This is a genomic window from Steroidobacter sp. (assembly GCF_036406195.1).
Classification (GTDB): domain Bacteria; phylum Pseudomonadota; class Gammaproteobacteria; order Steroidobacterales; family Steroidobacteraceae; genus Steroidobacter.
The window spans coordinates 286,953-344,623 of sequence record NZ_DASWVW010000016.1; the positions used below are offsets into that span (position 1 = coordinate 286,953).

General features: G+C 63.6%; 49 protein-coding genes (2 of these 49 cut by a window edge). 38 read left to right on the top strand and 11 right to left on the bottom strand.

Annotation, left to right across the window (positions count from 1 at the left end):
• On the bottom strand, nt 1–592 hold the beginning of the coding sequence (locus VGE08_RS06680) for a CocE/NonD family hydrolase (protein WP_331067075.1). Its footprint begins 1,319 nt before the window's first position; 592 of the gene's 1,911 nt are visible here — the first part of the coding sequence; the start codon lies at nt 590–592; its stop codon lies off the left edge, out of view.
• 222 nt (nt 593–814) lie between these two features.
• Between VGE08_RS06680 and VGE08_RS06685 the strand changes: the two genes are divergently transcribed.
• The 9 genes from VGE08_RS06685 to VGE08_RS06725 all read left to right on the top strand — a co-directional run bounded on the left by VGE08_RS06685 (nt 815) and on the right by VGE08_RS06725 (nt 11,349).
• The gene (locus VGE08_RS06685) at nt 815–1,978 is read left to right on the top strand and encodes a sensor histidine kinase (RefSeq protein WP_331067076.1); all 1,164 of its coding nucleotides are present in this window, start codon (nt 815–817) and stop codon (nt 1,976–1,978) included.
• Complete coding sequence (locus VGE08_RS06690; RefSeq protein WP_331067077.1) at nt 1,956–2,666, top strand: LytTR family DNA-binding domain-containing protein; 711 nt, start codon at nt 1,956–1,958, stop codon at nt 2,664–2,666. The genes VGE08_RS06685 and VGE08_RS06690 overlap by 23 nt, the downstream gene beginning before the upstream one ends.
• A 270-nt stretch (nt 2,667–2,936) precedes the next feature.
• Complete coding sequence (locus tag VGE08_RS06695; RefSeq protein WP_331067078.1) at nt 2,937–3,230, top strand: hypothetical protein; 294 nt, start codon at nt 2,937–2,939, stop codon at nt 3,228–3,230.
• A gap of 147 nt (nt 3,231–3,377) precedes the next feature.
• Nucleotides 3,378–5,384 (top strand): serine hydrolase domain-containing protein, encoded by a 2,007-nt coding sequence (locus VGE08_RS06700; protein WP_331067079.1) that lies wholly within the window; start codon nt 3,378–3,380, stop codon nt 5,382–5,384.
• Nucleotides 5,385–5,421: 37 nt separating this feature from the next.
• The gene (locus tag VGE08_RS06705) at nt 5,422–6,402 is read left to right on the top strand and encodes a YihY/virulence factor BrkB family protein (protein WP_331067080.1); all 981 of its coding nucleotides are present in this window, start codon (nt 5,422–5,424) and stop codon (nt 6,400–6,402) included.
• A 146-nt stretch (nt 6,403–6,548) separates the two neighbouring features.
• Nucleotides 6,549–8,045 carry an aldehyde dehydrogenase family protein gene (locus VGE08_RS06710; RefSeq protein ID WP_331067081.1) on the top strand — a complete coding sequence of 499 codons (1,497 nt, stop codon included), beginning with the start codon at nt 6,549–6,551 and terminating at the stop codon, nt 8,043–8,045.
• Nucleotides 8,038–8,553, top strand: coding sequence for a hypothetical protein (locus tag VGE08_RS06715; protein WP_331067082.1), 516 nt, complete (start codon nt 8,038–8,040; stop codon nt 8,551–8,553). The genes VGE08_RS06710 and VGE08_RS06715 overlap by 8 nt, the downstream gene beginning before the upstream one ends.
• Entirely contained in the window at nt 8,550–9,728 is a 1,179-nt protein-coding gene (locus VGE08_RS06720; protein WP_331067083.1) for a CoA transferase, read from the top strand. The genes VGE08_RS06715 and VGE08_RS06720 overlap by 4 nt, the downstream gene beginning before the upstream one ends.
• A 1-nt stretch (nt 9,729) precedes the next feature.
• Nucleotides 9,730–11,349: a GMC family oxidoreductase gene (locus VGE08_RS06725; RefSeq protein ID WP_331067084.1), complete on the top strand. Its 1,620-nt coding sequence runs from the start codon at nt 9,730–9,732 to the stop codon at nt 11,347–11,349.
• Nucleotides 11,350–11,364: 15 nt separating this feature from the next.
• On the opposite strand, the gene VGE08_RS06730 is transcribed toward VGE08_RS06725, so the two are convergent.
• A complete protein-coding gene (locus tag VGE08_RS06730; RefSeq protein ID WP_331067085.1) occupies nt 11,365–12,408 on the bottom strand; it encodes an MBL fold metallo-hydrolase in 1,044 nt (347 codons plus the stop codon).
• Nucleotides 12,409–12,613: 205 nt separating this feature from the next.
• Between VGE08_RS06730 and VGE08_RS06735 the strand changes: the two genes are divergently transcribed.
• On the top strand, nt 12,614–14,113 hold the full coding sequence (locus tag VGE08_RS06735; RefSeq protein WP_331067086.1) for an AMP-binding protein: 1,500 nt from the start codon (nt 12,614–12,616) through the stop codon (nt 14,111–14,113).
• A gap of 86 nt (nt 14,114–14,199) precedes the next feature.
• Nucleotides 14,200–16,881, top strand: coding sequence for a serine/threonine-protein kinase (locus VGE08_RS06740; protein WP_331067087.1), 2,682 nt, complete (start codon nt 14,200–14,202; stop codon nt 16,879–16,881).
• A gap of 17 nt (nt 16,882–16,898) precedes the next feature.
• Here the strand turns inward: VGE08_RS06740 and VGE08_RS06745 are convergent, their stop codons facing one another.
• Nucleotides 16,899–17,489: an ECF-type sigma factor gene (locus VGE08_RS06745; protein WP_331067088.1), complete on the bottom strand. Its 591-nt coding sequence runs from the start codon at nt 17,487–17,489 to the stop codon at nt 16,899–16,901.
• A 166-nt stretch (nt 17,490–17,655) separates the two neighbouring features.
• On the opposite strand from VGE08_RS06745, the gene VGE08_RS06750 reads away from it, so the two are divergent.
• The 4 genes from VGE08_RS06750 to VGE08_RS06765 all read left to right on the top strand — a co-directional run bounded on the left by VGE08_RS06750 (nt 17,656) and on the right by VGE08_RS06765 (nt 22,159).
• The gene (locus VGE08_RS06750; protein WP_331067089.1) at nt 17,656–19,242 is read left to right on the top strand and encodes a hypothetical protein; all 1,587 of its coding nucleotides are present in this window, start codon (nt 17,656–17,658) and stop codon (nt 19,240–19,242) included.
• 143 nt (nt 19,243–19,385) lie between these two features.
• The gene (locus VGE08_RS06755; RefSeq protein ID WP_331067090.1) at nt 19,386–19,508 is read left to right on the top strand and encodes a hypothetical protein; all 123 of its coding nucleotides are present in this window, start codon (nt 19,386–19,388) and stop codon (nt 19,506–19,508) included.
• Nucleotides 19,509–20,041: 533 nt separating this feature from the next.
• Nucleotides 20,042–20,911, top strand: coding sequence for a helix-turn-helix transcriptional regulator (locus VGE08_RS06760; protein WP_331067091.1), 870 nt, complete (start codon nt 20,042–20,044; stop codon nt 20,909–20,911).
• Between the two features lie 78 nt (nt 20,912–20,989).
• On the top strand, nt 20,990–22,159 hold the full coding sequence (locus VGE08_RS06765) for a DUF3047 domain-containing protein (RefSeq protein WP_331067092.1): 1,170 nt from the start codon (nt 20,990–20,992) through the stop codon (nt 22,157–22,159).
• A 20-nt stretch (nt 22,160–22,179) separates the two neighbouring features.
• Here the strand turns inward: VGE08_RS06765 and VGE08_RS06770 are convergent, their stop codons facing one another.
• Both VGE08_RS06770 and VGE08_RS06775 read right to left on the bottom strand, forming a co-directional pair.
• The gene (locus tag VGE08_RS06770) at nt 22,180–23,352 is read right to left on the bottom strand and encodes a CaiB/BaiF CoA-transferase family protein (RefSeq protein ID WP_331067093.1); all 1,173 of its coding nucleotides are present in this window, start codon (nt 23,350–23,352) and stop codon (nt 22,180–22,182) included.
• A 9-nt stretch (nt 23,353–23,361) separates the two neighbouring features.
• A complete protein-coding gene (locus tag VGE08_RS06775; protein ID WP_331067094.1) occupies nt 23,362–24,555 on the bottom strand; it encodes an acyl-CoA dehydrogenase in 1,194 nt (397 codons plus the stop codon).
• 123 nt (nt 24,556–24,678) lie between these two features.
• Here VGE08_RS06775 and VGE08_RS06780 point away from each other — a divergent pair, with 123 nt between their 5' ends.
• The 7 genes from VGE08_RS06780 to VGE08_RS06810 all read left to right on the top strand — a co-directional run bounded on the left by VGE08_RS06780 (nt 24,679) and on the right by VGE08_RS06810 (nt 30,974).
• Nucleotides 24,679–25,626 (top strand): LysR substrate-binding domain-containing protein, encoded by a 948-nt coding sequence (locus tag VGE08_RS06780; RefSeq protein ID WP_331067095.1) that lies wholly within the window; start codon nt 24,679–24,681, stop codon nt 25,624–25,626.
• Nucleotides 25,627–25,710: 84 nt separating this feature from the next.
• Nucleotides 25,711–26,037, top strand: coding sequence for a zinc-binding dehydrogenase (locus tag VGE08_RS06785; protein ID WP_331067096.1), 327 nt, complete (start codon nt 25,711–25,713; stop codon nt 26,035–26,037).
• A gap of 202 nt (nt 26,038–26,239) precedes the next feature.
• Nucleotides 26,240–27,712, top strand: coding sequence for a DUF2868 domain-containing protein (locus VGE08_RS06790; protein WP_331067097.1), 1,473 nt, complete (start codon nt 26,240–26,242; stop codon nt 27,710–27,712).
• Nucleotides 27,709–29,121: a DUF3482 domain-containing protein gene (locus VGE08_RS06795; RefSeq protein WP_331067098.1), complete on the top strand. Its 1,413-nt coding sequence runs from the start codon at nt 27,709–27,711 to the stop codon at nt 29,119–29,121. Before VGE08_RS06790 ends, VGE08_RS06795 begins: the two co-directional genes overlap by 4 nt.
• Before the next feature lie 126 nt (nt 29,122–29,247).
• A complete protein-coding gene (locus VGE08_RS06800) occupies nt 29,248–29,652 on the top strand; it encodes a Rieske 2Fe-2S domain-containing protein (RefSeq protein ID WP_331067099.1) in 405 nt (134 codons plus the stop codon).
• Nucleotides 29,653–29,704: 52 nt separating this feature from the next.
• Nucleotides 29,705–30,115 (top strand): hypothetical protein, encoded by a 411-nt coding sequence (locus tag VGE08_RS06805; protein ID WP_331067100.1) that lies wholly within the window; start codon nt 29,705–29,707, stop codon nt 30,113–30,115.
• Between the two features lie 85 nt (nt 30,116–30,200).
• Nucleotides 30,201–30,974, top strand: coding sequence for an IclR family transcriptional regulator (locus VGE08_RS06810; protein WP_331067101.1), 774 nt, complete (start codon nt 30,201–30,203; stop codon nt 30,972–30,974).
• A 28-nt stretch (nt 30,975–31,002) separates the two neighbouring features.
• Here the strand turns inward: VGE08_RS06810 and VGE08_RS06815 are convergent, their stop codons facing one another.
• A complete protein-coding gene (locus VGE08_RS06815; RefSeq protein ID WP_331067102.1) occupies nt 31,003–31,794 on the bottom strand; it encodes an IclR family transcriptional regulator in 792 nt (263 codons plus the stop codon).
• A 101-nt stretch (nt 31,795–31,895) separates the two neighbouring features.
• Between VGE08_RS06815 and VGE08_RS06820 the strand changes: the two genes are divergently transcribed.
• The 5 genes from VGE08_RS06820 (at nt 31,896) to VGE08_RS06840 (ending at nt 36,417) form a co-directional block, all read left to right on the top strand.
• Nucleotides 31,896–33,557 carry an FAD-dependent oxidoreductase gene (locus VGE08_RS06820; protein WP_331067103.1) on the top strand — a complete coding sequence of 554 codons (1,662 nt, stop codon included), beginning with the start codon at nt 31,896–31,898 and terminating at the stop codon, nt 33,555–33,557.
• The gene (locus VGE08_RS06825) at nt 33,554–33,835 is read left to right on the top strand and encodes a DUF2783 domain-containing protein (RefSeq protein WP_331067104.1); all 282 of its coding nucleotides are present in this window, start codon (nt 33,554–33,556) and stop codon (nt 33,833–33,835) included. Before VGE08_RS06820 ends, VGE08_RS06825 begins: the two co-directional genes overlap by 4 nt.
• On the top strand, nt 33,832–34,788 hold the full coding sequence (locus tag VGE08_RS06830; RefSeq protein WP_331067105.1) for an MBL fold metallo-hydrolase: 957 nt from the start codon (nt 33,832–33,834) through the stop codon (nt 34,786–34,788). The genes VGE08_RS06825 and VGE08_RS06830 overlap by 4 nt, the downstream gene beginning before the upstream one ends.
• A gap of 100 nt (nt 34,789–34,888) precedes the next feature.
• On the top strand, nt 34,889–35,368 hold the full coding sequence (locus tag VGE08_RS06835; RefSeq protein ID WP_331067106.1) for an SDR family oxidoreductase: 480 nt from the start codon (nt 34,889–34,891) through the stop codon (nt 35,366–35,368).
• A 92-nt stretch (nt 35,369–35,460) separates the two neighbouring features.
• Entirely contained in the window at nt 35,461–36,417 is a 957-nt protein-coding gene (locus VGE08_RS06840) for an NAD(P)/FAD-dependent oxidoreductase (protein ID WP_331067107.1), read from the top strand.
• A gap of 195 nt (nt 36,418–36,612) precedes the next feature.
• Here VGE08_RS06840 and hutU read toward each other — a convergent pair whose 3' ends face one another.
• From hutU to hutI, 3 genes are read right to left on the bottom strand one after another with little or no spacing between them, the layout of a single operon-like run.
• A complete protein-coding gene (hutU, locus tag VGE08_RS06845; RefSeq protein WP_331067108.1) occupies nt 36,613–38,283 on the bottom strand; it encodes a urocanate hydratase in 1,671 nt (556 codons plus the stop codon).
• Nucleotides 38,284–38,331: 48 nt separating this feature from the next.
• A complete protein-coding gene (gene hutH / locus VGE08_RS06850) occupies nt 38,332–39,864 on the bottom strand; it encodes a histidine ammonia-lyase (RefSeq protein ID WP_331067109.1) in 1,533 nt (510 codons plus the stop codon).
• Entirely contained in the window at nt 39,861–41,030 is a 1,170-nt protein-coding gene (gene hutI / locus VGE08_RS06855; RefSeq protein WP_331067110.1) for an imidazolonepropionase, read from the bottom strand. Before hutI ends, hutH begins: the two co-directional genes overlap by 4 nt.
• Before the next feature lie 274 nt (nt 41,031–41,304).
• Between hutI and hutC the strand changes: the two genes are divergently transcribed.
• The 10 genes from hutC (at nt 41,305) to VGE08_RS06905 (ending at nt 54,261) form a co-directional block, all read left to right on the top strand.
• Nucleotides 41,305–42,108, top strand: a complete 804-nt coding sequence (hutC, locus tag VGE08_RS06860) for a histidine utilization repressor (protein WP_331067111.1) — start codon at nt 41,305–41,307, stop codon at nt 42,106–42,108.
• 87 nt (nt 42,109–42,195) lie between these two features.
• Nucleotides 42,196–43,476, top strand: a complete 1,281-nt coding sequence (locus VGE08_RS06865) for a phospholipase D-like domain-containing protein (protein WP_331067112.1) — start codon at nt 42,196–42,198, stop codon at nt 43,474–43,476.
• A 25-nt stretch (nt 43,477–43,501) separates the two neighbouring features.
• Complete coding sequence (locus VGE08_RS06870) at nt 43,502–43,642, top strand: hypothetical protein (protein ID WP_331067113.1); 141 nt, start codon at nt 43,502–43,504, stop codon at nt 43,640–43,642.
• A 222-nt stretch (nt 43,643–43,864) separates the two neighbouring features.
• Nucleotides 43,865–45,268: a NarK family nitrate/nitrite MFS transporter gene (locus tag VGE08_RS06875; protein ID WP_331067114.1), complete on the top strand. Its 1,404-nt coding sequence runs from the start codon at nt 43,865–43,867 to the stop codon at nt 45,266–45,268.
• 59 nt (nt 45,269–45,327) lie between these two features.
• Nucleotides 45,328–49,065: a nitrate reductase subunit alpha gene (locus VGE08_RS06880; RefSeq protein ID WP_331067115.1), complete on the top strand. Its 3,738-nt coding sequence runs from the start codon at nt 45,328–45,330 to the stop codon at nt 49,063–49,065.
• Nucleotides 49,062–50,597, top strand: coding sequence for a nitrate reductase subunit beta (narH, locus tag VGE08_RS06885; RefSeq protein WP_331067116.1), 1,536 nt, complete (start codon nt 49,062–49,064; stop codon nt 50,595–50,597). Before VGE08_RS06880 ends, narH begins: the two co-directional genes overlap by 4 nt.
• Complete coding sequence (gene narJ, locus VGE08_RS06890) at nt 50,594–51,286, top strand: nitrate reductase molybdenum cofactor assembly chaperone (RefSeq protein ID WP_331067117.1); 693 nt, start codon at nt 50,594–50,596, stop codon at nt 51,284–51,286. The genes narH and narJ overlap by 4 nt, the downstream gene beginning before the upstream one ends.
• Before the next feature lie 4 nt (nt 51,287–51,290).
• Nucleotides 51,291–52,007, top strand: a complete 717-nt coding sequence (gene narI / locus VGE08_RS06895; protein ID WP_331067118.1) for a respiratory nitrate reductase subunit gamma — start codon at nt 51,291–51,293, stop codon at nt 52,005–52,007.
• Between the two features lie 8 nt (nt 52,008–52,015).
• Complete coding sequence (locus VGE08_RS06900) at nt 52,016–52,819, top strand: peptidylprolyl isomerase (RefSeq protein ID WP_331067119.1); 804 nt, start codon at nt 52,016–52,018, stop codon at nt 52,817–52,819.
• A gap of 56 nt (nt 52,820–52,875) precedes the next feature.
• Complete coding sequence (locus tag VGE08_RS06905) at nt 52,876–54,261, top strand: MFS transporter (RefSeq protein ID WP_331067120.1); 1,386 nt, start codon at nt 52,876–52,878, stop codon at nt 54,259–54,261.
• Nucleotides 54,262–54,277: 16 nt separating this feature from the next.
• On the opposite strand, the gene VGE08_RS26310 is transcribed toward VGE08_RS06905, so the two are convergent.
• A complete protein-coding gene (locus tag VGE08_RS26310; protein WP_349258640.1) occupies nt 54,278–54,379 on the bottom strand; it encodes a hypothetical protein in 102 nt (33 codons plus the stop codon).
• Nucleotides 54,380–54,439: 60 nt separating this feature from the next.
• The gene (locus tag VGE08_RS06915; protein WP_331067121.1) at nt 54,440–55,474 is read right to left on the bottom strand and encodes an ABC transporter substrate-binding protein; all 1,035 of its coding nucleotides are present in this window, start codon (nt 55,472–55,474) and stop codon (nt 54,440–54,442) included.
• 300 nt (nt 55,475–55,774) lie between these two features.
• On the opposite strand from VGE08_RS06915, the gene VGE08_RS06920 reads away from it, so the two are divergent.
• Nucleotides 55,775–57,671 carry the 5' portion of a TonB-dependent receptor domain-containing protein gene (locus tag VGE08_RS06920; protein ID WP_331067122.1) on the top strand. It continues 815 nt past the right edge of the window, so only the first 1,897 of its 2,712 coding nucleotides appear in the window; the start codon lies at nt 55,775–55,777; its stop codon lies beyond the right edge, outside the window.

The following is a 57,671-nucleotide window of genomic DNA, read 5'->3' on the forward strand; positions in this document are numbered from 1 at the left end:
AGTTGCCATGTTCCTGAAAGCGGCCGACCTTGCCAATGCCCGCGCCCGCGGCCATGGGCACCATCGCGGCGTGCGCCGGATGATTCTGCGCGGCGAGCGCTAGTTGCCACTCGGCGGAGGAGGAGCAGCCGAGCGTGCCGACCTTGCCGTTCGACCACGGCTGCTTCGCAATCCAGCTCAATGCGTCGTAGCCGTCGGTCTGCGGGTGGCCCAGGATCTGATACTTGCCTTCGGAGAAGTAGCGGCCGCGCTCGTTCTGGATGACGAAGGCATAGCCGCGATCGACTGCCGCCAGCGCATAGCGCAGCGAGGGGCCGGTCATGCCCAGCTCGCTATAGGGCGTCTTCCAGAGAATGGTGGGCAGCGGGCCCTTCGCGTCCTTGGGGCGGAACACGTTGGTCGCCAGTCCCGTGCCATCGCGCATCGGCACGAGCACGACGCGCTCGTCGAGCGCGTTCTGCTTCAACTCCTGCTGCAGCGATTCTTCGCTGTATTTCGAGTAGTCCGGCGCACGCGAAGCGGGCGCGGCACTGGCGCCGACAGCGGCCGGAAGGGAGGCCAGCAGCAACGGGAGCAGGGCGCGCATCGACATGGGGGATTCTCCGCGGGAGAGCCTGAATGGAAAAAGATTATCCGATGGGAAAACTCTTCACAAATCCGGCGCGCCGCTCGGGGTAGACTGGCGCGCGCGGCCGGGATGCCCGGGATGCTTGCGCGCGCCGGCCGACACGATTTCGAGCCGTTCGCGCCGTTCTGCGACCGTTCGCGCCTGCCATCGCGTTGCGCGGCGCCGATTGGTTTAGCTTCTCGATCGATGAGAATCATCACAGCAATGAGCACCTCGCGCGCGTATTGGACCTGCCAGCTCCTGGGATGGGGCTTCAATGCGTCGGGCCAGATGTACAGCGCCATCGCGACGCTGCCCGTGCCTTGGGAGCGCGTCGTCCTGGAGATCACGCTGTTGAACGCGTGCGCCCTGGGTCTTACGCACGTGCTGCGTTTGTTCATGCTCCGTCGAGGCTGGACGAAACAGCGGATGCGTCAACTGCTGCCGCGCGCCGTCGTTGCCAGCTTGTTGCTGGGGCTGCTGGTGGCGACGGTCATGCATTTCATGGCCGTGGCGCCGCTGTGGGGATTGGGACTGATCCAGGACACGCCGGCCCTGGAAGCCATCCCGCCGCCGATTCGGTACATCGATCCGTTCACGCTGCGACTGGCGAACTGGAGCATCGCGTTCTTCATCTGGATCGCCCTGTACATGGGCATCACGTCGTGGCGCCAGCGGCAGGCGGCCGAATTGCGCCAATCGGAGCTGATCCGCGCGCTGCAGTCGGCCGAGCTGAAGCTGCTCAAGTCGCAACTCAATCCGCATTTCCTGTTCAATTCGCTGAACAGCGTGCGTGCGCTGATCGCCGAAGATCCGGCGCGCGCGCGGGATGCGGTCACTCAGCTCTCGGGGCTGTTGCGATATACATTGCGATCGGATCACGAAGAGCTGGTGACGCTGGATCGCGAGTTGGAGACGGTCGGGGATTACCTCGCGCTCGAGTCATTGCGTCTCGGCGAGCGGATGCGCGTCGAGATCGACATCGCCGAGGGTGCGAGGCAAGTACGCCTTCCGGTGATGCTGCTGCAAACGGTGGTCGAGAATGCAATCAAGCATGGCATTGCGGAGCTGCCGGCAGGCGGCGTCCTGCGGATCAGTGCGACTGTGCGTGGCGATGGCATGCATGTGGAGGTGGAGAACCCGCGCCCGGCAACCCAGCGGCCGCGCGAGGAAACGGGATCGGGCTTGAACAACGCGGCCGAACGATTGCGATTGCTGTTCGGGGCCCGCGCTTCGCTCGAATTGGATCTGTCGCAACCGCAGCGGGCCGTGGCGCGGCTGCGCGTGCCGCTGGCCGACTCGAGCGTTCCTTTGAAATCTTCGGCGCCATCGACCGTGGGATCGTTGCATGAAATCGCTCATCATCGATGATGAACCGCTGGCGCGGCGCGAGCTGCGGCGCTTGCTGGCGGAGTTTCCCTGGGTCGAGATCGTGGGCGAAGCCGGTGACGTCGTCGAAGCGGCCGCACGCATCGAATCGCTTGCGCCCGACCTGCTGTTCCTGGATATCCAGATGCCGGGCGGTTCGGGCTTCGACCTGCTCTCCCGGCTCGATCACGTGCCGCGCGTGATCTTCACGACGGCATACGACCAGCATGCGGTGCGCGCTTTCGAAGTCAACGCGCTGGACTATCTGCTCAAGCCGATCGAGCCGCAGCGCCTGGCGGCGGCGCTGGCCAAGGCACGATCGGCCCCGGAGGAGCGGCCCGCGGAAGTGCGTTCCAGCGACATCCTCGAACGGCTGTTCGTGCGCGATGGCGTGCGCTGCTGGTTCGTGCCGCTGCGCGAAGTCTGCATGCTGATGGCCGAAGGCAACTATGTCCGCCTGTTGTGGGGCAAGGAGCGGCCCTTGCTCAACCGGCCGTTGAACACGCTGGAGCAGCGGCTCGATCCGAAGCGCTTCTTTCGCGCCAACCGCCGCCAGATCATCAACGTCGATTTCATCGAGGGCGTCGAGCTCGGCACCGGCGGGCAGCTCCACGTTCAGCTGCGGGGCGGGCCGGAGGTCGAGATCTCCCGGCGCCAGGCGCGGCTGTTCCGGATGCAGATGAGCGTGTAGCCGCAAGGTTGCCGTTCAGCCGTCCATTGCGCCGTTTGCAGCCCCCCTCAAAGGCCGTTCGCCCCGCCCCTCGGACCGTTCGACACGAATTCCCGGCGTCTCGCCGGACCTGCCGTAGATTGCCGGCTGCACGAGCTCGCCGGAGAACGTATGCGCCTTGCCGGAATTCCCGCCATCGCACTTCGCAGCGTGGGTTCGTCGACGGCCGCGTTCGTCAACGAGGCCGTGCCACCGTCCACTGAGCAAACATTCAAGGAATGAGAGCCCGACATGACAGCTCGAACCCTCAAGACTCGATCGTTGCAGAAGGGCGCGAAGGTGCTCGCCGGTGCGATGGCCGCACTGCTGTGCGCCGCTTGCGCGTCCGGTCCGCAAAGTGTGCGCGAGCAGGCCAGCAGCGCGCTGTCCTGCGATGCTTCGCAATTGGCGGTCAACCGAATTGAGCGGCGCTACGGCGCAGACCACTACGAGGCCGTCGGCTGCGGGCAGAAACTGACCTACGAGTGCGAGCGCGCTTATGTCGTGTTCATTCCCGTGGGCACGGTCGGATGTCACAAGAAGTGACGGCTGGCTCGTAAGCGATTCGAGTTGCCGAGAGGCCGCGCAGGCTCGGGCCGCGCGGCAAACGGCTTGGTTGACGGTTCTCTATTTGGGACTAAGATGTCCTGATAAGGATCGTCCTCGGTTCAACCCACAATCAGGGTATCTGGCATGCGTGCATGTACGGCGATGTTGATGACGATGCTGCTGCTGTCGCCAGTGGCGTTTGCAGCGGACGCTGCCGATGTTTCGTCGGCACCGCCGGCCCCCGAGCCGAGCGTCGCATCGGTTGCCGGATCGACGCCGGAAGCACAAACGTCCGAGGCTCGGCCGCTGACGCGCGAAGACGTGGAAGCGTGGCTGGATGGCTTCCTGCCCTATGCGTTGGCGACCGGCGATGTCGCCGGTGCGGTGGTCGTCGTCGTCAAGGACGGTGCGACGCTTCTGCAGAAGGGCTATGGCTACGCCGACCTGGAGGCGCGCAAGCCGGTTGATCCGGCAACCACGCTGTTCCGCCCCGGGTCGGTGTCGAAGCTCACTACCTGGACCGCGGTGATGCAGCTGGTCGAGCAGGGCAAGCTCGATCTGGCTGCCGATATCAACACCTATCTCGACTTCGAGATCCCGGACCGCGACGGCGAGCCGATCACGCTCCGGAACGTGCTCACTCACACGCCGGGCTTCGAAGAGCGCGTCAAGGACCTGATCGTCGCCGAGGGCACGCCGTTCGATCCGCTGGACGTGTATCTGAAGGAGTGGGTGCCGACTCGAATCTTCGCTCCCGGCACCACGCCGGCCTATTCGAACTACGCGACTTCGCTTGCGGGTTACATCGTCTCGCGCGTTTCCGGCCTTTCCTATGACGACTACGTCGAGCAGAACATCCTGAAGCCGCTGGGCATGGAGCACACGACGTTTCGTCAGCCGCTGCCGGAGCACCTGCGCGAGTTCATGTCGAAGGGCTATGCGCGAGCGTCGGAGGGCAAGGCCAAGCCGTTCGAAGTGGTCGTGTCCGCGCCGGCGGGCAGCCAGTCCGCATCGGGTGCGGACATGGCGAGATTCATGATCGCGCATCTGCAAAACGGCAAGTTCGGCGACGCCCGCATTCTCCAGGAAAAGACCGCCGAGGAGATGCATTCGACCGCGCTCACGCTGCAGCCGCGGGTCTTTCGCATGATGCTCGGCTTCTACGAGCAGAATCGCAACGGCCGCCGCATCATTTCTCATGCCGGCGATACGGCCTGGTTCCACTCGGACCTGTACCTGTTCCCGGACGACGGCGTGGGCCTGTTCATTTCCATGAACAGCGCGGGCAAGGAGGGTGCGCCCGGCAAGATCCGCAAGGCTGTGTTCGAGCAGTTTGCCGATCGTTATCTGCCCGGCCCGACGTTCGACGGCGAAGTCGATGCGCAAACGGCCGCCGAGCACGCGCGCATGATGACCGGCGTGTACCAGGTGTCGCGCCGGCCGGAGTCGAACTTCCTGCGGCTGATGACGCTGGCCGGTCCCGTCAAGGTCTTTCCCAACGAGGACGGCACCATCAGCGTGTCCATGGCCACCAATGCCGTCGGGCAGCCGATCAAGTGGCGCGAGGTCGAGCCGTTCGTGTGGCGCGACGTCGACGGCAAGAGTTTCCTGTCGGCGGTGGTGGAGAACGGCCGCGTGGCGCGCTTCGCTTTCGAATGGGTGTCGCCGTTCATGGTGTTCGAGCCCATGCCGGCATCGGTGTCGGCGGGCTGGCTGATGCCGGCGCTGATCGCTGGGTTCATTGCGCTGGCTCTGACGACGCTTGCGTGGCCCATTTCAGCGCTGGTGCGCAGGCACTATCGTGTGTCCTACGCGCTGAGGGGACTGGACGCAGTGGCGCATCGACGGATACGCATTGCCTCCACGGCGGTGATTGCGGTGCTCATCGCCTGGGGCGTGATGGCTTCGCTCATCTTCGGCGACAAGATGCTTTCGTCGACGGCCGATGCTTTGTTGTGGGTCCTGCAGATCCTGTCCGCGATCGTGTTCTTCGGGGCGGCGGCGATCGGCCTGTGGAATGCCGGCGTGGTGGTGCGCAGCTCCCGCAAGTGGTACGCGAAGACCTGGGCCGTGCTGCTGGCGCTGGCGTTGCTGCTCGTGCTCTGGGTGGGCTGGGCATTTCATCTCATCGCGTTCGACGTGAACTACTGACGTTGATTCCTTCACGCCGCCCTGGGAGCAGGGCGGCGTGAAGCGAGTACGACGTACACGGCCGGTTATGGCCGACGGACCGGCGTTGAAGTGGCTGCCTGCCAGCGGCATCATCGCCGCCATGCCGCCGCAAACCTCTCTTCAGATCGTCAAGGACGCCGTCAAGCTCTGGCTGGATCGCAACGCGTTCCAGCATGCCGGCGCCTTGGGCTTCTGCACGCTGTTCTCGCTGGCGCCGCTGGTGATCATCCTGGTCGCCATCGTCGGTGCGGTGTATGGCGAAGACGCGGCCAGCGGCGAGATTTCCGCTGCGATCACCGACCTCGTGGGCGCCCAAGCGGCGTCCGCGGTGGAGGAGGCGGTCCGCCGATCGCAACTGAAAGAATCGGGAATCCTGCCGACGCTGCTCGGGATCGGCGCGCTCGCGTTCGGCGCGACCACCGTGTTCGCGCAGATGCAAAGCTCGCTCAATCAATTCTGGGGCGTGGTCGCCAGGCCGACGCGCAGCGGCATCCTGACGTTTCTCACCGTGCGGCTGCTGTCGCTGAGCATGGTGCTGATCATCGGGTTCCTGTTCGTGACTTCGTTCGTGGTCAGCGTCGCCATCACGGGCATCATCGAATACGCCAGCCAGTTGATTCCGGTGCCGACGCTGGTGATCAGGGCCGCCGACATCGCCGTTTCGCTGGCGGTGACCACGCTGCTGTTCGGCATGATCTTCAAAGTGCTGCCCGATGTAAGTTTGCAGTGGCGCGATGTGTGGCGCGGCGCGTTCATCACGGCGGTGCTGTTCGCGGTTGGCAAATATCTCATTTCGTTCTATCTCACGCGCGTCGCGCCGGCTTCGACGTATGGTGCGGCCGGCTCGCTCATCCTCGTCCTGCTGTGGGTCTACTACTCCTCGCTGATCCTGTTCTTCGGCACCTGCCTCACCGTGGTGACCATCGTGCGCCGTGATGGCGCGGTCACGCCGAAGAAGACGGCCGTGCGTTTGAACGTCGTGGTTCAAGAAGAGTAGCCCGCCAAACCCTCCGCTCCGCCGCCGCTGCCCCCACCAAAAAGAGGGGGCCGCCCTTGCACGGACCCAGTATGTTGATCGACCTGAACCATGGCATGAGTCACGGCAGGATCACGGCTGTGATCACGGTAAGGGGGGAAGGTCCTTTGGCGACGAGTCTTCGATCGGTGCGCGAGCAGCTGCGGGTGCAGCCAGGCAAGCTGTTCATTGGCGGCGAGTGGCTCGATGGCGGCCAGCGTTCCGAACAGGTGCACCCGGCGACCAACGAGGTGATGACCAGCTTCATCGAAGCCGGGCAAAGCGGCGTCGATCGCGCGGTCGCGGCGGCGCGCGAAGCTTTCGACAAGGGACCCTGGCCGCGCATGCCGGCGCAGGATCGCAAGCGCATTCTCCAGCCGATCATCGAGCGCATTCATGCGGCCGAAGAAGAGCTGGCGCAGCTGCAGACGCTGGACAACGGCATCCCGTACAAATTCAGCCGCGGCTCGCGCGTTTCGGCCAAGGCCGCGGCGGACATCTTCGATCACTATGCCGGCTGGTGCGACAAGATCACCGGAGAAACGTACCCGCGGTTCTCCTCCGACTCCAACATGCATTACCTGTCGTTTCGGGAACCGGTCGGTGTCGCGGCCGCCATCCTGGCCTTCAATGCGCCGCTGGCGATGTTTGCAATCAAGGTCGGTGCTGCGCTGGCCTGCGGCTGCACGGTCGTGGTCAAGCCTTCGGAGTACACCAATCTTGCGGTCGAGCGCCTGGCGAAGATTCTTGCCAGCAGCGATTTGCCGCCCGGCGTGTTCAATTTCATCACCGGCGGTGCGCAGACGGGAGCCGCGCTCGTAACGCATCCAGGTGTCGACAAGGTGTCCTTCACCGGCAGCGCGGCGGTGGGCGAGCAGATCATGAGCACCAGCGGCCGGAACATGAAGCGGCTGTCGCTGGAGCTCGGCGGCAAGAGCGCCGGCATCGTGTTTCCGGATGCCCGCAGCGTTCCGGCCGCGGCGCGCACCTTGATGGGGCTGTGCTCCACGTTCCTGTCGGGCCAGATCTGTTCGACACCGAGCCGCGCGATCGTGCACCGCTCGGTGCTCGATGAATTCGTCGAGCATGCCGGCCAGCAGGTGCAGACCGTTCGCTTCGGCGATCCGTTCGATCCGGATACCAACGCCGCACCCATCATCTCCAAGCGGCAAGTCGCGCGCGTGCTGGGCTATATCGACAGCGGCAAGCGCGAAGGCGCGACGCTGTGCTTCGGCGGCGATACGCCCGGCGGCGAGCTGGCCAATGGCAACTGGATCAACCCGGCGCTGTTCGTCGACGTTCGCAACGACATGACCATCGCCCGCGAAGAGATTTTCGGGCCGGTGCTCAGCGTCATTCCCTTCGACAGCGAAGAAGAAGCCGTCGCTATCGCCAACGACAGCGAGTATGGCCTCGCCGGGTGCGTGTTCACGACGGATATCACGCGAGCGTTCCGTGTGGCGCGCGCGATTCGCAGTGGCTCCGTCGGCATCAACGGCTATGCAAGCAGCCCGCATTCGCCGATGGGTGGAATCAAGCGCTCGGGCATCGGCCGCGAAGGCGGCTTTGCGGCCATCGAGTCCTTCACCGAGCTCAAGACCCTGGTGCTCAATCTCGATGTCTGACGTCAAGTGGCCGGCACCGGGCCCGGAAGCGCCGTCGCCGTCGCCGACGCTGATCGGGCAGGGATTGTTCTGGCAGGACCTGGACGTCGGCCGGAAGTTTCGCACCTGCCGCCGCACGGTGACCGAGACCGACCTGGTTCAATTCGTCACGTTGACCGGCATGATCGACAGCACGTTCCTCGACGCGACCGCCGCCGGTCCCATGGGCGGGCGGCCCGTGCCGGCGGCGCTGACCTATTCCCTCATCGAAGGCTTCATCGTTCAGTCGCTGATCAGGGGAACCGGCATCGCGATGCTGGCGTGCGCGCAGGAAGCGATTGCACCGGTGCGCGTCAACGACACGATCTACGCCGTGATCGAGATCACCGGCGTTCGCCCGACCTCGAGCAAGGGCCGCGCCGTCGTCGATTCGTTGATCTCCATCTACAACCAGGACGAAACGCTGGTCCTGCGCTACACCTCCAAGCGCATGCTCGCCGGCCGTCCCGCGACGGAACAGGCCGGATGACTGCGCCGCTCTCCGGCATTCGCGTGATCGATCTGACGACGGTCGCGATGGGACCGTTGGCCGGCCAGTGGCTCGGCGATCTCGGCGCCGATGTCATCAAGGTCGAAGCGCCGGGAGGCGACTCGACGCGACAGACCGGCCCGTCGATCGAGCCCGGCATGGCGGCGCTGTTCTTCGGCACCAATCGCAACAAGCGCAGCATCGTGCTCGACTTGAAATGCGAGGCGCAGCGCGATGCGTTGCTGAAGCTGGTCGATGGCGCGGACGTGTTCATGCACAACATCCGGCCGCAGAAGCTGGCGCGGCTCGGTCTTGGAGCGGATGCTTTGCAAGCAAGGAATCCGCGGCTCGTCTATGCCGGCTTGCATGGCTTCGGCGAAGCGGGACCGTATGGCGGCAAGCCGGCCTACGACGACATCATCCAGGGATTGTCGGGATGCGCCGATCTCATGCGCCGGCAGGGCGGCGAGCCGAGATATTTCCCCACGGTGACGGCGGACAAGACCACGGGATTGATTGCCGCGCTGGCCATCGTTGCGGCGCTGGCCGGGCGCGCGGCCAGCGGCCGCGGCAGCGTGGTCGAGGTTCCCATGTTCGAATGCATGGCCGCCTTCAACCTGGTCGAGCACCTGTACGGCCATCAGTTCGAGCCGCCCATCTCGTCGACCGGCTATGCACGAGCCCTGTCGCGCCACCGGCGTCCCTTCAAGACGCTGGACGGCTACATCTGCATGATGCCGTACACCGACGCGCACTGGCGCGACTTCTTCCAGGAAGCAGGCGCCGATGAGTTGCTCGCCGACCCGCGCTTTGCGTCGATCGCCCTGCGCACGGCTCACATCGACGAGCTGTATGAAATCGCTTCTTCGTTGCTCGTGAACAAGCGCTCCGCCGACTGGCTGGCGGCTTGCGAACGTCTGGGTATTCCGGCCGCGTCCATCCAGTCGCTGGAGCAACTGCTTTCGGACCCGCACCTGCGCGAGGTTGGATTCTTCAGCATGCTGCACGATCCTGCCATCGGCGCGGTTCGCATGCCCGGCGTGCCGGTGCTGTTCAACGGCGAGCGGCCGAAGGTGACTTTGCCGCCGCGGCTCGGCGAGCACGGCCGGCAGATACTTCTGGAAAGCGGCATCGATGCGGAAGCGGCCGAGCGCTTGCTCGAGACTGGATCGTAGAATGAATCAGAGCTTCGACTTCATCGTCGTGGGCGGCGGCTCCGCGGGCGCGGTGGTGGCGGCACGGCTCAGCGAAGGTGCGAAGTACTCGGTGCTGTTGCTGGAGGCGGGCGCACCGGACAAGAGCCTGCTGATCCGCATGCCGCTGGGTTTCCGGTTGATCCGGCAATTGGCGCTGTTCGACTGGGGCTATCGCTCCGAGCCGGAGCCGCACGCCAACGCGCGGTCCATTCACATCCCCAGAGGCAAGGTGTTGGGCGGATCGTCGTCCGTCAACGGAATGATCTATTCGCGGGGTCACGCGCGCGATTACGACGAATGGGTGCGATTGGGGGCCGCCGGCTGGTCGTATGACGACGTGCTTTCTTACTTCCGAAAGTCGGAACGAAGCGATCGCGGCGCGAGCACGTGGCACGGCGCGGACGGGGCCATGGGTGTTTCGCGCATTTCCAACGACGATCCGCTGGCGCATGCGATCAAACAAACCGCGGTCGAGCTGGGCTATCCCGTGGTCGACGACTTCGAAGCAGGATCGCATGAAGGCTTCGGTCTGCCCGATCTGACTGTCGGCAAGGGCCGGCGCTCCAGCACTGCGAGCGCATTCCTTGCTCCTGTGCGCGACCGTGCCAATTTGCACGTGGTCACTGGTGCGCACGCTACGCGCATCTTGTTCAAGGGCACGCGTGCGACCGGTGTGGAGTACCGCGTCGGTGAAAAGGCATTCACGGCGTCTTGCTCCCGCGAAACCATTCTTTGTGGCGGCGCCTATGGCTCGCCGCATTTATTGATGCTCTCCGGCGTCGGGCCGGCCGAGCATTTGCGGCGGCATGGGATTTCCGTCGTCGCCGATCTGCCCGGCGTGGGCACGGGTCTGCAGGATCATCCGCTGGTTCCGATGGTGTTTCGTAGCAAGCAGCCATTGTTGGTGCGATCCGCTACGCGCGCCGACCGAATCGCCTGGGCTGCCTTGCGTTGGATGCTTACCGGCAAGGGTTTCCTGGCCACGCAGCCGCTGTCGTCGGTGGCCTATTATCGTTCGCAGCCGTCGCTGGCACGGCCGGACCTGGAGTTCGTGCTGATCCCGACCAGCCTCGACGCCAAGGTCTGGTTTCCCGGTATTCGCCCGCCGGGCGCGGACTTGCTGAGCATCTACAACATCGTGCTGCAGCCGGAGAGTCGCGGCAGCGTGCGATTGCGGTCGGCGAATCCGCATGAGCCTCCCGCGATCCAATTCAATCTGCTTCAGTCCGATCACGATGCGGAGCTGCTGCGGCATGCGATCGGCTGGACACGGGATTTGATGTCGGCCGGCTCGATGCAACGGTTCGTGGGCGAGGAAGCACTGCCGGGACGCGGTGTCGAGGATGCCGCTGGCGTGAAGGAGTTCATTCGCTCCGCGGTCGTCACGGCGCAGCATCCGGCCTGCACTTGCCGAATGGGTGTCGACGCCGAAAGCGTGGTCGATCCGCAGCTGCGCGTGCACGGCCTGCAAGGCTTGCGAGTCGCGGACGCTTCTGTCATGCCCACGCTGATCGGCGGGCACACGAATGCTACTTCGATCATGATTGGCGAGCGCGCCGCCGATTTCGTGCGCGGTGAGATCCCGGCGTCGATGCCCTGAAGGTTGTCGCGAGACTTATCGACGATACCAATGCACGCCTTCGTCATCCGTGACGCGGGAGATTTGTTTCATCTCGACGAGGTAGTTCATGTGGGCCAGGGCCTCGCCCGTGGCCATGCCCTTGTGGGCGCCGCGGACCTCTCGCTTGAACAGCACTGGAAAGCAGTCCACGGCACGCTTGGGCGTGTCGAGAAACTCCCATAGCAACCGCAGGTCGCGCTCCTGCGAGTCGATGAGCTGCGTCAGCCTCAGCTCGAGGCCGTGGAAGGGAAATTCGTGCGCCGGCAGGACGAGCAGGTCCGCAGGCAGCGTTTGCCGGAGTCGGCGGCAGGAGTCCAGCCAATCTCGCAGCGGATTCGCCTGCGGCTCGAGCGGCAGCACGCTCACGTTGGACGTGATGTTGGGCAGCACTTGATCGCCCGAGATCAAGAGCTTCAGCTCGGGACAGTACAGGCAGGCGTGCTCGGGGGAATGACCGTTGCCGATGACGACCTGCCATCGGTGGGCGCCGATGCAAAGCTCGTCGCCTTCAGCCAGTCGCCAGTAGCGATCGGGAAGGGAATGGATGGCGGAACTGAAGCTGCCGAAGCGACGCTCCAGGTCCTCCAACTCGCGCGGGCCGTAGCCAGCCGCGCGATAGAAATCGATCGTTGACTTCGGTACCGCGTTGCCGAGGCCGCCGAGCATCACCTTGCACATCAGGAATTCCTGGCGCGTCATCAGCAGCTGGCTGCCGAAGCGTTCGCACAGCCAGCCGGCGAGGCCGACGTGATCGGGATGCATATGGGTGCAGATGACGCGCTTCAGCGGCTGGCCGCCCATGAAGCCGGCCAACAATCGCTCCCAGAGCTGGCGGCTGGCGGGCACGTCGAGGCAGGTGTCGACGATGGTCCAGCCCTCGCCGTCTTCCAGCAACCACAGGTTGATGTGATCCAGCGAGCCGGGCATGGGAAAGCGCGCCCAGTACACGCCCGGAGCCACTTGCAGCGGACTCTCACCCGGGGGCGCATGGGTTCTTCCCCACGGATACGTGAGATCTCGAAGCGGCTCGTCAGTCATGGTGGGGCATCTGTCGCGGGGTTTGGGCGGGGCGGGCGTCGTGCGGCGCAGTCGTGAATGTAGAGGCAGCGGCGCACCGTGGCACCCTGCCGTTTGGTGGGGATGCGCCGCATGGGTGAGCCCCTACCAATGGAAGGGGGAAACGCCGATGCCCATCCTGTAGCTTGCGGCGTCGGGGGAAGTGTTGCCGATCGCGGTGCCGACTATGGATGAACTCACCAAAGTAAAACCTTACGTACGCATTCTGCGCGAGCTGGCGGAATCGGCGCCCGACGCGCCGGTCATCACCTGCGAAGGCGTGACTGTCACACGAGGTCAGCTCGACAAGGCCAGCAACAGGCTGGCGCGCGCGTTCGAGGCTGCAGGCGTGACGCTGGGAGATTGCGTCACGCTGGCGCTGCCCAACTCCATCGCGTTCTTCGAGGCGCTGCTGGCTTGCTGGAAAGTGGGCGCGGTCCCGCAGATGGTGTCGCATCGCCTGCCGCAAGTGGAGCGCCAGGCCATCGTGGACCTGGCCAACTCCAAGCTGGTGGTCGGCGCCAGCCCGCAGGATCATCCGGGCCGGCAATGTTTGCCGGTGGGTTTCCAACCGGACGCTGCGCTGAGCGATGCGCCGCTGCAAGAGCGCGTGTCGCCCATCTCCAAGGCGGTCACTTCGGGCGGCAGCACCGGCCGTCCCAAGTTGATCCTGAGCGGCACGCCCGCCGAAGGTCCCGCGGGCATGGCCATGGCGTACTTCATGCGGCCGGACGATCGCCCGCTGATCTGCGGCCCGCTGTATCACAACTCGCCTTTCATCTTCTCCATGGGCGGGCTGCTGCTGGGACAGCACCTGGTGGTCATGCCCAAGTTCGACGCCGAAAAGGCGCTGCAGGTGATCCAGGAGCAGCGCGTCACCGTGCTCAACCTGGTGCCCACGATGATGTCGCGCATGCTGAAGGTCATCGAGGAGCAGCCGCGGCGTTTCGATCTGTCCTCGGTGCGCTTGCTGTGGCACATGGCCGCGCCGTGTCCGCCGTGGCTCAAGCAGGCGTGGATCGATCTGATCGGGGCGGAGAAAATCTGGGAGATCTACGGCGGCACCGAATCCATCGCGGTGACCTGCATCAACGGCAAGGAATGGCTCGAGCATCCCGGCTCGGTGGGCAAGCCGGCGTTCGGCGGCGACATGAGAGTGCTCAACGAAGCCGGTGAAGTCGCGGCGCCCGGCGAGGTCGGCGAGATATATATGCGTGGACCGCCGGGCGCTCCGCCCAGCTATCACTACGTCGGCGCGCAGAAAAGGCAGAAGGACGGTTGGGAAACGCTCGGCGACCTGGGCTGGATGGACGAGCAGGGCTATCTGTACATCAGCGACCGGCGCACTGACATGATCGTTTCAGGCGGTGCCAACGTGTATCCGGCCGAAGTGGAAGCGGTGATCGACTCGCATCCGCTGGTGCAATCGTGCGCCGTCGTCGGCATTCCCGACGCCGACCTGGGGCAGCGCGTGCACGCCGTGGTGCATGCCATGCCGGGCATCACGCCCGACGAGCTGCTGCTGTTCATCAACGAGCGGCTGGTTCGTTACAAGGTGCCGCGCTCCATCGAATTCGTCAACGAGCAACTGCGGGACGATGCCGGCAAAGTCCGGCGCAGCGCGGTTCGAGATGCGGTCATCGAGCGGCTCGGTCTGCCGGCGGGAACAGGTCAACGGAGGACCTGACAACAGCCCGGACCGGGCTCATCGCCTGCGGCGAAGCGTGACTCGCTATACTCGCGCGCATCGCTGCAAGGTATCCGATCCGTCTCATGAACCCCATCGACGGTCCGCGCTGGCGGGCGTTGAGCCCTTTGCTGGACGAGTTGCTCGACACTCCGTTGGTGGCGAGACAAGCGCGGCTGCGCCAGATCGCCGCGCAGGATCGTGCGCTCGCCGAAGAACTGGAGAGCCTGCTGGCCGAGCACGCCACGGTGGAGCGAGCCGGATTTCTGGAAGCGGGGCCGTCGTTGCCGTTGCCGGTGGGGCTGGCCGGCCAGGTCATCGATCGCTACACGTTGGACCACCAGATCGGCGAAGGCGGCATGGGTTCGGTGTGGCTGGCGCATCGAAGCGACGGCCGGTTCGAAGGCCAGGCCGCGATCAAGTTCCTGAGCCTGCCGGCGATGGGCCCGTCGGGGCGCATGCGCTTCGAGCGCGAAGGGCATGTGCTGGCGCGCCTGAAGCATCCCAACATCGCGCACCTGCTGGATGCGGGCCTGACCGAATCGGGCCAGCCGTACCTGGTCCTGGAATACGTGGAAGGCCAGCCGCTCGACGCGTGGTGTCGCGATCGCGGGCTCGATACCGATGCCCGCATCAAGTTGTTCCTGCAGGTGCTGGCGGCGGTCAGTCATGCGCACGGCAAGTTGATCCTGCATCGGGATCTGAAGCCCTCCAACATCCTGGTGACGAACGAAGGCCAGGTGAAGCTGCTCGACTTCGGGATCGCCAAGCTCCTCGACGAAGGCTCGGGCGCCGCCGGCGAGATGACACAACTCGCCGGTCGCGTGTTCACGCCGGACTACGCCGCGCCGGAGCAGATCCGCGGCGAAGAGGTCACGACCGCCACCGATGTCTATGCGCTCGGCGTGATGCTCTATTACTTGTTGACCGGCAAGCACCCGACCGCCGGCGGCGTTACGACGCCGGCCGAACGGATGCGGGCCGTGCTCGATACGGAGCCCAAGCGACCCAGCGCCGCTGTCGCAGACAGCGCCGGCGATAGCGAAGTGACGGCCGATGCCTCGCTCCGCGCTCGCATCCTGCGTGGCGACCTCGACAACATTCTGGGCAAGGCGCTCAAGAAAGCACCCGAGGAGCGTTATCCGACGGCGGACAGCCTCGCTCAGGACTTGCAGCGGTATCTCAACAATCAACCGGTCAGCGCACGCCCGGATTCCGTGGCGTATCGCTTGCGAAAATTCGTCGTGCGCAATGCGTTGCCGGTGGCCGCCGCTTCGCTCGTTGTCACAGCCATCGTGGTGGCGGCGGTGGTGTCGTTCCGGCAAGCGCAGGAGGCGACGAGGCAGCGCGATCGCGCGCTCGCGCTGTCGGTGCGGAATGCGGCGGTGCTGGACTTCGTCACCGGCATGCTGACCGAAGTCGCGGCCGACGATCAGCCGGTGCGCGTGTCCGAGCTGCTCGATCGCAGCCAGGAGATCTTGATGGCCAGCTACGGCAACCAGGATCACCAGGCGGCGATTCTCGATCTGCTGGCGGAATATTATTTGTCGGCGGGCAATCCGACCAAGGCGCAGCCGCTGCTGGACCGCGCCTTGGAACTTTCCGCGAACAGCACCGACCCCGCGCTCAAAGCGTCCGTCATCTGTAACAACGGGCATGCGCTGGCGCTGATGAACCAGAGAGACCAGGCGCTCGCAGCGATGGAGCAAGGCATCGCGTTGAGCCAGGTCGATCCGCTCGCCGCGACGCGTTGTCTGCAGAAGCGCGCCTATGTGGCGCACAACTTCAACGATGCCAGGAGCGCGCTCGATTATGTGTTGCAGGCGCAAGCGCAGTTGCAACGAGCTGCGGTCCGCAAGCCTGATATGGAAGCATCCCTGCTGGGCGACATCGCCTATGGCCACTACTTGAGCGGCAACACGGCGGAGGCCGATCGTTACTATGCCGAGGCGCTGGCACGCTATGCGGCGATCGGTCGCGCCGAAAGTCCGGCGACGTTTTCGTTGAGGAACAATTGGGGCATCGCGAGCTTTGCGGCAGGCGACAACCGGCGTGCGCTCGAGAACTACGATGAAGCATTGAGTATCGCCTCGAAACGCGCCTTGCACGGCGAGCTGCCAACCTACCTGCTGAGCAATCGTGCTTTGGCGTTGGCCTCGCTGGCGCGCTATGACGAAGCGATCGAGGCATTCGATGCGGCTTTCGCGGCTGCAACTCGAAACAACAACATGGCGTCGGTGACGCACTCGCTGGTCAATCGCGCCGGCACCTATCTTTTGCGCGGGGACATCGAGCGCGCCGAGCGTGAGCTGGCCGTGGTCGATCGTGACTACGGCGCAATGATTCCAGCCGATAGCGTGCCGGCCGTGTCCATCCTGCACATCAAAGGACGCCTGGCCGCCGCGCGAGGAGAACTGCCCACCGCGCTGGCGCATCAGTCGGCGGTCATCGACTTCTTCGATCAGCGTGGGATGGCGGTCGCTCCGGTCGCGCGCGCATTGAATGCACGCGCCGATCTTCATGTGAAACTTGGGGATATCGAGTCGGCGCGCGCGGATGTCGAGCGGGCGCTATCGATCTGCCGCAAGCTGCAGGGATCGAAGCGCTACTCCAGCTTGACTGGGTTGGCGCTGTTGCAGCTGGCCGATGTGGAAAAGGCGGCGGGCGTCGAAGCGGCCGCGGTCGCCAAGGCCGGGGAGGCTGCGCAACACCTCGTGGAAACATTGGGTGACTCGCATCCCGACACTGTGCGCGCCAAGGCATTCTGATTCAGACGCGCTGGCGATCAGATCAATGACGACGGCGCCTGTATCGCCCGGTGCAGGAAGATGCGAGCTTTCTCCCAATCGCGTTGCACGGTCCGTTCGGAAACACCGCGCATCGCGGCGATCTCGACGAACGAGTAGCCGCAGAAAAATTTCAGATCGACGACTTGCGCCAGCGCCGGATCGATGTCCGCCAGGGTTTCGACAGCCTCGCCGATGCGCTCCAGCTCGCCGTGCTCGGCGGCCGCTTCCGGAATCTCGGTCGGCAGGCTCGTGAGATCGAAGCCGCTGCCTCGCTTCAACGCCTGCCGCGCTCGCGCATAGTCGATGACCAGTCCACGCATGGCTCGCGACGCATAGCCGAGAAAACGCGAACGGTCGATCACCGGCACGCCCTCGCGATGAGCGATGTTGAGATAAGCCTCGTGCAGCAATGTCGTGGCACCCAGGGTCAGCGAGGCGCCCCGCTGTCGCAGCTCGCGCTGGGCGATGCGCCTGAGCTCTCCATACAACGTTCCGAACAGCTGCTGGCGAGCCGACGCATCGCCGGTCTCCGCCGAGCGGATCAGCGGCTCCAGCTGTGTCTGCGCATTGGCCAAAAGGTCAGGCATGGCTTGTCTCGCGAAAAATCGTGTCGGGTTCCGCGGCCCGATTCCGATTACTCCAGCAACGGCCCTCGATTGATGGCCGGCGCCGAAAAACTTTACAGGCGCGCTGGTTGTTCTTAAACGTGAGGATAGTGCCATGGTGTCGATGTGCAGAGCTATTGAAGGTTCAATGAAGAGCAGCGTCGCGGCGGCTTGCCGGAGCGCATTGTCGGTGGGTTTGCTCGCAGTGCTGCTGACGGGCTGCGGCGGCGGTGGATCGGGCGGCGCGTCCGGTTCGACTGGCTCTTCCAACTCCGGGGGCAGCAGCGGTAACACCGGGGGCAGCAGTGGTAACACTGGCGGCAGCGGTGATACAGGTACGGGCGGCAACAACGGCGGCAACAGCGGCGGGCCGGCGAGCATGCTGGAGCCAGTCCTGTATCTCGCCGATCAGGACACGAACGACATGGACGAGCTGTACCTGAGCATTCCCGGCTCGCCCGGCAGCGTGACCAAGATCAATGCGCCGCTGGTGGCCGGCGGCTGGGTGTCCGACTACGACATCCTGGCTTCCGGCAACGCGGTGGTGTATCGCGCCGATCAGAACGTGCTCGGCCGCAACGAGCTGTTCATGACCTCGTTCTCCAACCCCGGCTCGTCCACGCGGCTCAGCCAGACATTGACGCCGAATCGGGACGTGATCGATTTCGAGACCAGCCCGGACGGCACCAAGGTGGCGTATCGCGCCGACGTGGACGCGGATGATGTCTACGAGCTGTACCTCGTCAACGTCGCCAATCCCGGCAATGCCCAGAAGCTCAACGGCGCGCTGCCCCCGAGCGGCTGGGTGCGGGGCAACTATGCCTTCAGCCCCGACAGCTCGAAGGTCTTGTATCGCGCCGATGAGGACACTGCTGGCGTACTCGAGCTGTACCTGGTCGACGTAGGCTCCCCCGGCCAGGCGCAGAAGGTGAATGCACCGCTGACGGCGGGCGGCAACGTCTCCGCCGAATTCCGCTTCTCGGCCGATGGCACGAAGATCGGTTACGTCGCGGATCAGGATACGGACGAAACGCTGGAACTGTACGTGGTTGCGACCGATGCGTTGGGCTCGGCGACCAAGGTCAGCGGGCCGATGGGCAGCACCGGGGATGTGTGCCGCTTCAAGTTCAGCCCGGATTCGCAGCGCGTGGCCTACTGCGCCGACCAGGACACCGACGGATTGATCGAGCTGTACACGGTCGCTCTGAATGCGCCGGGCCAGTCGGTCAAGTTGAATTCAACCCTGGTGGCCGGCGGCAGGGTGCATACCGACTACCAGTTCAGCTCCGACAGCAGTTTCATCGTCTATCGCGCCGATCAGGAGCAGGTGGACATCGCCGAGCTGTACCAGGTGAAGCTTGCGACGCCGGGCGTCACCACCAAGCTCAACCAGCCGTTGATTGCCGGTGGCGACGTGGAGAATTTCCGGTTGACCGGAGACGATTCCCGAGTTGCCTATCTGGCGGAGCAGGACGCGGCCGATGTGTGGGAGATCTACGAGGTCGCCCTGGCTCAGCCGGACACTGCCACGAAGGTGAGTGCACCGATGAGCTCGGACGGCGTGTACTACTTCAAGTATGCCGAGGACTTCACTCGCATCGTGTACACGGCCGCTCAGCAGAGCGCGACGATCGAGCTGTACGACGTGGCACTGAGCCATCCGGGCCAGGCGACCAAGATCAGCGGCCCGATGACCACGGGCGGCGAGGTGTGGGACTTCGTCCTCATGCCCTGATCGGCTGACGCGATGGCGGATCGGGTGCGATCCGCCATCGCTCATTCTCTCCCCGCCGAAAAATTGCCGTACCCGAGACAAGCGCAAAGCACTCGTAACAGCTCGACGCAACGGCGAGCTGGAATCTGACGGAGGACATCGCGGTGTTCGTCTCGGCGGTCAATCTCACCAATGAAGTCATCTTTCAGCGCACCGACGATGGGATTCCCATTGGCTTCTACGAGAATGGCCCGCGCTATAGCGTCGGCGCCCGGGTGAAGTTTTGAGGCTTTCTAGGGTTTCTGCGCGTTGCGTAGCTCCAGCTCGGAGATGATCTGCGCATGTTTCTTTCGCGTCAGGTGGTATCCGAACAGGAACAGCGGTGCTATGGCCGCGAAGGCGGCGGGCAGCGGGCCCGCAATTCGTTCAAGAGCGCTGGGTGCGCGATGGCAAGTATTGGACCTCCGCCGGCGTGTCCGCCGGTATCGATTTGACACTGGCTTTGATCGCCGACTTGTACGATGCGCGATGATGGCGCAGCTGGCTATCGAGTATGACCCGCATCCGCCGTTCAACTCGGGCTCGCTCAAGACCGCGCCCCAGGAAGTAGTTGACGCGCTGCGCGCTCCGAAGAATAAATAACGGTCAAAACGGCGCTGAAATAAACGCGGGCCGAGCGATCTGGTGCTCGGCCCATCCTCACGCCGACGCCGCGCGAAACATCCAGTCAGGATGCACATAGGACTATACTGACCGCTCCCATCCCGTCCCGGGACTTGCCTCGACTGCCCGAGCCGCAGCGCGAAGCCAGGAGCATGTCATGACATTGAGAGTCTTTCGTCCGTGTCCATTGCTGGCGCCCTATGTGGATGTCTATTGGGACTACGAAAATCTCACCGGCGAGACCAGCGCGTATCTTTCCATCCTGCCGGATACCGCGACCTACCTGTGTTTTCTCTACCAGGACCCATTGCTGACGGCGCATAGGACCCGGACCTATCGAACGCGCAGCGGCGTGGCAGGATTTCAGAGCTTTCGCAGCGACCTGGGTGGTCCCGGCACCATTTCAGGAGTGACGGCGCGGCTGACACCTTGGGGCCTGAATGTTTTCCGTCGCGGCGTCGTGAAGGAGTGTGCTGACAAGCGCGTCGATTGCCGGGACATCTTTCCGAAATATTTCATCGAGCGCATCGAGGACCGTCTGGCGCGCCTGCCGGCAGCGGAAGACCGCGTCGCATTCATCGAGCAATATCTACTTTCCATTTTCGAGCCATACCACGAGGACTCGCTGGTGCGGCGAGCCTGCGAGCAACTGGTCGCCTCCGGAGGAAACTACAGGGTGGCGGATCTGGCGCGCAGCGTGAGTTTGAGCAAGCGGACGCTGGAGCGCCGCTTTGTCGAGCAGATTGGCGCGACTCCCAAGAAAGTCTCACGCGTCATTCGCTTGCGTCGCGCCATCCTGGAGAAAGCCCGGCTGCCAAATTGGGCCGAAGTGGCGCATGCCGTGGGGTACTACGATCAGAGCCACATGATTCATGATTTTCTGGAGCTGTATGGAATGACACCCGAGACGCTCTATCCACGGATTCGGGTCTCGCCGACCTTTCGGTTCTCCGGCCTGGTGGACCTGGCGGCAGCGCCAACGTCTGTCAGGAACGCGGCGGCCGGCGCCATCCAGCCAAGGGCTTGACTGCCGCTTTTTTCCAATACAACGCGACGTTGCCATCGTTAGCGTTTGGGACGGCACTGATGCCGGGGAGGATGTTGCATGTCCAGCGTAGCCGTCTCTCTGAGAAAACCGACGACCGACCCGACGCCGGAGGATTTCCGCTCCGGCCTGTCCACGCTGCTGGAGAAATTGCCTGCAAACACCGTGCAGGGACATGCGTTCTTCTCCGTCCCCGCGAACGAGCCGCCATGGTTTGATACGGGCCTGGACTTGCGTGCTGGCGAACACGTGACCGTACTCGCCGTGGGGCACGCGGTTCTTCCGAGCGAGCACGATCTGCGTTTCTATCCGGACATGCAGCTTTGGTATCGCGTCGGCGAATCAGGGCATATCTTCCGGGGCACTCGCCAATCGCATTCATTCATGGCGAGCCAGCCGGGACGACTCTACTTCGGCAGCTATTTTCCAGGGGAATGGACCACACGCACGGGCGCCATGGCCGTCGGCACGGAGGCGTATCGGATGATGCAAGGCGGCCTGGAGATTCTGGTGCTGCGCTGGGCAGATCATCCGCTGGATGGATTGAAGCGAATGGTGGCGCTCGGCGATGTGAGCTCGTTGCTCGCGTCCGAGATCGACCGACTGCAGCACGCGGTCAAGCCGCCAGAGGGCTGGGAATATCTGTGGTTTCTCGGGCAGTCCGAAATCTATGGCACAGGACCCGATTCTCCGGCCCAGCGCCCGTCGATTACGTGCTACACGCAGCGGGATGCCGCCATTCTGCACAAGAATGTTTCGGTACCGCTCTCGCCCGACACTCGCCTGTGCTGGTCCTGGAAGATGGAGACGTTCCCGTGCCAGCTACCGGAGAACACGCTGGAGAACCACGACTATCTCAGCATTGCGGTTGAATTCGACAACGGACAGGACCTGGCATTCTTCTGGAGCTCACAACTTCCGGTCGACACCGGCTTCCGCTGTCCCATTCCGACCTGGACGGCACGAGAAACGCACGTGGTCGCGCGGTCGGGCAGCGAATCGCTGGGCCGATGGATGGATGAGGAGCGCCCGCTCCACACCTACTACGAGCGTTTCGTCGGCACGATCGGCAAGCGGGACGAGACCCACGATCCGAGAGTTGTGGCGCCGCCAACGCGCATCGAACGCATCTGGCTGATCGCCAACAGCATGTTCCGGCGGCAACAGGGGCGATGCGACTATGGCGCGATCGAGCTGCAAACGGGCGGCAAGATCATTCGCGTCAACTGAGGCGGCGCGCCTCGACGGAGTCAGCGATCCGGCAGGCCCAGCTCCCGCCGGATCTCTTCGGTGTGTTCGCCGAGCCGCGGCGGCGGCTTCGATAGCGACAGCTGCGCATCGGAAAATTTCATCGGCGAGGGTACCGACGGAACAGTGCCACCGACCACGTCAGGCGCGGGAATGCTTACTGCCATCTGACGATGCTTGACTTGAGGATCCTTGAAGACATCCTCGACAGTGTTGATGGGTCCCGCCGGCACGCCAGCTTGTTCGAGCCGCGCCAGCAGCACCGCGCTCGGATACTTCAGCATCAACTCACCGAGAATCGGGATCAGCACCGACCGCTCGCGCACTCTATCTTCATTGGTCGCAAACCGCGGATCGACGCCGAGTTGCGGACGCTCGAGCACTTCGCACAATTTCCGGTACTGCGAGTCGTTGCCGACTGCGATCATCACGTAGCCATCGGCCACGGCAAAGGTTTGATAGGGAACGATGTTGGGATGGGCGTTGCCCATGCGCCGCGGCACCTTGCCGGACACCAGATAGTTGAGCGCCTGATTGGCGAGCACGCTGACACCCACATCCAGCAACGCCATGTCGACATGCTGGCCGCGACCCGTGCGCTCGCGCTGAGCCAACGCGGCTTGAATCGCGATCGTGCCGTAGAGTCCCGTTATGATGTCCATGAACGCGACCCCGGTCTTTTGCGGCTCGCCGTTCGGATCGCCGGTCAGATCCATGATGCCGCTGAGTCCCTGGATCATCGCGTCGTAGCCGGCGCGCCGAGCGTAGGGACCGTCCTGGCCGAAGCCGGTGACCGAGCAATACACCAGCCGCGGGTGACGCTGCGCGAGCGTAGGGTAGTCGAGGCCGAATTTTTTCAGCCCGCCGGTCTTGAAGTTCTCGATGACGACGTCCGCGCTATCGATCAACTGCAGCACCATCTCGCGATCTGCTGGCTTGCTGAAATCGGCGACCACGGATCGTTTGCCGCGATTGCAGGAAAGAAAGTAGACGGCATCGCGCGTGCCGTCTTCGCGATGTATGAACGGCGGACCCCAGCTGCGAGTGTCATCGCCTTCCGGGGCTTCCACCTTGATCACGTCCGCACCGAGATCCGCGAGCGTCTGGCCGATCCAAGGACCGGCCAGAATGCGCGCCAACTCGACGACTTTCAGTCCCGCCAGCGGAGCAGTCACTTGCTTACCTCAGAAAAAGGCTTGCAGACCCGTTTGGGCGCGGCCGAGGATCAGCGCGTGAACGTCGTGCGTACCCTCGTAGGTGTTGACCGTCTCGAGGTTCTGCGAATGGCGGATGACGTGATATTCGCTGCTGATGCCGTTGCCACCGTGCATGTCGCGAGCCGCGCGTGCGATATCCAACGCCTTGCCGCAGTTGTTGCGCTTGATGAGAGAGATCATTTCCGGCGCCATCTTGCCGCTGTCGAACAGTTGCCCGACGCGCAGCGCGGCTTGCAGGCCCAGCGCAATCTCGGTCTGCATGTCCGCGAGCTTTTTCTGGAACAGCTGTGTTTGCGCCAGCGGGCGGTTGAACTGAATCCGCTCCATGCCGTAGTTGCGAGCACGATGCCAGCAATCCTCGGCAGCGCCCATCACGCCCCAGGCGATGCCATAGCGGGCGCGATTCAAACATTCGAACGGACCGCGCAGGCCGGCGACGCCCGGTAGCAGATGTTCCTCGCCGACCTCGACGCCATCCATGACGATCTCGCCGGTGATCGATGCACGCAGCGACAGCTTGCCTTCGATCTTCGGGGCCGAAAGGCCCTTCATGCCTTTCTCCAGCACGAAGCCGCGAATGGCATTGTCGTGGGCGGCGGATTTCGCCCACACCACGAACACGTCGGCGATGGGGCTGTTGGTGATCCACATCTTGGAGCCCGTCAGGCGATAGCCGTTCGCGGTCTTCTCCGCACGGGTGCGCATGCTGGCAGGATCGGAGCCGGCGCCCGGCTCGGTCAGGCCGAAGCAGCCGATGAGCTCGCCCTTGGCCAGGCCCGGCAGGTACTTCTGCCGCTGCTGCTCGCTGCCGAAGGCGTAGATCGGATGCATGACGAGCGAGGACTGCACGCTCATCATCGAGCGGTAGCCCGAGTCGACTCGCTCGATCTCGCGGGCCACCAGTCCATAGGCCACATACGATGCGTCGGCCCCGCCGTATTGCGCCGGCAGAGTCACGCCGAGCAACCCCATCTCGCCGTACTGCCGGAAGATGTTCACGTCGGTGCGCTCTTTCAAATAGTCCTCGGTGACTCTCGGCAGCAAGGTCTCCTGCGCGAAGGCCCGCGCGGAGTCGCGGATCATCTTTTCCTCGTCGCTGAGCTGTTCATCGAGCTGGAACGGATCCTGCCAATCGAACGCCGGGGTGGGGGACTGAGACATGAACTTGTCCTCGAATTGTGGTGGCGGGCTGGCCCTCATCCCGGCAATTACGCCGCAATGTCTTGATCCGTTCAATAATTTAATGTACCGATATGAGCACATTTTTCGCTCAAAGGCAGGCCCGTGCTCGATAGCCGCCCCCTTCGTTGTTTCGTCGCCGTGGCGCGCGAGCTGCACTTCGGCCGCGCCGCCGACCAGCTGGAGATCGCGCAGTCGGCGCTCAGCCGGCAGTTGCTGGAGCTGGAGCGCAAGCTCGGCGTCCGCCTGCTCAATCGAGGCCGGCGCAGCTCGATTTCCTTGACGCACGCCGGGGCGGCGTTGTTGCCCGAGGCCGAGCTTGCGCTTCGGCAGCTGGACCGCGCCGAGTTCGTCACCAAGCGAACCGCACGCGGCGAAATGGGCAGTATCGACGTGGGCTATGTGCTTTCAGCGGCGCTGAGCGGACTGTTGCCGCAGGTGCTGACGGCTTTTCGATCCGCCCATCCCTCCGTCGAGGTTCGATTGACCTCAATGGAAACGCCGCGTCAGATCGAGGCGCTACGCAGTGGCGCGCTCGACGTGGGATTCATCCGTCCTCGCGCCAACTACCCCGACAGCGTCGAGGCCAGCATCGTGCATCGCGAGCCCCTGGTGGTTGCGGTTGGCAACGAGCATCCGCTGGCTACACAAGATGTCGATGTACGTGCCCTGGCGCGAGAGAGCTTCATCGCCCCGCAGTTCGATGAAGCCTCCGGCTTCGTTGAATATCTTGCGGCGCTTGGTGCTCGCGGCGGCTTCGAACCTCGGCTTGCTCATCGGGTCCGCGATTTCATCACCGCTGCGATGCTGGCTTCGGCAGGTTATGGCGTCGTACTGGCACCGAAGTCCATCGCAGCCATCCAGTCGGGCAATCTCGTGTGCAAGCCAATTCGAGGCTACGACACGATGGCTGAGTTGGCGGTGGCCTATCGAACTGCAGCCGCGTCACCTGCAGCTCGGCTGTTTGTGAATCTTGCGAAAGCAACCGCCACTGCAGTCGGCTCCGTGAAGCGACCTCGTCGCTCTACCGCTAGAACGCGCAAGCGGGCCTGACTGGCATCAGTTCGGCGCCGCGGGCCCTGGGACTTTGGGCTGAATTTAGCCTGGCGTGGCGGTGCATACGCCGAGTACGTCGCGGTGCCGGCGGAACTGGTGGTGCCGAAGCCGCCCCGGCTGTCATTCGCGCAGGCGGCCGCGGTTCCGTTGGTCGCGTTGACGGCATATCAGGCGTTGTTTGTGGATGGCAACCTGAAGGCCGGGCAGAGAATTCTGATCCACGGCGGGTCGGGTGGTGTGGGCCATATGGCAGTGCAGCTCGCGAAGCATGCGGGCGCGCGCGTGTTGGCGACCGCGTCGGCGGACAATCTCGACTACGTTCGAACCATCGGCGCCGACGTCGCCATCGACTATCAAGAGCAGCGATTCGAAAAAGTCACTGGCGAAGTGGACTTCGTGCTCGAGTGAGCATGACCTATCCACTCACCGAGGCGGCGGTGGCGCAGGACGATCTCGGCCGCTTGCACAAGCCGGGCAAGAGTGTGCTGATGGTCCAGCCGCTGTAATAGTTTCAGGAGCTGGCTGCCGGCCGGCGCATGACGACCGGCTGGGGCGCCCGGCAGACAGCCCTGGAACCGGGTCTGGAACCGGGCCCTGGTATCATTGCCGGATGCATAACGCCCGGCCTGGCTCACTATTCCACGAGGCCCTGGACATTCCCGCGTGGCTGGAAGCCGACCGGGACCGCCCCTTTGAAGCACGGTTGCACCGGGATCGTCGCATTGCCGCCGCTCTGCCTGGCTCCGATCCGCTGGATCGAGTGCGCCACTGGTGGCTGGCCGTTCGGCGCGAGACGCCACTTCCTGCCCAGGATACCGAGCTTGCGACGCGCCTGTCGCGAGCCCGGGCGATCATCACATTCTTGATGCTGCTGGTCGGTACACTCGTCGGTGCCGGCACGGCCATGACGGTATTTCGATACGACGGCACCTGGCCAGTCAACGTCGTGACGGTCTTCGCCGTCCTGGTGCTGCTGCAGATCGTGCTGATCGCATTCACGCTCATATTGATGTTGCCCAGAGTCCCGGGACTGCAGGCGCTGCAGAACCTGTTGGGTGGGTTCAATCCCGGGGCACTGGCGGCGGCGCTATACCGCCGAGTGACGCGACAAGACGAGCAACGGGCAAGCTTGCTGGTGTGGCATGAAGCTCGCGGACCGGCCGCGGCTCAGTTCGCTCGCTGGCAGATGCTGGCTTGGTCGCAGTGCGCGGCTGTCGCTTTCAACGTCGCGGCACTGCTGTCCGCGTTTGCGTTGATCGCCTTCACCGATCTTGCGTTCGGCTGGAGCACTACGCTGCGTCTCGACACTGACGACATGCGACGGCTCACTCAGCTGCTGGCTGCACCATGGCGCGAGCTATGGCCGGAGGCCGTTCCCTCTGCCGAGCTGATCGAACATTCCCGATTCTTCCGGTTGGCATCGGCTCCTCCGACGGCCGTTGCAGCGTCGGAGCTGACGGGGTGGTGGCCCTTTCTGCTGGCGGCCATAACGACGTATGCCTTGATCCCTCGCTGTGTTCTGCTGTTGCTCGCGGCCGTGCGGTTGCGAGCGGCCACTCGCAATCTTCTATTGGACGATCCTCGTGTTCGAGCGCTGCTCGATCGAATGAGCGCAGCCGACGTGCAGCTCGGCTCGGACCTCAAAGAAGATGCGGCGGTGTTCCCGGATGCAGAGGCGCAGAGCGCGCCGGCAATGAGTGGCGATGCCGTAGTCATCGTCTGGTCTGGCGCCATGCCGCTTCGTGACACGAACGAATGGACCGCGACACATCTACGATGGCGTGTGACGGAGACACTCGAAGCCGGCAACCGAACTATCGCAGCTGACACGGCCACCATCGAGCGCGTCGCCGCGCTACAGCCGAACACGGTAGTCGTCTACGTTCGTGCCTGGGAAGCCCCGATGCTGGATCTGCAGGACTTCATCCAGGCGTTGCGCGCGAAAGTCGGGCCGCGCTGTTCGCTGATTCTGGTGCCCGTCGGCGCCAATGCCGAAGTTGCCACCGAAGCGCAGCGAACAGTCTGGTCGCGTTGGACGGCGCGAGTCGGCGATCCGGCCTTGTATCTGGAGGTTGGCGCGTGAGCACGCATCCCACGTTCGCCATCGTCGGCCATCCCAACAAGGGCAAGAGCAGCATCGTGTCCATGCTCGCCGAAGACGAAACTGTCGCCGTTTCGCCCGATCCCGGCACCACACGACAAGCTCGTGGCTTCCAGATGCAGGCCGATGGCCGAGTGCTCTACGAGCTCGTCGACACGCCCGGCTTCCAGCGGCCACGAGCGCTGCTCGAATGGCTTCAAGCGCACGAGCGCAGTGCCAGCGAGCGGCCAGCCGTGGTGCGTGAGTTCGTTACGAGTCATGAAGGAGATCCGCGTTTCAAGGACGAGTGCGAGCTGTTGCGCCCGATCCTGGCCGGCGCCGGCATTCTCTACGTGGTCGATGGGGCTCATCCCTATGGCGCCGAGTACGAAGCGGAGATGGAAATCCTGCGCTGGACGGGACAACCGCGCATGGCGCTGATCAACTTGATCGGTCCCGGCGACTACGTGGAGGAATGGCGACGCGCGCTGAATCAATACTTTTCCATCGTGCGGGTATTCGACGCGTTGCGCGCGGACTTCGGCAAACGTCTGGAGTTGCTGCGAGCGTTCCGCGAGCTGAGCGAGCTCGATCAGTCCTGGGCCCGCTCGTTGGAGCAAGCCGTCGAGATTCTGCAGAGGGATCGCAAGGCCCGGCAGGAGCGCGCCGCCGCCGAGATCGCCGACCTGCTCATCGAAGTGCTGTCGGCCAGCGAGTCCGCTCCGTGTCCCGAGGGTGCCGACCAAGTGCAACTCGGCAAGGAGCTGACGGAACGATTGCGTGCGCGCATTCGCCGTAGGGAACACTCGGCTCGACGCGTGGTGCAGGAGTTGTATCGACATCGCTCGTTGCGGATGCAGTCCGCCGAGTTCGATCTGCTCGCGGAGGATTTGTTTTCCGAGCGCAGCTTCTCCATGTTCGGGTTGTCGAATGCACAGTTGTCGATGACCGGCGCCGCCACGGGGGCGCTGGCCGGCGGTGCTCTCGATGCGGCGGTTGGCGGCGCTTCTTTGTTACTCGGCGCTGGCGTTGGCGCCATCGTCGGCGGGCTCGGTGCAATGTTCGGTTCGAACCGGCTGGCGAAGGTTAGATTGCTGGGTGCGCCGCTCGGCGGCCATCGCCTCATCGTCGGTCCGATCTCGGCCACCAATCTGCCCTGGGTCATTCTCGGCCGATCGCTGTTGCATCACCGGCTGGTGGCGGAAACCAATCACGCACGACGCGAATCGCTGGTTCTCGACGCGAGCGCCAGCGAGCATCTCGCCGGCACCATCGACGCGGGCAGGCGCCGTCAGATGGAAAGCCTGTTCCGGCAGATCCGCGAGCAGAGCGGCCTGACGCCACAGCAGCGAGACGAGCTCGTCTCGCATATCGTGGCAGCCATGGACGATGCGAGACAGCGTCCGAGCTAGTACCGACCCGCCTTTTTCCCGATCTCGGTGGCTGGATCTACATCTCGCCACCATCGAGCCTCCCTCCCGCGGGCTGCTCTGCGGCCTGATTTGGCGCGCTTTTGGCTGGTGGGCCCGGGTACGCCCATGGGAGAGCTGTTGCGCCGGTATTGGCATCCCATCGCCGCCGTCGCGGAACTGGATGAGCACCCGATCAAGCCAGTGCGGCTGATGTGCGAAGACCTCGTCCTGTTCCGCACCGGGGAGGGAGCATTCGGCCTGGTCGCTCGCAATTGTCCCCACCGCGGCGCGGATCTGACGCACGGAATCATCGAAGCGAATGGCATTCGCTGCAGCTATCACCCCATCAAGCATCGCGAGCTGTTCACCCAATCGATGACGCTCGAAGAAAGCCGCGCGCTGGGCCGCTCGCTCGCCTACCGGGTCAACGAAACGGCTTATCAGCACCAGCTCGGTCAACCCGAGGCCGTCAAGCGCGAGTATCAGATCGCGATGGGCATGATTCCCGAGGACGCGACCGAGACCCTGTGAGGTCGCGGCAGCCGAACACGTACAGCAAATATCACTATAGAAGGTACTGCTCTTGAAGCTTGCAACGATCCGCCACGATGGCCGGCCCACTGTCATCGCGCGTGTTTCCGACGATGTGGGCGTCGCGCTCCCCTATGCCTGGATGGAGGATCTCATCGAAGCTGGCAATGCCGGGCTCGATGCCGCGGCCCAGGCTGTTGACGACGCGAAACGAGGCAAGGTGCCGACAATGGCGCTCGCGAATGCCGACTGGATCGCGCCCGATCCGCGCCCGTCGAAGATCCTCGGCTGCGCGGTGAACAACAACAATCTGAACAGCAAAGCTTACCAGCCCATGACGGCGCCGATGTTCTTCATCAAAGGCCGCTCCGCGCTGACCGGTCACAACAAGACCATCGACATCAACGGAGGGGGCACCGGGTCTTCGTGTGCGTTTACGCTGTGGCGCCCGTCGGGGAGTTGATCCAGGTCAAGTACATGCGCCGCCGCTTGTGCAAGCTTAGCCGGGGACAATTCACCATTCGGCTTTTGATTCCAACGCAGCACTCATGGCAATACAACTATCGCACTACGAGGACGAGGGGCGGCGCTCGAGCACGGTCAAGAGTGTGGAGGTCACGGTCCAGATTCTGGACGTGCTCACCGAAGCCACCGGCCCGGTCCGGGTCGGCGAGCTTGCCAAGCGGCTGGGCATGACGAAGGCGCGGGTGTCGCGGCACCTGCAGACCCTGACCAACCTCGCTCTCGTTGACCGGGCACGCGACAGCGAGGGCTACGTTTTCGGGCGCAAGCTGCTCAAGTTCGGCCGCGCCGCCGTCTATCGCAGCAATATCGTCGAAATCTGCCGGCCGTATCTGACCGGCCTGTGCAACGCGACCGGTCACACGGCACTGCTCGCGACGCCGACGCGAGGCGGTGCCATGGTCGTGCTTGCCGTGCCGAATCAGTTCGAGCCGGGCGTTACGGTGCATCCAGGAACGTTGCTGGGCCTGCCCGAGTCGCCATCGGCGCGGCTGGTCCACTACTTCGAGAATCAGAAGCCCACGCCGCCGAAGGTGCAGGAGAATCTGCGCACGTATGGCGTCGATTTCGAAGCCAATCCCCGCGGCAGCGGCTTGGGTGGCATCGCTGCACCGATCTTCGAGCCCAGCGGCGCAATCGCCTGCACGGTCGGCATCATCCTGTCCTCGTTGTTGTTGCTCCCTGAACCGCAGCGATCGCTGCTGGAGCCCATAAGAGAAACCGCCCGCGAGATCCAGGCCAGCTACGCGCAAGGTGCCACTTCTCCGTTGATGCCTGCGCCGTCGCACCGTCCCAGCTAGCGTCCGCCAACGCTTCTCTCACGCGGGTTCAGGCGGATATCCGGTCTTTGTCGTAGCCGAGACGCTGCGAAATGGTCGATGCCGTTCGCTTGAGCGCTGCGACGATCTGCTGGCTCTTGGCCTGGAAGGGTTTGTTGTAGCCGAGCGCCGTCAAGGCCAGCACGACATCGCCACTGTGATCGAACACCGGTGCGCTGGCACCCTCGACTCCGGGAATGAAATCCGCGACATATGCGTAACCGCGGCGGCGGATGCGCTCGATCCATTCATCGACTTCGGCTGCCGTGGTCGGTGTGAGCTGGTTGCGAACATTTTCAGCTAGCTCTTGCCGCACCAGCCGGGACGTTGCCGATCGTGACAGATACGCCAGAAACACCCCGCCAGTGGCGGAGCGGGTGAGCGGCATGACCGATCCCAGGCGCAGCGTCGCGGAGACCGGGGTATCGGCACTCACCCAGCGGACCATGGTGGCGCCATGGTTTGCCCAGACCGCCAGTGCCACGGTCTGCTGAATCTCACGACTCAGATCGGCCAGATAGGCGGTCGCGATGGTGACGGGCTCGATTCGTCCGAGCGCGCTCAGGCCCAGCTGCAAGGCGAACGCGCCCAGATCGTAAAGCCCGGTTTCGGCGTGCTGCTCCACCAGTCCCATGCGCATGAAGCTGACCAGGTAGCGATGCGCTTGCGGGGCGGGCATGTCGGCGGCCTGGGCAAGCTCCTTCAGCATCATCGGCCCCTTGGCTGCGGCCAGGCATTCGAGCAACCGCCCGCCCACTTCGATCGATTGCACACCTTGTTGTTCTCGTACTTTCCCGGTCATCTCGGCCTCCGCCATTGACCTTACCAGAAGCGGTGATTACGATTAGATTAATTAGTTACGATAATAGTAATCGAGAAAATCGAGGGGTCCAAAGCACGCTTATGCCTGCTTACGTTGCCAAGCCGTTTCCGTATCGAACGCCGCCCGAGCTGGCCGGTGTGGACCGCGGCATCCATCCAGTGGTCATTGTGGGCGCCGGGCCGATAGGGCTGGCCGCGGCGATCGACCTGGCGTTGCAAGGGGTGCGCGTGATCGTGATCGACGACAACGACGTGGTGTCGGTCGGTAGCCGCGCGATCTGCTGGTCCAAGCGCAGCCTGGAGATTCTCGACCGGCTCGGTGTCGGCGATCGCTACGTCGAAAAAGGGTTCACCTGGAAAGTGGGCCGGGTGCATCACCGCGACCGGTTCCTGTACAGCTTCGACCTGCTGCCCGAGGGCGGACACAAGATGCCCGCGTTCGTGAATCTGCAGCAGTACTATGCCGAGGAATACCTCGTTGACCGCTGTGCTGACTTTCCCGACCTGATCGATCTGCGATGGAAGAACGAGTTCGTGGCTCTGCAACGGCATGACGACCACGTCCGCATCGAAGTCCAGACACCGGACGGCCGCTATTCATTGTCCACGCAATGGCTGATCGCCGCGGACGGCGCGCGCAGTGCGGTTCGTTCAGCGCTGGGCTTGAAATTCGAAGGACGCACCTTCGAGGAAAAATTCCTGATCGCCGACGTCCGGTGGGCCGACGCACCCAACGAGCGCAACTTCTGGTTCCAGCCGTCGTTCGATCCGAGCGAGAGCGTGCTGATCCATCGCCAGGCGGACAACATTTCCCGCATCGATTTCCAGATTGGCTGGGATGCCGACACCACCACCGAGTTGCAGCCGGAGAAGATCGCCGAGCGCGTGCGGCGAGTCGTGGGTGACGACGTTCCGTTCGAGCTCGATTGGTGCTCGATCTACACGTTCCGTTGCGTGCGCATGGAGCGGTTCGTGCACGGTCGTGTGATCTTTGCCGGCGACAGCGCGCACGTCGTGAGCCCCTTTGGTGCACGCGGCGGTAACGGTGGACTGCAGGACGTGGACAACCTGTGTTGGAAGCTCGCTCGAGTGATCCACGGGCAGGCGCCACGCAGTCTGCTGGACTCCTACGACGAAGAGCGCGGTCACGGCTGCGATGAAAACATCATGCACTCCAGCCGAACGACTCGTTTCATGACGCCGAAGACGCCCGTGGAGCGCGATTTCCGCGACGGCGTGCTGGCGCTTGCACCAGAGTTTCCGTTCGCGCGTGCGCTGGTCAACTCCGGGCGCCTGTCCAAGCCGTGCTCGTTGCAAGGTCTTCCATACATCACTCCGGACTCGGCGCCGATGAGCGGTGACATGGTGCCAGGCTCGCCGTGTGACGACGCACCGATGTTGGACCGGGATGGGCGGCCCCGATGGTTGCTCAACTCGTTGGGCAACGAGTTTTGCGTGCTCGTCTTCGACCGGGACAATGCGGCAGCCGAGCGCTACCGCAAGATACTTCGTGAAGCTGGCTTGGCGGCGCGGCTCGTCCTCGTGCTTCCCGCGCAAGTCAGTGCAACGGACAGCGATGCGCTCACCGATCAGCAAGGGCTGGCGCAGGAGCGCTATGGTGGCGAAGCAGGCGTTACCTATTTGATCCGCCCTGACCAGCACGTCGCCGCGCGATTCCCTGGTTTCGATGTGAATGCGATCGGCAGGGCGTATGCGCGGGCCCTGCGCGGAGTGAGCTCATGAGCGATCCAACTGTGACGCTGAGACGGACCGACGGGTTCGCCGGACGCGGTGATGAATTCTATGCAGCGCTACTCGAAGCGCACGAAGGCCTGTCGGACGCCGACAGCGCCGCCTTGAACTCGAGACTGATTCTGTTACTCGCCAATCACATCGGCGATGTCGATGTGATCCGTGAGGCATTGCACGCAGCGCGTGCATCAGTCGACGCTAGCGCAGCGCGCGCAGCAGTCAACACCAGCGCCGCGCGCGCCTCGATTTCGCCCGGGAGAACCTCATGAGCAAGAAATTTGCCTCGCAAGCCGATCTGGAAGACAAAGTCGTGAGCTTCGACCGGCTGTCCGAACATGCCTATGCCTACACGGCGCAGGGCGATCCGAACACCGGCATCATCGTCGGCGACAATGCCGTGATGGTGATCGACACGCAGGCGACGCCGATCATGGCGCAGGATGTGATTCGCCGGATCAGGGAGGTCACCGACAAGCCGATCAAGTACGTTACCTTGTCGCACTACCACGCGGTGCGAGTGTTGGGCGCGAGCGCATACGGCGCGGAGCACATCATTGCCAGCCAGGACACCTACGACCTGATCGTGGAACGCGGCGCTCAGGACATGAAGAGCGAGATCGAACGCTTTCCTCGCCTGTTCCGTGCGGTCGAATCGGTGCCCGGTCTCACCTGGCCGACGCTCGTGTTCCATAAACAGATGACGCTGTTCATGGGCAAGCTCGAAGTGCGCATCATGCAGATCGGCCGCGGCCACACCAAGGGCGATACAGTGGTCTGGTTGCCGCAGGAGAGAGTGCTGTTCTCCGGCGACCTGGTCGAGTACGACGCCACGCCTTACACGGGCGATGCCTACCTGCAGGATTGGCCCGCCGCGCTCGATGCTATCGCCGCGCTCGAGCCGCAAGCGTTGGTGCCGGGCCGAGGGGCGGCTCTCAAGACGCCCGCCGAGGTCGCCAAGGGTCTGGAGGGTACGCGAGCGTTCGTTTCCGATCTGTATAACTCGGTGGCGGCAGCCGCCCGGCAGAACAAGCCGCTTCGCGAGATCTATTCCAGTGTGTACGCGCAGCTGAAGCCGAAGTACGGTCACTGGGCGATCTTCGATCATTGCCTGCCGTTCGACGTCTCTCGCGCCTTTGACGAAGCGACTCAGTATCCGGACCCGCGCATCTGGACGGCCGAGCGTGACAAGGAGATGTGGCAGTCGCTCGAAGGCGGGAAGTAATACCGACGCGACAACTCTCGTCGCTGAAAGCATATCAACGATGTGATAGCGGCCGTCCGGGGATACCGGACGGCCGCTTAGCGTTTCTTGGTGCTCGTGCGTGTTTCCGGAAGGGACTGCGAGCATTCCCGACGAAGAGTGGCAGGACGTCTTCGCACTCAATCTCTTCTCCGCAGTCCGCGTCACGAACGCCGTGCTTTCAGCGCTGCGTGCGTCCAAAGCTGCTTCAGTCGTGAACATCTCATCGACCGCAGCGACGTTGCCTTTCGGTCCTACGGCACACTACGGCGCGGCGAAGGCGGCGCTCGACGCTTATTCGCGCACGCTCGCCGTCGATCTCGCTGCGAGCGGCATCCGTGTGAACGTGGTGACACCGGGTCCCATCGCGACGCCCAGCGCAGACGAGTTGCGGAAGAACTTTCCCGGAATCTCGGCCGATGACTGGCTCGAGTATCTGCCGCTCGGGCGCATTGGCGCTCCGCAGGACATCGCCGAAGTCGTCGCGCTGCTCGTGTCGGCTCGCGGCGCCTGGCTGACCGGCGTCACCTATCGCGTCGATGGCGGAATGACGGCTCGCTGATCGACGGACGTTCGTCTAGGCCCGCGCACAGCGGATTGGAACAAGAGGTTCTGGCGGCCGTTTCTCCTGACAATCCTCATGAGTCAGGAAACATGGCCGCTACCCTCTGGGACGTGGTGATCGTAGGCGCGGGGCCGGCGGGCCTGAGCGCGGCGCTGGTGCTGGGCCGTGCGTGTCGAAAGGTGCTGCTGTGTGATCGTGGCACGCCACGCAACTGGGCGTCGAAGCGAATGCATGGGTTCCTCACCAGAGATGGCATCGAGCCCCGGCAGTTTCGCGAGCTGTCACATCGGGAACTGGCCCGGTATCCGCAGGTGAGATTTCGCTCGGCACGCGTGGCCGGAGCAGAGTTGCTGCCCGACGCCACTTTCCGTGTCACCTTTGCCAATGCAGCGACTGTCCGGACCCGCAAGCTGCTCCTTGCCACCGGTTTGTTCGACCGGCTGCCGCCGTTGCAGGGCATCGAGAAGTTTTTCGGGACCAGTGTGTTCCAATGCCCCTACTGTCATGGCTGGGAGAACCGCGATCGACCGGTGGCGGTGTATGGGCAGGGCCAGCGTGGTTTCGAGATGGCTCGAGCTCTGACCGCCTGGACGCGTGATGTCGTCTTATGCACCAATGACGGTCCCGAGCTGTCCCCCAGAGCGAAACGAGAGTTGCAACGCAACTCCATCCAGTTGCGCACCGAGCCTGTCGCCAGGCTCGATGGAAGCGCGGGAAAGCTGCAACGAATCGTGTTTCGCGATGGCAGCGCGATCGAGCGGTCGGCATTGTTCTTCGATACGCCAAGCACGGAACAATCGGATCTGGCGCGCTCGATAGGATGTCAGTTCAGCGAGAACGGTGGTGTGAAATGCGGGACGCATTCAGCCACCAGCGTGCCAGGCGTGTTCGTGGCAGGGAACATCATTCGCGATGTTCAGCTCGCCATCGTCGCCGCCGCCGAAGGAACACGCGCGGCATTCGGTATCAATCGCGCGCTTACCCGTGAGGACTTTGCAAGGAAGGCCACGGGCGAAAAGCGCGTAGAGCACGCCTTCCCGAAATAGTCCGCCTGCGGCCGGACTAGGACCAATGGCACTTAGTTAGCGCCCTGCAGTGGTTGGCGGTTAGCGGTTGGGGCAGAACGGAGGCCAGGATTTAGCTCATTTGTGGCCAACCGCTATCCGCGAACCGCTGCGACAAAGACGGTTAACCAAGCACCATTGGGACTGGGACCCGGTCCCGCCTCACTGGTCGTTCAGTCAGCGATCCGTGATGCCCGGCAAATCCAGGCCGCGTTCGCGTGCGCACTGAATCGCCATCTCATAACCGGCGTCGGCGTGGCGCATCACACCGCTGGCGGGATCGTTCCAGAGCACGCGAGCGAGTCGGGCGTCCGCTTCAGGCGAGCCGTCGCAGACGATGACCATGCCGGCGTGCTGAGAAAAGCCCATGCCGACGCCGCCGCCATGGTGCAGCGATACCCAGGTCGCACCCGAAGCCGTGTTCAGCAAAGCATTCAGCAGCGGCCAATCCGAGACAGCGTCCGAACCGTCCTGCATCGCCTCGGTCTCACGGTTGGGCGAGGCGACCGAGCCGGAGTCGAGGTGGTCGCGGCCGATCACGATGGGCGCCTGCAACTCGCCCGAAGCGACCATTTGATTGAATGCGCGGCCGAGCCGATCGCGCTGGCCGAGGCCCACCCAGCAGATGCGCGCGGGCAAGCCTTGGAAGTGGATGCGCTCGCGCGCCATGTCGAGCCAGTTGTGCAGGTGAGGATCGTCGGGAATCAGTTCCTTCACTTTCTGATCGGTGCGGTAGATGTCTTCCGGGTCGCCGGACAGCGCCGCCCAGCGAAACGGTCCGACACCGCGGCAGAACAACGGCCGGATATACGCTGGCACGAAGCCGGGGAATGCAAAGGCGTCGCTTACGCCGCGATCCAGCGCGACCTGCCGGATGTTGTTGCCATAGTCGAAGGTGGGAATGCCCTGGCGATGAAAGTCCAGCATCGCGCGCACATGCACCGCAATCGAGCTCTTGGCTGCCTCCGCAACACCTTGCGGATCGGATACTCGCCGCGCGTCCCATTCCTCGACGGTCCATCCGATGGGGAGATAGCCGTTCACCGAATCGTGCGCGGATGTCTGATCGGTAACGGCGTCCGGCTTCACACCACGACGCAACAACTCGGGCAGGACTTCCGCGGCGTTGCCACGCAGCGCAACTGAAATCGCCTTGCCGGTGCGGCGCGAGCCCTCGATGATCGACAGCGCTTCTTCGAGGTTCTGGGCGCACACGTCCACATAGCGGGTGCGCAGGCGGAAGTCGATGCTCGTTTGGCGGCATTCGATCGCCAGGCAGCTGGCACCTGCCATGGTCGCGGCCAGCGGCTGCGCGCCGCCCATGCCGCCGAGGCCGGCGGTCAAGATCCAGCGGCCGCGCAGATTGCCGCCGTAATGGCGCCGACCCATCTCGACGAATGTTTCATACGTTCCTTGCACGATGCCCTGCGAGCCGATGTAGATCCACGACCCGGCCGTCATCTGCCCGAACATCATCAGGCCCTTGCGATCCAGCTCGTTGAAATGTTCCCAAGTGGCCCGGTGCGGCACCAGGTTGGAGTTGGCCAGCAAGACGCGCGGCGCGTCGCGATGCGTCCGGAACACGCCGACCGGCTTGCCTGACTGGATCAGCAGCGTCTCGTCGTCTCCGAGCCGTTTCAGAGTGGACACGATGCGGTCGAAACAATCCCAATCGCGCGCCGCTCGACCGATGCCGCCATACACGACCAGTTCCTGCGGCCGCTCGGCGACCTCGGGATCGAGATTGTTCATCAGCATGCGCAGCGGCGCCTCGGTGAGCCAGCTGCGAGCGCTGAGAGTGCGGCCGCGGGGAGCACGGATGACGCGTGACTTGTCGATCCTGTTCATGGCGATACCTGCTGTCGGCCGGCAAGCGGCCCCAAAAGATCAATGCGTCTAAGACACGATGCGCGGCAACGGCACGCCGACCGAAGCAGCGATGACGCCGCTGCGCACGAGCTCGCTAGCCTGCTGCATATCGGGGTACATATAACGATCGTCCTCGAGCATCGGTACACGCGCGCGCAAAGCCGAGCGCACCGTTTCCAGCGGCGCGCTGGTCTTCAGCGGCGCATGGAAATCGCAAGCCTGAGTCGCCATCAGCAGCTCGATGGCAATCACTGCCGTCGCGTTCTCCACCATTGGCAGCAGACGACGACCGCCATGCGCGGCCATCGAAACATGATCTTCCTGATTGGCGGACGTGGGGATCGAGTCGACACTCGCCGGATAGGCGCGTTGCTTGTTTTCCGACACCAGGGCCGCCGCCGTCACTTGGGGAATCATGAAACCGGAGTTCAGTCCGGGGCGCGGCGTCAAGAACGAGGGCAGTCCTGACAACACCGGGTCGATGAGCATGGCGATGCGCCGTTCGGCGATGGAGCCGATCTCGCACACTGCGATAGCAATCATATCGGCCGCGAACGCCACCGGCTCGGCGTGGAAGTTGCCGCCGGAGAGTGCCTGATCATCCTCGGCGAAGATGAGCGGATTGTCCGAGACGCCATTGGCTTCGGTCGCGAGGAAGGTGGCTGCGTTGCGCAGCATGTCCAGGCAGGCGCCCATGACCTGTGGCTGACATCGCAGGCAATAGGGGTCCTGCACACGCTCGTCATTGAACAAATGCGAGGCCCGCAGCGCGCTGCCTGCCATCAGCTGGCGCAAAGCTTCGGCTGCTTCGATCTGACCTCGATGCCGCCGCAATGCATGAATGCGCGGATCGAACGGTGTGTCGGTGCCGCGAGCGGCGTCGGTCGAGAGTGCGCCAGTCACCAGCGCGCTCTGAAACAAAACCTCGGTTTCGAACAGCGCCGCCAAGGTCACGGCGGTGGAGAACTGCGTGCCGTTCAACAAAGCCAGCCCTTCCTTCGGGCCCAATGCCAGCGGTTGCAGATTTGCCAGTGCCAGTCCTTCGGCGGCGGGCAGGCGGCCCTTGGGCGTATCGACATGACCGACGCCGATCATCGCGGCCGCCATGTGTGCAAGCGGGGCAAGATCACCGGACGCACCCACCGAACCTTGCGACGGCACGACAGGAATGATCTGCGCCGCCAACATCGCTTCGAGACATTCCACCGTCCGTGGCCGCACGCCCGAGGCGCCCTGGCCGAGACTGGCGAGCTTCAGTGCCATCATGAATCTCACGATGCGAGTGGGCAGGGGCTCGCCCGTGCCGGCGGCGTGCGACAGAACGATGTTCTGTTGCAGGCGGCTCAGGTCAGCGTCATCGATGCGCACCGTCGCGAGCTTGCCGAACCCGGTGTTGATGCCATACACCGGCTCCCCGCGCGCCAGGATTCTCTCGATGGCTTCCGCCGAGGATGCAACTGCCGCGCGACATGAAGCATGGAGGCGTGGCGCGGCGCCTCGATAAATGGCTCTCCAATCCTCGAGAGAGGTAGCGCCGGGTTCTATTGCAATCTCGGTCATCGACCTCTCCAGAGACGGGAATGCAGCGGGTTGAAGCCGATTCGGTACACCAGCTCGGCCGGATCGTCGATGTTCCAGACCGCGAAGTCGGCGAGCTTGCCGGCCTCCAGCGTGCCCCTGTCGTTTTCCATGCCCAGCGCCCGCGCTGCTTCTCGCGTCACGCCAGCGAGGCACTCTTCGACGGTCATCCGGAACTGCGTCGCGGCCATGTTCATCGCCAGCAACAACGAGGTGAGCGGCGACGTGCCAGGGTTCGAATCGGTTGCGACCGCCATGGGCACACCATGCTTGCGCAGCAGATCGACCGGAGGTTGCTTCGTTTCGCGCAAGAAGTAGAACGCGCCCGGCAGCAGGACTGCTACGGTGCCCGCGCGTGCGAGGGCTTCGATGCTGGCTTCGTCCGAATGCTCCAAGTGATCTGCGGACAGCGCTGCATGTATTGCAGCCAATCGAGCACCGCCGAGATTGGAGAGCTGATCGGCATGCAATCGCACTCGCAGGCGAAGCGCGCTTGCCACTTCGAAGACGCGCGCGATTTGAGCTGGTGAGAAAGCAATGTTCTCGCAGAAACCATCCACGGAGTCGACCAGTCCTTCGCTGGCCAGCGCGGGCAACATGCCTCGAACCACCTCGTCGATATATGCATCCGCGTTCCCCGCCATTTCTGGCGGCACGGCGTGTGCTCCGAGAAACGTCGTGTGGACGTGAATGTTTCGCATCCGGCCGAGCTCGCGCGCCGTTTGCAGTAGACGGCGCTCGGTTGCCAGGTCGAGGCCATATCCGGATTTGATCTCCACGGCCGTGACGCCTTCGGCGATCAATGCATCGAGGCGGGGCAGGGATTCGGCGATCAACTGCTGCGCTGTCGCAGTTCGTGTGGAACGAAGCGTCGAGAGAATGCCGCCACCCTTGGCGGCGATTTCCTGATAAGTGGCGCCGCGCAATCGCATCTCGAACTCGGTGGCGCGGTTGCCGGCGTAGACCAGATGAGTGTGACAGTCGATCAGGCCAGGAGTGATCCATCGGCCCTCGCAATCGATCTCCTCGCGAGGACGGGCGCCAGCGGCAGGCATTTCAGCTTCGGCACCGGCAAAAACGATGCGATCGCCACGGACGAGTAGCGCGCCAGGCGCTATGGCACCGATGCCGCTCGCGGTGCGCGCCATGGTCGCCAGCCGCGCGTTGCGCCACAAGCGTTCGCTCGATGGTTGTTGGTTTTTCGCCGGAGAGTGCATCCGATGAGGTCCGGTCGTGGCGACGATTTAATGTATAGTCATATAATCGAAGCGGGGATTGCAAGGGGGCTTTGTGCTACGCGCGGCAGCCGCGGCAGTTTCCCGGCAGGGCGGCCGGCGCTGTATTGTTTTGTGTCCTGTAGGTCGCTGTAATGCCTACAGGTCCTGGCGAGGCCCGTGGCAAAGCGGTCGAGGAGGGGTGCGGTTGCAGGAGAAGAAGAAACCCAGGCGTGCGAGCCAGCGGGGCAGGACGGCCGCTGCGGTCACGTCGTTGCATCAGCGGATTCTTGCGGACATCCAGGGCAATATTCTGTCGGGCCGCTGGCAACCCGGCCAACGCATCCCGGTCGAGAGCGAGCTGCAGGAGCAGTACGGCTGCTCACGCATGACCGTCAGCAAGGTGCTCGCCCAACTCGCGCACGCCGGCGTCATCGAACGCCGGCGCAAGGCCGGCAGCTTTGTCAGGAGGCCACAGTCGCAGTCGGCGGTGCTCTCGATTCACGACATCAAGACCGAAGTCGAAGCGCTCGGGCTGCCTTATCACTTCGAGATCCTGGAGCGGCACAAGCGTCGCGCCAGCAAAGAGGATCTGGCGTTGCTGGGCTCGAACGAGCCGGTCACCGTGCTGGAGCTGAGGTGCCGGCATTTCTCCCAGGATCAGCCATTCTGCCTGGAGCATCGCTTGATCAACCTGCAGGCAGTGCCCACGGCCGCGGCCGAATCATTCGCTGAAGTGTCTCCGGGAGCGTGGTTGTTGCAGCAAGTCCCTTGGAATACCGCCGAACACCGCATACGCGCTGCCGGTGCCGCGGCAGAAGATGCCGCGCGGTTGAAAGTCAAAACGGGCATCCCGTGCCTGATCGTGGAGCGAATCACACGAAGCCCGGCTGCCCCGATCACCTTCGTGCGGCTGACCTATCCCGGCAACCTGCACGAGCTGGTGGCGACGTTCACGTCGCTCAGTGCGCCGACATTGCGGAATGCGAGCGGCACGGGTTCTGGGGCCTGACGCTGATGGCGTATGTGTTCGTCAGCACCTACGCGCGTCTGCCGGTGGTTCGTGCCCCGACGGAAGCTTGGCTACAATACCGCCCAAATGAGAGTTCTCATCGACCTGGGCGCCCTTTTCGCGGTCCTGCTGCTCGGCTACCTGTTCTATCTCGTGTTGTTCGAGCGTGGCGCGCTGTACCGGACCAACACCGAGGTCCACGGTCTGGGAGACCGGCAGCGATTGCGGCTGCTGGGGGCGCTGCTGGAGACGCCGCCCCTGCATATCGAATCCTTCCGCGTCATCCGGGAAGGGCCGGAGCTCTACGATGTGCAACTGGAGGCAATTGCCGCCGCGAAGCGTTCGATCCATCTCGAAGCCTACATCTTCTATCCAGGACGGATCTCGGAGCGATTCCTTGCGGCGCTGTGCGAGCGCGCCAGGAGCGGCGTGTACGTGCGTGTGGTGATCGATGCAATCGGCAGCCTGAGACTGCGGAAGTCATATTTCGAGCCGCTGATCGCGGCGGGCGGTCGGGTGACGCGCTATCACCCGCTTCACTTGCATATGCTGCGTCGCTGGAACAGCAGGACGCATCGCAATCTGTTGGTGGTCGACGGGGAGGTTGGATTCATCGGCGGCGCCGGCATCGCCGACCACTGGTGCCGTTCCCAACCGCCGCCCTGGCGTGATTGTGCGCTACGCGTCACCGGCCCGATCGTTGCCGGCCTGCAGGCGGTCTTTGCCGAGAACTGGCTGGAGTCGATGGGTGAATTGCTCGTCAGCGAGGATGCCTTCCCCAACCAGATTCGGGACGCCGCGTTTGTAGACGTAGTCACACCCGGTCTCGCGGTTGGCAGCACTCCCACGGCGGGCCGCTCCACGCGTGCGCGTGTACTCGTTCAATTCCTGCTCGCGACCGCCAGGGAAAGTATCGATATTTGCAGTCCGTATTTCGTCCCGGATCTCGGCATCAGGCAGGAGTTGATCGCCGCGCGTGCACGCGGCGTCCGTGTGCGCGTTCTCACCGGCGGTCCTTACAGCGACCACGGCTTGGTGCGCCGTGCCGGGCGCCGACGCTACGGAGTGTTGCTGAAGGAGGGCGTCGAGATCGCCGAGTACAACTCGCGAATGATGCATGCCAAGGTTTTGCTCGTGGATGGCCGGTGGGCACTGCTGGGATCCACCAATATCGACAATCGCTCGTTCGGACTGAATGACGAAGTCAATCTGTTGGTACTGAGTGAAGCGCTTGCCTCGCGACTGCGCGCCGCGTTCGAAGAGGACTTGAGCCAGAGCACCGTGATCGATCTGCACGCGTGGCTGAATCGCTCCTGGGGCGAACGTATCCTGGCGACGCTGGGTCGCGTCCTGGAACGGCATCAGTGACACGCCGTTTCGATCTCGCGCCGGTGTGGACTCGATCGAGCACGGCACCTATCTGGATACCGACTCCATCGAGCTGATGAAGGTCAACAAGACTTGTCTCGTACCGACGCTGCTTGCTGGTGCGACCGTGGCGGAGCGTGCTCGTACCACGAAGTCGGTACATTGACGACCGGCAAGTTGGCGGACCCGATCGCCGTAAAAGGTGATCCACTTCAAGATGTGACGGAGTTGGAGTCCGTCAGCTTCGTGATGAAGAGTGGGAAAGTCGCTAAGGACTAAGCGGAATCACGGCGGCCGCCGCCGCCTTTCAATTGACCTTCGTCAACAGTTCCCCACGCGCCGCCGCCTAAATTGCCGGCGTTACAAAAAAGCGCGATGGGAACTACCAATGAACTCGCCGGCAATCAGTACTGGAAGACCAGGTTCTGTCATCCACGAGTGGCATCCTGAAGACCTTGCGTTCTGGGCACGCACCGGTAACCGGATCGCCAACCGCAATCTCGCCATCTCGATCCCGGCGCTGTTCCTGGCATTTGCCGTCTGGATGATGTTCTCGGCGGTGGCAGTCAACCTGCCGCGCGTCGGGTTCGGCTTCACGACCGACCAGCTGTTCTGGTTGACCGCGCTGCCCGGATTGTCCGGCGCGACGCTGCGTATCTTCTATTCGTTCGTCGTGCCGATGTTCGGTGGCCGGCGCTGGACAGCCATTGCCACCGCATCGCTGCTGATTCCCGCGGTGTGGCTCGGCATCGCGGTCCAGGACCCCTCGACTCCCTACTGGCACTTCGTGGTCATCTCGGTGCTGTGTGGGTTGGGCGGCGGCAACTTCGCCTCCTCGATGTCGAATATCTCTTTCTTCTATCCCAAGTCGCAGCAGGGTACGGCGCTCGGCATGAACGCCGGCCTGGGCAATCTCGGGGTGTCGGCAACGCAGTTCGTGATTCCGCTGGTGATCGTCGGCGCCGTGTTCGGACCGATGGCCGGCGGCCCGCAGACGACAGCCTCGGGCGAGGCTTTGTACCTGCAGAACGCCGGCTTCATCTGGGTGCCGTTCCTGGTGGTGTGCACGCTGGCGGCGTGGTTCGGCATGAACGACCTGCACGCGGCGCGCTCCTCGTTCCAGGAGCAGGCGGTGATATTCCGCCGCAAGCACAACTGGCTGATGTGCTGGCTGTACATCGGCACCTTCGGTTCCTTCATCGGCTTCTCGGCCGGCTTCCCCATGCTGATCAAGACGCAGTTCCCTGGCGTCGACCCGCTGATGTATGCCTTCCTCGGCCCGCTGGTAGGCGCGCTGTCGCGCTCGATGGGCGGCTGGCTCTCGGATCGCTACGGTGGCGCAGTGCTCACGTTCTGGGTGTTCGCGCTGATGATTGTCGCTGTATTCGGCGTGCTGCACTTCCTGCCGGGCAGCGCTGGCGGCGGCAACTTTGTCGGCTTTCTCGCGTGCTTCATGTTGCTGTTCGTGCTGAGTGGCATCGGCAACGCGTCCACCTTCCGCATGATCCCGGTGATCTTCCGCACGCTGCACGAGCGCAGCGCCGAGCAGATGGGTGAAGCCGGTGGAACAACCGCGCTACGTCAAGCCGGCATCGAGTCGGCGGCGGTGATCGGCTTCAGCTCCGCGATCGGCGCTTATGGCGGATTCTTCATTCCGAAAAGCTACGGCACTTCGATTGCATTGACCGGCGGCCCGGCCCTCGCGTTGTACGGCTTCATCATCTTCTACGCGACTTGTCTGGTCGTGACATGGTGGTGGTACTTCCGGCGCGGCGCGGAGGTCCCGTGCTGAGCGGGCGCGACCAGCCCCATGACGACTGCGGAACGAGACCAAGGTAACGAGACTGATTCATGAGTTATTTCCTCGATCGATTGCGGTTCTTCCGTAGAAACGCACAGACCTTCGCCGATGGGCACGGCGTGACTCGCAGCGAGAGCCGCGGCTGGGAGGATGGCTATCGCGCCCGCTGGCAGTACGACAAGATCGTACGCTCCACGCATGGCGTGAACTGCACCGGTTCGTGCAGTTGGAAGATCTACGTCAAGAACGGCCTCGTCACCTGGGAAACCCAGCAGACAGACTATCCGCGCACGCGGCCGGATCTGCCCAATCATGAGCCGCGGGGATGTCCGCGTGGCGCCAGCTATTCCTGGTATCTATACAGCGCGAACCGGTTGAAATATCCACTGGTGCGCGCGGCGTTGGTGCAGCTGTGGCGGCAGGCGCGCAAGACCCTGTCTCCGGTCGAGGCATGGGCCAGCATCGTCGAAGATCCAGCCAAGGCGAAAACATACAAGTCCCGGCGCGGCATGGGAGGCTTCGTCAGGGTGCGATGGGACGAGGCCAACGAAATCATCGCCGCTTCCAACCTGTACACCGTCAAACGTCACGGCCCGGACCGCGTGCTCGGCTTCTCGCCGATTCCGGCGATGTCCATGGTGTCGTATGCGGCGGGCGCTCGTTACCTGTCGCTGCTCGGCGGTGCGTGCCTGTCGTTCTACGACTGGTATTGCGATCTGCCACCGTCTTCACCGCAAGTGTGGGGCGAGCAGACCGACGTTCCCGAATCGGCCGATTGGTACAACAGCCGTTACATCATCGCCTGGGGTTCCAACGTGCCGCAGACACGTACCCCCGACGCGCACTTCTTCACCGAGGCGCGTTACAACGGCACCAAGACCATCGCCATCACTCCCGACTATTCGGAAGTCGCGAAGCTCACCGACCACTGGCTGCATCCGAAGCAGGGCACCGACGCGGCGCTGGCGCAAGCGTTCGGTCACGTCATCCTGAAGGAGTTCCATGTCGAGCGGCCCTCGGAGTATTTCGTCGACTACTGTCGCCGCTACTCGGACATGCCGCTGCTGGTGCGGTTGGAAAAGCGCGCCGACGGTCGCTTGGTGCCGGAACGTTTCCTGCGCGCCAGCGATCTGCGGGAGGTGAACGAGAGCAACAACCCCGAATGGAAGACGCTGGCCATCGACGAAATCAGCGGCCAGATCGTGGTGCCCAAGGGATCGGTCGGCTTCCGCTGGGGCGAGACCGGCAAATGGAACATCGAAGCGCAGGACAGTGCCGGCCGCGATACGCGGCTGCAGCTGAGCCTGGCGGGCGCCAACGACGGCATCGAGGCTGTCAGCTTCCCGTACTTTGGAGGCGTGGAGCATCACGCGTGGACTGCGTCGACTCACGGCGAAGTGTTGGAGCGCAACGTCCCGGTACGCCGCTTGACACTGGCCGATGGGACCGAGTGGCGCGTGGCCACGGTCTACGACCTGCTGCTTGCGCAGTACGGTGTGGATCGCGGTTTCGGCGGCGGCAACGTGGCCAGCAGCTACGACGAAGACGTGCCGGGCACACCCGCCTGGCAGGAACGCATCACAGGTGTGCCGCGCGCTGAAGTGATCCGGATCGCGCGTGAGTTCGCCCGTACCGCGGACAAGACGCACGGCCGTTGCATGATCATCGTCGGCGCCGCGATGAATCATTGGTTCCACAATGACATGAACTATCGCGCGCTGATCAACATGCTCGTGATGTGCGGCTGTGTCGGCCAGAGCGGCGGCGGCTGGGCGCATTACGTCGGCCAGGAAAAGCTGCGGCCGCAAACAGGCTGGCAGCCGCTGGCGTTTGCGCTGGACTGGAGCCGGCCGCCGCGGCAGATGAACGGCACCTCGTTCTTCTATTTCATGTCGGATCAGTGGCGCTACGAGAAGCTGGAGGTGAAGGAAATCCTTTCGCCGCTGGCCGACCCCTCGAAGTACACAGGCACGTTGGCCGATCTGAACTTGCGCGCAATTCGCATGGGCTGGCTGCCGAGCGCGCCGCAATTGAATCGCAATCCATTGAAGGTGGTTCGCGAAGCGGAGCTGGCCGGCGTTGCTCCGGCGGCCTACGCGGTGGAACAGTTGCAGCGTGGCGATCTGAAGTTTGCGTATGCCGATCCGGACGCGCCGGAGAACTTCCCGCGAGTGATGTTCATCTGGCGGTCGAACCTGCTCGGCTCGTCCGGCAAGGGGCACGAGTACATGCTGCGGCATCTGCTCGGCACGCGCCATGGACTGCAAGGCAAGGATCTCGGCGAGAGCGGCGCGGTCAAGCCGGAGGAGATCACGTGGAGGGATCCGGCTCCGGAAGGCAAGCTCGATCTGCTGGTGACACTGGATTTCCGGATGTGCACCACCGCGCTGTACTCGGACATCGTGCTGCCGACCGCGACCTGGTACGAAAAGGACGATATCAATACGTCCGACATGCATCCGTTCATTCATCCGCTCTCCAAGGCGGTGGACCCGGCATGGGAATCGCGTAGCGATTGGGAGATCTTCAAGGGCATCGCCAGGACGGTGAGCGATCTGGCGCCCGGCGTGCTGGGCGTGGAGAAGGACCTGGTGCTGGTGCCGACTCTGCACGACACGCCGAATGAGCTGGCCATGCCGCTGGGCGTGCAGGACTGGGCCAAGGGCGAATGCGCACCCGTGCCGGGCCGTACGCTGCCGGCGATGGCGGTGGTCGAGCGCGACTATCCGAACCTGTACAAGAAATTCACCTCGCTCGGGCCGTTGCTGGAGCAACAGGGCAATGGCGGCAAGGGCATGCAATGGAAGACCGAGGAGGAAGTCGAGTTTCTCGGCAAGTTGAATCACCGCGTCACCGAGGAGGGCATCAGCAAGGGCCGGCCCGCGATCGTCAGCGCCATCGATGCGTGCGAAGTGATCATGCACCTGGCGCCGGAGACCAACGGCCATGTGGCGGTGAAGGCCTGGGAGTCGCTGGGCAAGATCACCGGCCGCGAGCACACGCACCTGGCCGTCAACAAGGAACACGAGGCCATCCGCTATCGCGACATCCAGGCGCAGCCGCGCAAGATCATTTCCTCGCCCATCTGGTCGGGCCTGGAGGACGAGCACGTCAGCTACAACGCTGGCTACACCAACGTGCACGAGCTGATCCCGTGGCGCACGCTCACCGGGCGCCAGCAGTTCTATCAGGACCACGAGTGGATGATCGCGTTCGGCGAGGGGTTCATGAGCTATCGCCCGCCGGTGGATACCAAGACCGTGTCGCCGTTGATCGGCAAGCGCTCCAACGGCAATCCCGAGATCGTCCTGAACTGGATCACGCCGCACCAGAAATGGGGCATTCACAGCACCTACTCGGACAACCTGCTGATGCTGTCGTTGTCGCGTGGCGGGCCCATCGTCTGGATCAGCGAGGACGATGCTCGCCTGGCCGGCATCGAGGACAACGACTGGATCGAGCTGTTCAACGTCAACGGCGCGATTACCGCACGCGCCGTCGTCAGCCAGCGTGTCATGCCCGGGATGGCGCTGATGTATCACGCACAGGAACGCATCATCAACGTGCCCGGCTCGCAGGTGACCGGGACCCGCGGCGGCATGCACAACTCGGTGACGCGCGTAGTGGTCAAGCCGACCCACATGATCGGCGGCTACGCGCAGCTGAGCTACGGCTTCAACTACTACGGCACTACCGGAACCAACCGTGACGAGTTCGTGGTCGTGCGCAAGATGAACAAGGTCGACTGGCTGGACGGCGAGCCGGCCGCGACGGAGACGATTCGATGAAAGTCCGCGCCCAGATCGCGATGGTGTTGAACCTGGACAAGTGCATCGGTTGTCACACCTGTTCAATTACCTGCAAGAACGTGTGGACTTCACGCGAAGGCGTGGAGTACGCGTGGTTCAACAACGTGGAAACCAAGCCGGGCATCGGCTATCCGAAAGAATGGGAGAACCAGGACAAGTGGCACGGCGGCTGGGTGCGCTCTGCGTCCGGCCAACTGCTGCCGCGCGCCGGCGGCCGGTGGCGCATGCTGGCGAAGGTGTTCGCCAACCCGGATCTGCCGCAGATCGATGACTATTACGAGCCGTTCGATTTCGACTACCAGCATCTGCATCGCGCGCCCGATTCGCAGCATCAGCCGACGGCGCGGCCGCGCTCGCTGATCAGCGGCGAGCGTATGCAGAAGATCCATTGGGGACCGAACTGGGAAGAGATTCTCGGCACCGAGTTCGCCAAGCGCGCGCAGGACCGGAATTTCGATGCCGTGCAGAAGGAGATCTACGGCGCGTTCGAAAAGACCTTCATGATGTATCTGCCGCGCCTGTGCGAGCACTGCCTGAACCCGGCGTGCGTCTCGGCCTGTCCGTCCGGAGCGATCTACAAGCGCGAAGAGGACGGCATCGTGCTGATCGACCAGGACAAGTGCCGCGGCTGGCGCATGTGCGTCTCGGCGTGCCCCTACAAGAAGATCTATTACAACTGGAAGAGCGGCAAATCGGAGAAGTGCATCTTCTGCTATCCGCGCATCGAGATGGGCGAACCGACCGTGTGCTCGGAAACGTGCGTGGGCCGCATTCGCTACCTGGGCGTGATGCTCTACGACGCGGATCGCATCGAGCAGGCAGCGTCAGTGGCGGCTGAGCAGGATCTGTACCGTGCGCATCTGGACTTGTTCCTCGATCCGCAGGACCCGAACGTGATCGCGGCCGCGCGTCGCGAAGGCATTCCCGACAGCTGGCTGGAAGCGGCCAAGGCGTCGCCGGTCTACAAGCTGGCGATCGACTGGAAACTGGCGTTGCCGCTGCACCCTGAATATCGAACCTTGCCGATGGTCTGGTACGTGCCGCCGCTGTCGCCGATCCAATCGGCGGCCGAGGGCGGCCGGATCGGTATGAATGGCGAGCTGCCGGATGTCGCCTCATTGCGGATTCCGGTGCGCTATCTCGCCAACATGCTGACCGCGGGCGATGAGCGTCCGGTGATTCGTGCGTTGGAAAGATTGCTGGCGATGCGAGCGTGGCGCCGTGCCAAGAACGTCGATGGCGTCGAGGACCACGCCGTGCTGGACCAAGCCGGCTTGACGGTGCACCAGGCGGAGCAGATGTATCGCTATCTGGCCATCGCCAACTACGAGGACCGCTTCGTCGTGCCGAGCGCTCACCGCGAATACGCCAACGATGCCTTCGGCGAACGCGGCGGCTGCGGCTTCACCTTCGGCAACGGTTGCAGCGGCGATAGTCCGGCTGACTTGTTCAGCGCGCGCAAGATCACCACCCGTGTGGTCGGCAAGCGAACCACGCAGGAGGCGCAATGAAGTTGCTCAAACTGATCAGCACGTTGCTGGACTATCCCGATGACGAGCTTTGGGAGCATGGCGAGGAATTGCTCGCGGCGGCGGCGGAGGTGGACTTGCCCGCGCCGCGCGGGACGGCGCTACAGGAATTCATTCGCACCTTGCTGGAGCAGGATCCCCTGACCAGCCAGGATGCCTGGCTCAGCACGTTCGATCGCGGCCGCTCCATGAGCCTGCTGCTGTTCGAGCACATCCATGGCGAGTCGCGTGACCGCGGCCAGGCCATGGCGAACCTGCTCGAAGCCTATCAGCGCGCGGGCCTGGAACTGACCGCGCGCGAGTTGCCGGACTATCTGCCGCTGCTGCTGGAGTTTCTATCCACGCGCGCGCCGTCGGAAGTGCGCTTCTGGCTGGTTTATATCAATCACATCGTCGGCATGCTGGCCGCGCGTGCTGCCGAGCGGCACAGCCCGTATGCGCTGCTGTTCGAGATCCTGGTGGAGCTGGCCGAAAGCCAGGTCGACATGGAGACGCTGCGCCACCGCGCCAGCGAGGAGCCACGCGACGACACACCGGAAGCGATGGATCGGCTGTGGGAGGAGGAAGTGGTGCGCTTCGGCTCCACGCCACCGGATGCAAACGGCGCACCGCCCTGTCGTCCTGCTTTCGCCGCATCTGCCCGAGCACAAGGCCAGCCCAGAGTTCCTTAAAGCCATGAGTCACCTGCATCTGTTCGCTTTTCAGATCTATCCCTACATCGCGCTGGCGGTGTGCCTGATCGGCAGCTGGATTCGTTACGACCGCTCCATGTACACGTGGCGCACCGGTTCCAGCCAGCTGCTGTCGGATCGGGGCATGCGCGTGGGCAGCAACATGTTCCATGTCGGCGTACTGGCGATTCTCGGCGGCCACCTGGTTGGCTTGCTCACGCCGCATTCGGTGTACGAGTCCTTCATCACTCCTGCGCAGAAGCAGTTGCTGGCGATGTCGGTGGGCGGCGTGTTCGGTGCCATGTGTTTCGTCGGCATCGTCATCCTGCTGGTGCGGCGATTGACCAATCCGCGCGTGCGCGCCACCGGGACCCGCGGCGATACGATGGTGCTGGTGCTCTTGTTCGCGCAGTTGGTGCTTGGCCTTTACAGCATCGCCGTGTCTCGCCATCACATGGACGGTGGCGTGATGGTCGCGCTGGCCGAATGGGCGCAGCACATCGTCACGTTCCGAGGCGGTGCCGCCGAATTCATGGTTGGTGTGCACTGGGTCTACAAGGCGCACGTGCTGCTCGGCATGACGCTGTTCCTGATCGCGCCGTTCACGCGCCTGGTGCATATCTGGAGCATCCCGGTGAGTTACTTGTGGCGTCCGTACCAGGTCGTGCGTCGCCGGCAGGCTGCGGTTGTGATGAGTGACGAGAGGCTGGCTGACCGATGAACGCAGCCGTGCATGAATCATCCCTCGGACAGCCGGCACCGTGCCATCTGTTCGTCGGCGATACGGCGATCAGCGAGGCAGACATCGCGCGCGAAATGCAGTATCACCGCGCGGTTCGGCCGCAGCAGGCACGAGCCGATGCGGCGCGAGCATTGGTGATTCGCGAGCTGCTGTCCCTGGAAGCGGCTCGGTTGGGATTGTCGGAGTCCATCGAGCCCATCGGCCAGGAATCCCGCGAGGAAGCGTGCATTCGTCAGTTGCTGGAACGCGAAGTCGGCAGCCGCGTGCCGGACGAAGACGAATGCCGGCGCTACTACGAGCACAACCGAGCCCATTTTCGATCGCCCGATCGCCTGCGCATTCGTCACATTCTGCTGGCTGCGCCGGCAGATGACGTCGCTGCGAGGCTGCGGGCTCGCACGCTCGGCGAACAGTTGATCGCCGAGCTGCGCCGCGCGCCCTGGTCGTTCGCCGATCTTGCGGCACGCCACTCGGATTGCCCTTCGAAAAGCGACGGCGGCGAGCTGGGATTGCTGGAGCGGGGGCGAACGGTGCCGGAGTTCGATCGGCAGGTGTTTCGTCTGCAGGTCGGCTTGGCGGCGTTCCCGGTGGAATCGCGCTGGGGCTATCACGTCGTCAGCATCGACGAGATCGTGCCGGGCGAGCCGCTGGATTTCGCACAGGTGCGCGAGCAGATCGCGAACCGCCTCGAGCTGCAAGTGCGACAGCTGGACATACAGCGCTTCCTGATACTGCTGCGCGACCGCTATGGCGTGCGGGGTCTGGACGAAATCGAGGCGGCGGCTACATGAGGCGGGCCGCACGAAGCGCCGGAGTTTTCCTCACCTGACATACAAGATCAGCCATCATGCAGAACATCTCCAGCGTTTCCAGCGGCCAGCAGCAGCGAGCGTTGTGGCTCAGCACGATCGCATTCACCGCCTGCTTCGCGGTGTGGATGATCTTCTCCATCATCGGCATCCAGATCAAACAACAGCTCGGCCTGAGCGACACGCGCTTCGGCCTGTTGATCGCGACGCCGGTGCTGAGCGGATCGCTGTTGCGCATCTTCCTCGGAGTCTGGGCCGACCAGCTCGGCGGCCGCGTGGTGCTGACGTGGGTCATGCTGTTTGGCGCGATCGGCACGTGGCTGCTGACTTATGCCACTACCTATCCCGAGTTTCTGGCGGCCGCGCTGTTCGTCGGCGTGGCCGGCGGCTCGTTCTCGGTGGGCGTGGCGTATGTTTCCAAGTGGTTTCCCGCTGACAAGCAGGGCACGGCGCTGGGCATCTTCGGCGCCGGCAACATCGGCGCCGCGGTAACCAAGTTGCTGGCGCCGATGGTGATGGTGGCTGCCGGGTGGATCACGGTCGCCAAGCTCTGGGCGGTGGGCCTCGCCGTGATGGCCGTGTTGTTCTACCTGCTCAGCCAGGATGATCCGTCGCTGGCGGAGCGCCGCCGTGCCGGCGTGCGCGCCATGCCGTTCAGCGAGCAGATGGCGCCGTTGAAGAACATGCAGGTGTGGCGTTTCTCGCTGTACTACTTCTTCGTGTTCGGCGGCTTCGTGGCACTGGCGCTGTGGCTGCCGCGCTATCTGGTCGGTGCTTACGGCATGGACGTGAAGACCGCGGGCATCATCGCCGCCGCATATTCGATTCCGGCCAGCATATTCCGCATCGTCGGCGGCTGGATGTCAGATCGCCTCGGCGCGCGGGCAGTGATGTATTGGACGTTCGGCGCATCGGTGATCTGCACGTTCCTGCTCGCATATCCTGACACGCGGTACGTCATCAAGGGCATTGAGGGCGACATCGCGTTCCATCTTGCCATTGGCGTGGTGCCGTTCACGGTGCTGGTGTTCGTGCTCGGCTTCTTCATGTCGCTGGGCAAGGCCGCGGTCTACAAACATATCCCTGTCTACTATCCACAGCACGTTGGCGCGGTGGGTGGTGTCGTCGGCATGATCGGTGGTCTGGGCGGCTTCGTCCTGCCCATCGCGTTCGGCGCGATGAACGATCTGACCGGTGTGTGGACCAGCTGCTTCATGCTGCTGTTCGTCCTGGTGGCGACCGCGCTGGCGTGGATGCATGGCGCCATCCGTCGCATGGAGCATTCGCGCTTCCCGCAGATCGGTCGCGACACCGATCTGCCGGAGATCATGAATGCGGCCAGCTCGCAGCCCGGCTCTCCGAAAGCAAGCCGCCAGCCTGCACGGGTCGGTCCCGATCACGGCGCGGCTGCTCCCGGCACGTAGACCATCGAGCCGTCTTTCATGCGGCAGGCGATGCCGGCCTCGTGCCCTTCGCCGCCGCCGATTTCACCGCGCTCTGGTAGCGGTCGATCTTCTCGCCCTGCTTGATGACGATTTCCATGTGGGCCTGGCTCGGGTTGCGGATCACCGTGACGTTCTCGGCGCTCCGGGGTCGCAGCGTCTACCTGGGATCGAAGCTTTCAGACGCTTCGGCGAGCACGCTGGGATCGATGAGATTCGCCAGGACTTCGCGTGAGCGGGCAGGGCGGCCGGCTTGGGCGGCGAGCCATTGTTCCTGAGCGACCAGCACGTCGAGCAGATCGTCTGGCAACGCGGCTGGGAACCGATGATGCGGCCAACTCGCGGCGACGAGATCCAGGGGATAGCCGCTGCGTGCGGCCACCAGGGGCCAAATCTCCTGAGGCGCAGTTTCACTTCGTCGAGCGGCATCGATCAGAGCACGCAGCAAGCGAACGATCTGCACCCGCTTGTCTGAATCGGCGAGCGCCTGCGCCGTGGTGTTGAGGTTGAAGAGCTCGCGGTAGATGCGTGGGTTCTGGAATTCGATCGCATCCGCACCGAGCGCTGCGAAGGCGCGTTCACTCTCCGGCTCCCAGATGGCGATAGCGTCGACTTTGCCGGCCAGGATGGCTGGCGTCATTTCACGTGGCCGTAGTGGAACAATGACAACGTCGGTTTCGCCGAGATCGATACTGCCCAGCATACGGTGCAAGAAATAGGCGGCCGACGTGTTCTCGAACACACCGATGCGTTTACCGGCGAGATCGGCCAGCGTGGCGATTCCCGCCGAGCGCCGTCCGACGATTCGATAGATGCCTTCCGCCACGGTCATGATGATGCGCAGGTCGGGATTCTCGACCGAAATGCGCAGGGCCTGCGTTTCCGCTTGCCCGGCAACATCGGCCGCACCGGGGAAGGGATCGAATCGATCGATCGATTGCGCATCCGGCGCGTCGTCCTTGAAGAGATTTGGAACGCCGCCGGGTCGCAGCTTCGTCTGGCGCGGCAACAGCACTTCGGTCGCATAGAAAACAGGACCCATCTCCATCACGTCCGGCCGCCCGACGACCCGCAACGTGTCCTCGTCGCGTGCTTGTGGCGGATGCGCGCCGCTCGCAAGGGTGAGAGCGAAAAGGATGGCGGCGAAAGATGCAGGACGAATGCGTGCTCGCATGGGCGCGAGGCTATCAGACATGAGTCAGCGAGAGCGACCCTGTTCATCCGGGCGAGCGGGGCATTGATCACATCCCGCTATCGAAAGTAATTCTAGAAAGCATTGGATTGCCGCATCGTGCCGTGTCACCTTCTGTTCAATAACGATCACTGACTCAGGTGGGGGATGAGACTTATGAAGAGTCAAGGGATTCGTGCGCGCGTTGCGTGCGCAGGGAAATCTGTGAATACGACGAACGAGATCAGCCGCCCCAGTTTCCGAACGGATTTTTCCGCAACATGTGTTGCAGCCCTGCTCGCCGCGGGAGCGCTCGCGTCAGCAATGTCCGCAAGAGCGCAAAGCGTGGAGGCGGAGCCGGTACTGACGGAAGTCGTCGTCACAGGCACGCGCATCTCCGGTTTCAACACGCCGACGCCCGTGACCACCCTCGGCATGGCTGAATTGGCCGAGCGCGGCGTGCGCAATTTCGCCGATGTGATGTACGACATTCCGGCGCTCAAACCGGTGCAGAACACCGGACAAACGAGTCAGCCGATCGGTGCAGCCAACCTCGATCTGCGCGCGCTGGGCCCGAATCGCACACTTGTCATGCTCAACGGGCGCCGCTTCGCCGCTACGGATCCCACCGGTGGTGTGGACGTCAATGTGATTCCGGCGGCTCTGATCAGCCGTGCCGAGATTGTCACGGGCGGCGCTTCGGCAGCCTATGGTTCGGACGCAGTGTCCGGCGTGGTGAACATCGTTCTGGATACCGAGTTCGAAGGCATCAAAGGCGATGTGCAGTACGGACAATCGACCTATGACGACAACGAGACCACGGGCGCGTCGCTGTCGATGGGCGGCGCGTTCATGGACGGCCGCCTGCGCCTGCTCGGCTCGCTCGACTATTTCGAGAACCTCGGTCAGCTGGCACAAAACACACGACCGTGGGCGAGAGGGGATTACGCCATCCTCACGAATCCAAGGTTCGGTCAGCCCGGCGAGCCGCGCCAGATCATTTCACCCGACGCACGCTTTACTCAAATGACATTCGGCGGCGTCACCGCGCGCAACAGTATTGCAGCGCTGCGCAATCTCCAGTTCGGACCGGGCGGAGTGGTGATGCCATACGAGTTCGGAACGAATATCGGCGGCGTGTACATGACCGGTGGCGATGGCGGCACGCTGTCAGCGACATCGAACATCGCGCCCGAGATCGAGCGCCGTTCCGGATTCGGGCGCGCATCGTTCGCGATTTCGCCCGATCTGACGGTCTATGCCGACGCGCTGATCTCGCGCGCCGATATTTTCTCCGACGGCACCACGGCCACCGACAACGGCACGCTCGTCATCCAGCGGGACAACGCATTCTTGCCGCAGCAGATTCGAGACATCCTGATTGCGAACGACGCAGACTCGTTCCGCATGGGGCGTATCGCCGGAGAGGATGGTGCGTTCACGAACACCGTCGAGAACGAAGTCGAGCGCTATGGCCTCGGCTTCGAGGGCCACCTGCCGGGGAGCTGGAAATGGGATGCGTTCGTGCAGTACAGCCGCACGACGTACTATCGCGAGGACGGCAACAATCGTGATGAGCAGCGCTGGCTGCTGGGATTGGATTCGGTGATCGATCCCTCGACGGGCGACCCCACCTGCCGCGCGCTCCTGAACAATCCCAACGCTACGGATGCCGACGACCCACGCCGCAACATTCGCGATTGCGTGCCCATCAATGTGTTCGGCGCGGGCTCCATCAGCCAGGCGGCGCTGGACTACTACAAGGGCGTGGCGTGGCTGCGCTCGGAACAAACCCAGACAGTCGTGGCCGCGAACTTGGAAGGCTCGCCCTTCAGCACTTGGGCAGGGCCGGTGGCAGTCGCGTTCGGCGCCGAATATCGCGACGAGAAAATCGAGGCGAACAACGATGAGCTGTCGCAAGCGTCGGGCTGGAAGACAGTCAATCCGAAGGGCCTGAATGGCAGCTTGGACGTGGCCGAAGTTTATGCCGAAGCGGTCGTGCCGCTGCTGGATAAGGCGGCGTTCGCGGATCTGCTGGAGCTGAACGCCGCGGCGCGCTTCACGGACTACTCGACCAGCGGTCAGGTGGAGACATGGAAGCTCGGCGTGAACTACGCTCCCGTGGAGGATCTGCGCTTTCGCACCACGCTATCGCGCGACATTCGCGCCGCGAACATCAACGAGCTGTTCTCCGGTCAGAATCAATTCATCAACACCATCA

Excerpts from the sequence above, each read along its gene's own strand:
- VGE08_RS06745 (WP_331067088.1), bottom strand. The coding sequence starts at position 17,489 with ATGCCTGACCTTTTGGCCAATGCGCAGACACAGCTGGAGCCGCTGATC.
- hutH (WP_331067109.1), bottom strand. The coding sequence starts at position 39,864 with ATGACCGAGATTGCAATAGAACCCGGCGCTACCTCTCTCGAGGATTGG.
- VGE08_RS06830 (WP_331067105.1), top strand. The coding sequence starts at position 33,832 with ATGAGCAAGAAATTTGCCTCGCAAGCCGATCTGGAAGACAAAGTCGTG.
- VGE08_RS06690 (WP_331067077.1), top strand. The coding sequence starts at position 1,956 with ATGAAATCGCTCATCATCGATGATGAACCGCTGGCGCGGCGCGAGCTG.
- VGE08_RS06905 (WP_331067120.1), top strand. The coding sequence starts at position 52,876 with ATGCAGAACATCTCCAGCGTTTCCAGCGGCCAGCAGCAGCGAGCGTTG.
- VGE08_RS06810 (WP_331067101.1), top strand. The coding sequence starts at position 30,201 with ATGGCAATACAACTATCGCACTACGAGGACGAGGGGCGGCGCTCGAGC.
- VGE08_RS06725 (WP_331067084.1), top strand. The coding sequence starts at position 9,730 with ATGAATCAGAGCTTCGACTTCATCGTCGTGGGCGGCGGCTCCGCGGGC.
- VGE08_RS06880 (WP_331067115.1), top strand. The coding sequence starts at position 45,328 with ATGAGTTATTTCCTCGATCGATTGCGGTTCTTCCGTAGAAACGCACAG.
- VGE08_RS06915 (WP_331067121.1), bottom strand. The coding sequence starts at position 55,474 with ATGTCTGATAGCCTCGCGCCCATGCGAGCACGCATTCGTCCTGCATCT.
- VGE08_RS06695 (WP_331067078.1), top strand. The coding sequence starts at position 2,937 with ATGACAGCTCGAACCCTCAAGACTCGATCGTTGCAGAAGGGCGCGAAG.
- narJ (WP_331067117.1), top strand. The coding sequence starts at position 50,594 with ATGAAGTTGCTCAAACTGATCAGCACGTTGCTGGACTATCCCGATGAC.
- VGE08_RS06815 (WP_331067102.1), bottom strand. The coding sequence starts at position 31,794 with ATGACCGGGAAAGTACGAGAACAACAAGGTGTGCAATCGATCGAAGTG.
- VGE08_RS06820 (WP_331067103.1), top strand. The coding sequence starts at position 31,896 with ATGCCTGCTTACGTTGCCAAGCCGTTTCCGTATCGAACGCCGCCCGAG.
- VGE08_RS06865 (WP_331067112.1), top strand. The coding sequence starts at position 42,196 with ATGAGAGTTCTCATCGACCTGGGCGCCCTTTTCGCGGTCCTGCTGCTC.
- VGE08_RS06685 (WP_331067076.1), top strand. The coding sequence starts at position 815 with ATGAGAATCATCACAGCAATGAGCACCTCGCGCGCGTATTGGACCTGC.
- VGE08_RS06800 (WP_331067099.1), top strand. The coding sequence starts at position 29,248 with ATGGGAGAGCTGTTGCGCCGGTATTGGCATCCCATCGCCGCCGTCGCG.
- hutI (WP_331067110.1), bottom strand. The coding sequence starts at position 41,030 with ATGGCGCGCACCGCGAGCGGCATCGGTGCCATAGCGCCTGGCGCGCTA.
- VGE08_RS06720 (WP_331067083.1), top strand. The coding sequence starts at position 8,550 with ATGACTGCGCCGCTCTCCGGCATTCGCGTGATCGATCTGACGACGGTC.
- VGE08_RS06700 (WP_331067079.1), top strand. The coding sequence starts at position 3,378 with ATGCGTGCATGTACGGCGATGTTGATGACGATGCTGCTGCTGTCGCCA.
- VGE08_RS06775 (WP_331067094.1), bottom strand. The coding sequence starts at position 24,555 with ATGTCTCAGTCCCCCACCCCGGCGTTCGATTGGCAGGATCCGTTCCAG.
- VGE08_RS06875 (WP_331067114.1), top strand. The coding sequence starts at position 43,865 with ATGAACTCGCCGGCAATCAGTACTGGAAGACCAGGTTCTGTCATCCAC.
- VGE08_RS06765 (WP_331067092.1), top strand. The coding sequence starts at position 20,990 with ATGTCCAGCGTAGCCGTCTCTCTGAGAAAACCGACGACCGACCCGACG.
- VGE08_RS06750 (WP_331067089.1), top strand. The coding sequence starts at position 17,656 with ATGAAGAGCAGCGTCGCGGCGGCTTGCCGGAGCGCATTGTCGGTGGGT.
- VGE08_RS26310 (WP_349258640.1), bottom strand. The coding sequence starts at position 54,379 with ATGGAAATCGTCATCAAGCAGGGCGAGAAGATCGACCGCTACCAGAGC.
- VGE08_RS06760 (WP_331067091.1), top strand. The coding sequence starts at position 20,042 with ATGACATTGAGAGTCTTTCGTCCGTGTCCATTGCTGGCGCCCTATGTG.
- hutU (WP_331067108.1), bottom strand. The coding sequence starts at position 38,283 with ATGAACAGGATCGACAAGTCACGCGTCATCCGTGCTCCCCGCGGCCGC.
- VGE08_RS06715 (WP_331067082.1), top strand. The coding sequence starts at position 8,038 with ATGTCTGACGTCAAGTGGCCGGCACCGGGCCCGGAAGCGCCGTCGCCG.
- narI (WP_331067118.1), top strand. The coding sequence starts at position 51,291 with ATGAGTCACCTGCATCTGTTCGCTTTTCAGATCTATCCCTACATCGCG.
- VGE08_RS06790 (WP_331067097.1), top strand. The coding sequence starts at position 26,240 with ATGCATAACGCCCGGCCTGGCTCACTATTCCACGAGGCCCTGGACATT.
- VGE08_RS06825 (WP_331067104.1), top strand. The coding sequence starts at position 33,554 with ATGAGCGATCCAACTGTGACGCTGAGACGGACCGACGGGTTCGCCGGA.
- VGE08_RS06735 (WP_331067086.1), top strand. The coding sequence starts at position 12,614 with ATGGATGAACTCACCAAAGTAAAACCTTACGTACGCATTCTGCGCGAG.
- VGE08_RS06740 (WP_331067087.1), top strand. The coding sequence starts at position 14,200 with ATGAACCCCATCGACGGTCCGCGCTGGCGGGCGTTGAGCCCTTTGCTG.
- narH (WP_331067116.1), top strand. The coding sequence starts at position 49,062 with ATGAAAGTCCGCGCCCAGATCGCGATGGTGTTGAACCTGGACAAGTGC.
- VGE08_RS06730 (WP_331067085.1), bottom strand. The coding sequence starts at position 12,408 with ATGACTGACGAGCCGCTTCGAGATCTCACGTATCCGTGGGGAAGAACC.
- VGE08_RS06840 (WP_331067107.1), top strand. The coding sequence starts at position 35,461 with ATGGCCGCTACCCTCTGGGACGTGGTGATCGTAGGCGCGGGGCCGGCG.